This is a genomic window from Komagataeibacter europaeus, from assembly GCF_002173515.1.
In the GTDB taxonomy this organism is placed as follows: domain Bacteria; phylum Pseudomonadota; class Alphaproteobacteria; order Acetobacterales; family Acetobacteraceae; genus Komagataeibacter; species Komagataeibacter europaeus.
Map to the genome: position 1 here is coordinate 2,720,726 of NZ_CP021467.1, position 55,431 is coordinate 2,776,156.

At 63.9% G+C, this 55,431-nt stretch carries 55 protein-coding genes, 2 tRNA genes, 1 other RNA gene and 1 pseudogene (2 of these 59 only partly in view); 37 read left to right on the forward strand and 22 right to left on the reverse strand.

Annotated elements, in window-relative coordinates; translation table 11 throughout:
* Together S101446_RS12565 and S101446_RS12570 are read left to right on the forward strand one after the other, a co-directional pair.
* A protein-coding gene (locus S101446_RS12565; RefSeq protein ID WP_019090804.1) for a fumarate hydratase crosses the window boundary here: on the forward strand, positions 1–1,502 show its 3' portion. The gene continues 151 nt to the left of window position 1, outside the view; the window shows 1,502 of its 1,653 coding nt (coding positions 152–1,653); the start codon falls outside the window, past its left edge; it ends in the stop codon at positions 1,500–1,502.
* A 67-nt stretch (positions 1,503–1,569) separates the two neighbouring features.
* A complete protein-coding gene (locus S101446_RS12570; protein WP_010508268.1) occupies positions 1,570–1,962 on the forward strand; it encodes a VOC family protein in 393 nt (130 codons plus the stop codon).
* A 76-nt stretch (positions 1,963–2,038) separates the two neighbouring features.
* On the opposite strand, the gene S101446_RS12575 is transcribed toward S101446_RS12570, so the two are convergent.
* Complete coding sequence (locus S101446_RS12575) at positions 2,039–2,533, reverse strand: kinase inhibitor (RefSeq protein WP_010508269.1); 495 nt, start codon at positions 2,531–2,533, stop codon at positions 2,039–2,041.
* Positions 2,534–2,601: 68 nt separating this feature from the next.
* Positions 2,602–2,829, reverse strand: a complete 228-nt coding sequence (locus S101446_RS12580) for a hypothetical protein (RefSeq protein ID WP_010508270.1) — start codon at positions 2,827–2,829, stop codon at positions 2,602–2,604.
* A gap of 201 nt (positions 2,830–3,030) precedes the next feature.
* On the opposite strand from S101446_RS12580, the gene queA reads away from it, so the two are divergent.
* From queA to S101446_RS12605, 5 genes are read left to right on the forward strand one after another with little or no spacing between them, the layout of a single operon-like run.
* Positions 3,031–4,089 carry a tRNA preQ1(34) S-adenosylmethionine ribosyltransferase-isomerase QueA gene (gene queA, locus S101446_RS12585; protein ID WP_010508271.1) on the forward strand — a complete coding sequence of 353 codons (1,059 nt, stop codon included), beginning with the start codon at positions 3,031–3,033 and terminating at the stop codon, positions 4,087–4,089.
* Entirely contained in the window at positions 4,086–5,246 is a 1,161-nt protein-coding gene (tgt, locus tag S101446_RS12590) for a tRNA guanosine(34) transglycosylase Tgt (RefSeq protein WP_087608488.1), read from the forward strand. The genes queA and tgt overlap by 4 nt, the downstream gene beginning before the upstream one ends.
* Complete coding sequence (queG, locus tag S101446_RS12595) at positions 5,246–6,322, forward strand: tRNA epoxyqueuosine(34) reductase QueG (protein ID WP_087608489.1); 1,077 nt, start codon at positions 5,246–5,248, stop codon at positions 6,320–6,322. The genes tgt and queG overlap by 1 nt, the downstream gene beginning before the upstream one ends.
* Positions 6,323–6,342: 20 nt before the next feature.
* Positions 6,343–6,624 carry a ribbon-helix-helix domain-containing protein gene (locus S101446_RS12600; RefSeq protein ID WP_010508275.1) on the forward strand — a complete coding sequence of 94 codons (282 nt, stop codon included), beginning with the start codon at positions 6,343–6,345 and terminating at the stop codon, positions 6,622–6,624.
* Between the two features lie 26 nt (positions 6,625–6,650).
* Complete coding sequence (locus S101446_RS12605) at positions 6,651–7,466, forward strand: TerB family tellurite resistance protein (protein ID WP_010508276.1); 816 nt, start codon at positions 6,651–6,653, stop codon at positions 7,464–7,466.
* A 239-nt stretch (positions 7,467–7,705) separates the two neighbouring features.
* On the opposite strand, the gene S101446_RS12610 is transcribed toward S101446_RS12605, so the two are convergent.
* Positions 7,706–8,983 carry an Mrp/NBP35 family ATP-binding protein gene (locus S101446_RS12610; RefSeq protein WP_087608491.1) on the reverse strand — a complete coding sequence of 426 codons (1,278 nt, stop codon included), beginning with the start codon at positions 8,981–8,983 and terminating at the stop codon, positions 7,706–7,708.
* 106 nt (positions 8,984–9,089) lie between these two features.
* On the opposite strand from S101446_RS12610, the gene S101446_RS12615 reads away from it, so the two are divergent.
* From S101446_RS12615 to S101446_RS17760, 5 genes are all read left to right on the forward strand, one after another.
* Positions 9,090–10,253 (forward strand): OpgC family protein, encoded by a 1,164-nt coding sequence (locus S101446_RS12615; protein WP_010508278.1) that lies wholly within the window; start codon positions 9,090–9,092, stop codon positions 10,251–10,253.
* Positions 10,254–10,331: 78 nt separating this feature from the next.
* Positions 10,332–11,912 (forward strand): DegQ family serine endoprotease, encoded by a 1,581-nt coding sequence (locus S101446_RS12620; protein WP_087608492.1) that lies wholly within the window; start codon positions 10,332–10,334, stop codon positions 11,910–11,912.
* Positions 11,913–11,917: 5 nt separating this feature from the next.
* Positions 11,918–13,045: an FUSC family protein gene (locus S101446_RS12625; RefSeq protein WP_010508281.1), complete on the forward strand. Its 1,128-nt coding sequence runs from the start codon at positions 11,918–11,920 to the stop codon at positions 13,043–13,045.
* Positions 13,046–13,074: 29 nt separating this feature from the next.
* Positions 13,075–14,538 carry a mannitol dehydrogenase family protein gene (locus tag S101446_RS12630; protein ID WP_087608493.1) on the forward strand — a complete coding sequence of 488 codons (1,464 nt, stop codon included), beginning with the start codon at positions 13,075–13,077 and terminating at the stop codon, positions 14,536–14,538.
* 166 nt (positions 14,539–14,704) lie between these two features.
* A tRNA-OTHER gene (locus tag S101446_RS17760) sits at positions 14,705–14,788 on the forward strand.
* A gap of 43 nt (positions 14,789–14,831) precedes the next feature.
* Here the strand turns inward: S101446_RS17760 and S101446_RS18780 are convergent.
* A pseudogene (locus S101446_RS18780) lies at positions 14,832–15,167 on the reverse strand (GNAT family N-acetyltransferase); the annotation flags it as partial.
* Here S101446_RS18780 and S101446_RS18640 point away from each other — a divergent pair.
* The 4 genes from S101446_RS18640 to mdoH all read left to right on the forward strand — a co-directional run bounded on the left by S101446_RS18640 (position 15,121) and on the right by mdoH (position 19,442).
* On the forward strand, positions 15,121–15,243 hold the full coding sequence (locus S101446_RS18640; RefSeq protein ID WP_268762521.1) for a hypothetical protein: 123 nt from the start codon (positions 15,121–15,123) through the stop codon (positions 15,241–15,243). The pseudogene S101446_RS18780 and the gene S101446_RS18640 overlap by 47 nt on opposite strands.
* A 55-nt stretch (positions 15,244–15,298) precedes the next feature.
* Positions 15,299–15,643 carry a winged helix-turn-helix domain-containing protein gene (locus S101446_RS12640; RefSeq protein ID WP_010508284.1) on the forward strand — a complete coding sequence of 115 codons (345 nt, stop codon included), beginning with the start codon at positions 15,299–15,301 and terminating at the stop codon, positions 15,641–15,643.
* 128 nt (positions 15,644–15,771) lie between these two features.
* Positions 15,772–17,277 carry a glucan biosynthesis protein gene (locus S101446_RS12645; RefSeq protein ID WP_039794145.1) on the forward strand — a complete coding sequence of 502 codons (1,506 nt, stop codon included), beginning with the start codon at positions 15,772–15,774 and terminating at the stop codon, positions 17,275–17,277.
* On the forward strand, positions 17,265–19,442 hold the full coding sequence (mdoH, locus tag S101446_RS12650) for a glucans biosynthesis glucosyltransferase MdoH (protein WP_087608495.1): 2,178 nt from the start codon (positions 17,265–17,267) through the stop codon (positions 19,440–19,442). The genes S101446_RS12645 and mdoH overlap by 13 nt, the downstream gene beginning before the upstream one ends.
* A 24-nt stretch (positions 19,443–19,466) precedes the next feature.
* Here the strand turns inward: mdoH and S101446_RS12655 are convergent, their stop codons facing one another.
* On the reverse strand, positions 19,467–19,919 hold the full coding sequence (locus tag S101446_RS12655) for a hypothetical protein (RefSeq protein ID WP_010508287.1): 453 nt from the start codon (positions 19,917–19,919) through the stop codon (positions 19,467–19,469).
* Between the two features lie 756 nt (positions 19,920–20,675).
* On the opposite strand from S101446_RS12655, the gene S101446_RS12660 reads away from it, so the two are divergent.
* Entirely contained in the window at positions 20,676–21,992 is a 1,317-nt protein-coding gene (locus S101446_RS12660) for an MFS transporter (RefSeq protein ID WP_010508290.1), read from the forward strand.
* Positions 21,993–22,306: 314 nt separating this feature from the next.
* On the opposite strand, the gene S101446_RS12665 is transcribed toward S101446_RS12660, so the two are convergent.
* The 4 genes from S101446_RS12665 to S101446_RS12680 form a co-directional block, all read right to left on the reverse strand.
* Positions 22,307–22,588: a hypothetical protein gene (locus S101446_RS12665; protein WP_010508291.1), complete on the reverse strand. Its 282-nt coding sequence runs from the start codon at positions 22,586–22,588 to the stop codon at positions 22,307–22,309.
* A 135-nt stretch (positions 22,589–22,723) separates the two neighbouring features.
* Positions 22,724–23,794: a histidinol-phosphate transaminase gene (gene hisC, locus S101446_RS12670; RefSeq protein ID WP_087608496.1), complete on the reverse strand. Its 1,071-nt coding sequence runs from the start codon at positions 23,792–23,794 to the stop codon at positions 22,724–22,726.
* Between the two features lie 97 nt (positions 23,795–23,891).
* Entirely contained in the window at positions 23,892–24,440 is a 549-nt protein-coding gene (locus S101446_RS12675) for an ankyrin repeat domain-containing protein (RefSeq protein ID WP_087608497.1), read from the reverse strand.
* Between the two features lie 102 nt (positions 24,441–24,542).
* Positions 24,543–25,568, reverse strand: a complete 1,026-nt coding sequence (locus tag S101446_RS12680; RefSeq protein ID WP_087608498.1) for an MBL fold metallo-hydrolase — start codon at positions 25,566–25,568, stop codon at positions 24,543–24,545.
* A 381-nt stretch (positions 25,569–25,949) separates the two neighbouring features.
* On the opposite strand from S101446_RS12680, the gene tkt reads away from it, so the two are divergent.
* The 11 genes from tkt (at position 25,950) to S101446_RS12735 (ending at position 38,920) form a co-directional block, all read left to right on the forward strand.
* Entirely contained in the window at positions 25,950–28,067 is a 2,118-nt protein-coding gene (gene tkt, locus S101446_RS12685) for a transketolase (RefSeq protein WP_048851470.1), read from the forward strand.
* Between the two features lie 106 nt (positions 28,068–28,173).
* Positions 28,174–31,032 carry a bifunctional transaldolase/phosoglucose isomerase gene (locus S101446_RS12690; RefSeq protein ID WP_087608499.1) on the forward strand — a complete coding sequence of 953 codons (2,859 nt, stop codon included), beginning with the start codon at positions 28,174–28,176 and terminating at the stop codon, positions 31,030–31,032.
* A gap of 118 nt (positions 31,033–31,150) precedes the next feature.
* Positions 31,151–32,149 carry a phosphogluconate dehydrogenase (NAD(+)-dependent, decarboxylating) gene (gnd, locus tag S101446_RS12695; RefSeq protein ID WP_087608500.1) on the forward strand — a complete coding sequence of 333 codons (999 nt, stop codon included), beginning with the start codon at positions 31,151–31,153 and terminating at the stop codon, positions 32,147–32,149.
* Positions 32,150–32,298: 149 nt separating this feature from the next.
* Positions 32,299–33,828: a glucose-6-phosphate dehydrogenase gene (gene zwf / locus S101446_RS12700; RefSeq protein ID WP_087608501.1), complete on the forward strand. Its 1,530-nt coding sequence runs from the start codon at positions 32,299–32,301 to the stop codon at positions 33,826–33,828.
* Positions 33,825–34,661, forward strand: a complete 837-nt coding sequence (locus S101446_RS12705) for a Cof-type HAD-IIB family hydrolase (protein ID WP_087608502.1) — start codon at positions 33,825–33,827, stop codon at positions 34,659–34,661. Before zwf ends, S101446_RS12705 begins: the two co-directional genes overlap by 4 nt.
* Before the next feature lie 27 nt (positions 34,662–34,688).
* Complete coding sequence (locus S101446_RS12710; protein WP_087608503.1) at positions 34,689–35,519, forward strand: Cof-type HAD-IIB family hydrolase; 831 nt, start codon at positions 34,689–34,691, stop codon at positions 35,517–35,519.
* The gene (gene pgl, locus S101446_RS12715; protein ID WP_087608504.1) at positions 35,512–36,261 is read left to right on the forward strand and encodes a 6-phosphogluconolactonase; all 750 of its coding nucleotides are present in this window, start codon (positions 35,512–35,514) and stop codon (positions 36,259–36,261) included. The genes S101446_RS12710 and pgl overlap by 8 nt, the downstream gene beginning before the upstream one ends.
* A gap of 96 nt (positions 36,262–36,357) precedes the next feature.
* Positions 36,358–37,062: a ribose-5-phosphate isomerase RpiA gene (gene rpiA / locus S101446_RS12720; protein WP_010510134.1), complete on the forward strand. Its 705-nt coding sequence runs from the start codon at positions 36,358–36,360 to the stop codon at positions 37,060–37,062.
* Entirely contained in the window at positions 37,059–37,625 is a 567-nt protein-coding gene (locus S101446_RS12725; RefSeq protein ID WP_010510136.1) for a gluconokinase, read from the forward strand. Before rpiA ends, S101446_RS12725 begins: the two co-directional genes overlap by 4 nt.
* Positions 37,626–38,102 carry a low molecular weight protein-tyrosine-phosphatase gene (locus tag S101446_RS12730; RefSeq protein ID WP_087608505.1) on the forward strand — a complete coding sequence of 159 codons (477 nt, stop codon included), beginning with the start codon at positions 37,626–37,628 and terminating at the stop codon, positions 38,100–38,102.
* Complete coding sequence (locus S101446_RS12735) at positions 38,099–38,920, forward strand: fructosamine kinase family protein (RefSeq protein WP_087608506.1); 822 nt, start codon at positions 38,099–38,101, stop codon at positions 38,918–38,920. Before S101446_RS12730 ends, S101446_RS12735 begins: the two co-directional genes overlap by 4 nt.
* A 97-nt stretch (positions 38,921–39,017) precedes the next feature.
* On the opposite strand, the gene S101446_RS12740 is transcribed toward S101446_RS12735, so the two are convergent.
* From S101446_RS12740 to S101446_RS12755, 4 genes are all read right to left on the reverse strand, one after another.
* The gene (locus S101446_RS12740) at positions 39,018–40,115 is read right to left on the reverse strand and encodes an NADH:flavin oxidoreductase/NADH oxidase (protein ID WP_048852438.1); all 1,098 of its coding nucleotides are present in this window, start codon (positions 40,113–40,115) and stop codon (positions 39,018–39,020) included.
* A gap of 150 nt (positions 40,116–40,265) precedes the next feature.
* Positions 40,266–40,342, reverse strand: a tRNA-Asp gene (locus tag S101446_RS12745).
* A gap of 137 nt (positions 40,343–40,479) precedes the next feature.
* Positions 40,480–41,007, reverse strand: coding sequence for a carboxymuconolactone decarboxylase family protein (locus tag S101446_RS12750; RefSeq protein ID WP_087608507.1), 528 nt, complete (start codon positions 41,005–41,007; stop codon positions 40,480–40,482).
* Positions 41,008–41,139: 132 nt separating this feature from the next.
* Entirely contained in the window at positions 41,140–41,682 is a 543-nt protein-coding gene (locus tag S101446_RS12755; protein ID WP_019086581.1) for a peroxiredoxin, read from the reverse strand.
* Between the two features lie 126 nt (positions 41,683–41,808).
* Here S101446_RS12755 and S101446_RS12760 point away from each other — a divergent pair, with 126 nt between their 5' ends.
* The 3 genes from S101446_RS12760 (at position 41,809) to S101446_RS12770 (ending at position 43,677) form a co-directional block, all read left to right on the forward strand.
* Positions 41,809–42,744, forward strand: coding sequence for a hydrogen peroxide-inducible genes activator (locus tag S101446_RS12760; protein ID WP_087608508.1), 936 nt, complete (start codon positions 41,809–41,811; stop codon positions 42,742–42,744).
* Between the two features lie 98 nt (positions 42,745–42,842).
* Entirely contained in the window at positions 42,843–42,968 is a 126-nt protein-coding gene (ykgO, locus tag S101446_RS12765) for a type B 50S ribosomal protein L36 (RefSeq protein WP_003617324.1), read from the forward strand.
* 100 nt (positions 42,969–43,068) lie between these two features.
* Positions 43,069–43,677 (forward strand): tetratricopeptide repeat protein, encoded by a 609-nt coding sequence (locus S101446_RS12770; protein WP_019086584.1) that lies wholly within the window; start codon positions 43,069–43,071, stop codon positions 43,675–43,677.
* A gap of 215 nt (positions 43,678–43,892) precedes the next feature.
* Here S101446_RS12770 and S101446_RS12775 read toward each other — a convergent pair whose 3' ends face one another.
* From S101446_RS12775 to S101446_RS12800, 6 genes are all read right to left on the reverse strand, one after another.
* On the reverse strand, positions 43,893–44,855 hold the full coding sequence (locus tag S101446_RS12775; protein WP_087608509.1) for a peptidoglycan -binding protein: 963 nt from the start codon (positions 44,853–44,855) through the stop codon (positions 43,893–43,895).
* A gap of 27 nt (positions 44,856–44,882) precedes the next feature.
* On the reverse strand, positions 44,883–45,929 hold the full coding sequence (locus tag S101446_RS12780; RefSeq protein WP_010510152.1) for a hypothetical protein: 1,047 nt from the start codon (positions 45,927–45,929) through the stop codon (positions 44,883–44,885).
* Between the two features lie 12 nt (positions 45,930–45,941).
* Positions 45,942–46,763: an OmpA family protein gene (locus S101446_RS12785; protein WP_087608510.1), complete on the reverse strand. Its 822-nt coding sequence runs from the start codon at positions 46,761–46,763 to the stop codon at positions 45,942–45,944.
* 71 nt (positions 46,764–46,834) lie between these two features.
* The gene (locus S101446_RS12790; protein WP_025439632.1) at positions 46,835–47,656 is read right to left on the reverse strand and encodes an inositol monophosphatase family protein; all 822 of its coding nucleotides are present in this window, start codon (positions 47,654–47,656) and stop codon (positions 46,835–46,837) included.
* A gap of 108 nt (positions 47,657–47,764) precedes the next feature.
* A complete protein-coding gene (gene efp / locus S101446_RS12795; protein ID WP_010510155.1) occupies positions 47,765–48,331 on the reverse strand; it encodes an elongation factor P in 567 nt (188 codons plus the stop codon).
* A gap of 96 nt (positions 48,332–48,427) precedes the next feature.
* Positions 48,428–49,513 (reverse strand): lysine-2,3-aminomutase-like protein, encoded by a 1,086-nt coding sequence (locus S101446_RS12800; RefSeq protein ID WP_196795919.1) that lies wholly within the window; start codon positions 49,511–49,513, stop codon positions 48,428–48,430.
* Positions 49,514–49,981: 468 nt separating this feature from the next.
* On the opposite strand from S101446_RS12800, the gene epmA reads away from it, so the two are divergent.
* Positions 49,982–51,001, forward strand: a complete 1,020-nt coding sequence (gene epmA / locus S101446_RS12805; protein ID WP_087608888.1) for an EF-P lysine aminoacylase EpmA — start codon at positions 49,982–49,984, stop codon at positions 50,999–51,001.
* Positions 51,002–51,094: 93 nt separating this feature from the next.
* On the opposite strand, the gene thiE is transcribed toward epmA, so the two are convergent.
* Positions 51,095–51,730 carry a thiamine phosphate synthase gene (gene thiE / locus S101446_RS12810; RefSeq protein WP_019091852.1) on the reverse strand — a complete coding sequence of 212 codons (636 nt, stop codon included), beginning with the start codon at positions 51,728–51,730 and terminating at the stop codon, positions 51,095–51,097.
* A 110-nt stretch (positions 51,731–51,840) separates the two neighbouring features.
* A complete protein-coding gene (locus S101446_RS12815; protein WP_087608511.1) occupies positions 51,841–52,236 on the reverse strand; it encodes a hypothetical protein in 396 nt (131 codons plus the stop codon).
* Between the two features lie 80 nt (positions 52,237–52,316).
* Here S101446_RS12815 and S101446_RS12820 point away from each other — a divergent pair, with 80 nt between their 5' ends.
* From S101446_RS12820 to S101446_RS12840, 5 genes are all read left to right on the forward strand, one after another.
* On the forward strand, positions 52,317–52,580 hold the full coding sequence (locus S101446_RS12820; protein ID WP_010510167.1) for a hypothetical protein: 264 nt from the start codon (positions 52,317–52,319) through the stop codon (positions 52,578–52,580).
* A gap of 4 nt (positions 52,581–52,584) precedes the next feature.
* Positions 52,585–52,926: a cell division protein ZapA gene (locus S101446_RS12825; protein ID WP_010510169.1), complete on the forward strand. Its 342-nt coding sequence runs from the start codon at positions 52,585–52,587 to the stop codon at positions 52,924–52,926.
* A 9-nt stretch (positions 52,927–52,935) separates the two neighbouring features.
* Positions 52,936–53,094: non-coding RNA, 6S RNA (gene ssrS / locus S101446_RS12830), on the forward strand.
* A gap of 9 nt (positions 53,095–53,103) precedes the next feature.
* Positions 53,104–53,715 (forward strand): 5-formyltetrahydrofolate cyclo-ligase, encoded by a 612-nt coding sequence (locus S101446_RS12835; RefSeq protein WP_010510171.1) that lies wholly within the window; start codon positions 53,104–53,106, stop codon positions 53,713–53,715.
* A gap of 14 nt (positions 53,716–53,729) precedes the next feature.
* Positions 53,730–54,545: a TIGR00282 family metallophosphoesterase gene (locus S101446_RS12840; protein WP_010510173.1), complete on the forward strand. Its 816-nt coding sequence runs from the start codon at positions 53,730–53,732 to the stop codon at positions 54,543–54,545.
* 405 nt (positions 54,546–54,950) lie between these two features.
* On the opposite strand, the gene S101446_RS12845 is transcribed toward S101446_RS12840, so the two are convergent.
* A protein-coding gene (locus tag S101446_RS12845; protein WP_010510175.1) for an AMP nucleosidase crosses the window boundary here: on the reverse strand, positions 54,951–55,431 show its end. 974 nt of this gene lie beyond the right edge of the window; only the last 481 of its 1,455 coding nucleotides appear in the window; its start codon lies off the right edge, out of view; the stop codon is at positions 54,951–54,953.

The window sequence follows — 55,431 nt, forward strand, 5'->3', positions numbered from 1 at the left end:
CCCTGACGGCGCTGGCCGCCCGTGCCTTCAACGACGTGGCGCACCTGCTGCGCCCCGGCCATCTGGCGCAGCTTGCCAAGATCCTGAAGGACCCGGAGGCGTCGGAAAACGACCGTTTCGTGGCGCTGGACCTGCTCAAGAACGCCTGCATCGCGGCCGGTGGCGTGCTGCCCATGTGCCAGGATACCGGCACCGCCATCGTATATGGCAAGAAGGGCCAGCGCGTGTGGGTGGATGGTAATGAGGAGGAAGCCTTCTCGCGCGGGGTGTATGACACCTATACCGGCACTTCGCTGCGTTATTCGCAGATGGCGCCGGTGTCGATGTTCGAGGAAGTGAACACCGGCACCAACCTGCCGGTGCAGTTCCATATCTCGGCTACACCCGGTGACTACCATGCCGAACAGATGGACCTCATGTTCATTGCCAAGGGCGGCGGGTCGGCCAACAAGACCTTCCTGTTCCAGGAAACCCGCGCCCTGCTGTCCAGCAAGGAACACCTGCTGAAATGGCTGGATGGCAAGATCCGCACGCTGGGCACCTCGGCCTGCCCGCCGTACCATCTTGCCGTGGTGATTGGCGGCATGTCGGCCGAACAGAACCTTGAGACCGTCAAGCTTGCCTCCACCCGCTGGCTCGACAGCCTGCCGACCGAAGGCAGCGCGCACGGCCATGCCTTCCGTGATCTTGAGATGGAAGCGGAAATCCACAAGCTGACCCAGCGCCTGGGCATTGGCGCACAGTTCGGCGGCAAGTATTTCTGCCACGACGTGCGCGTGGTGCGCCTGCCGCGCCATGGCGCGTCGCTGCCGGTGGGGATCGGGGTATCATGCTCGGCCGACCGTCAGGTCAAGGCGCGGATCACCGCCGATGGCGTCTTTCTGGAACAGCTTGAGACGGACCCGGCCCGCTTCCTGCCCGAAACCACGGATGACGATCTGGATGGGGAGGCGGTGCAGATCGACCTGAACCAGCCCATGGATGAAATCCGCCGCAAGCTGTCGCAGTATCCGGTGCGCACCCGTCTGTCCCTGACCGGCACGATGGTGGTGGCGCGTGACATCGCGCACGCCAAATTCCGCGAACGGCTGGAAAAGGGTGAGGGCCTGCCCCAGTACCTCAAGGATCATCCCGTCTATTATGCCGGTCCCGCCAAGACGCCCGAAGGCATGCCCACCGGTTCCTTCGGCCCCACCACGGCTGGCCGCATGGACAGCTACGTGGCCATGCTGCAGAAGGCGGGCGGGTCGTATGTCATGCTGGCCAAGGGCAACCGTTCCAAGGCCGTGCGCGATGCGTGCAAGGAATATGGCGGCTTCTACCTTGGGTCCGTTGGCGGGCCGGCCGCCCGTCTTGCGCAGGACTGCATCCGCAAGGTCGAGGTGCTGGAATACCCCGAACTGGGCATGGAAGCGGTGTGGAAGATCGAGGTCGAGAATTTTCCGGCCTTTATCGTGATCGACGACAAGGGTAATGACTTTTATGATGGCCTGACCGGCTGAACGTGACCGCATGGCGGTCCGTCCGGCCTGCCAGTCGGGCCGGACAACCGGAGGGTTAGGGAGCGCCATGCGTTTTACCGTCGATCGTCTTGACCACCTTGTGGTGAGTGTCCGTGACCTTGAGGTCTCGGCCTCATGGTTTCAGCGCGTGCTGGGCATGGAGCGTGAGGAATACGGGCGCAACAACCGCACGGCGCTGAAATTCGGCGGCCAGAAAATCAACCTCCGCCCCTATGGGGCCGAAGGCTGGACCACGGCGGAAGATGCGCTGCCCGGCACCAACGACCTGTGTTTCACCACTGCGCTGAACAGTGTCGATGTCATTGAACACCTTGAAAAATGCGGTGTCCGGGTAACGGAGGGACCGGTAGCCCGCCTGGGGGCGCTGGGGCCGGTGACATCGGTCTATTGTCATGACCCCGATGGCAACCTGATCGAAATCGCGTCCTATCAGGGATAACGCGGCATTCGGGAAATTTTATTATTTATCAGCTATTTATTGCTGCCGCGCACGCATGCGCGGCAGCAGGACGGTGTTATTTCGGCTGCTTGCCAAATACGGCGGTCAGCTTGGCGGAACCAAGGCTGTGCTGGTTGATGACAAAGCCCACCATGGCGCCCGATGCATCGTTGGGCAGTTCGATCCGTTCGATGTCCAGCGCATGGATGGTGAAAATGTAATGGTGGTCCGGTCCCGGCGGGGGTGCTGCGCCGCCATAGACATTCCCGCCGAAATCGGTGCGCGTCATCTCGGCGTGTTCAGGCAGGTCGTTGTCGCCCGATCCCGCGCCCGCGGGCAGGGATGACACCGTGGCGGGGATGTTGATGACAACCCAGTGCCACCAGCCCGAACCCGTCGGGGCGTCGGGATCATACATGGTGATGGCGAAGCTCTTGGTGCCAGCGGGCGGATCCTGCCATGCCAGCGGCGGCGAGATGTTGCCGCCTGAATAGCCCATCCCGTCAAACACCTGCGCCGCGGGCAGGCGGTCGCCATCGTGGAAGGAGCGGCTTGTCAGTGTAAACGTCATGTCGGTTTCCTGCTTTCCGCGCGACAGGCCGCGCGGATAGGGGTCAACGTTGGCCGGTTGGGGGAAGGTTACCAGTTCTGGCTGATCAGCCAGAATTCTTCCGATGTCAGGGTGATGACCTGATCCCCGTTCTTGCTTTCGGCGGCGGCGCGGGCCAGGGCCTCGATACGCTGGATCATCAGCGTCTTGCGCTGGTAGGTTTCGTTACGGTCCTTTTCCTCGACCGATTCCAGCACCTGCAGGGCGGTGTAACAGGCGCGGGTAATGCGGGCGGCGTCAAGCTGGGCATAGGACATGGGGCTGTGTCTCCTGTGTCTGTTCACTGGCCCGGCCGGGGCCGGGTCCGGGAATTCCCGTGCGGGAATCGTGTCTTATTGTGGCTTCCCCGGCCGCGTCTGTCCAACATCGCCATGCATCGGGCCTGTGGCTGGCCGCTTTGTCGCGATGGTGACAGTTCGGGCTGGCAAGTATGGTGCGGATTCCGTAAAGGGAGCCGCATGACGGATCTGGTTTCTGATTTCGACTTCACCCTCCCGCCACAGAATATCGCCGATCATCCGGCCCGCCCGCGTGACAGCGCGCGCCTGCTGGATGTGCCGGTGGATGGGCCGTTCAGGGACCGCCATGTGCGTGACCTGCCGGGGTGCCTGCGCGCGGGCGACATCCTGGTGGCCAATGATACGGCGGTGATCCCCGCACAGCTGTCGGCCATGCGGGGGGACGCGAAGATCGGCATAACGCTGGACCGTATCCTGCCCGATGGCACATGGCACGTGCTGGCCCGCAACGCCCGCCGCCTGCATCCGGGTGATACGCTGACATTCGGCGCGTCCCATGTCACGGCGCGGGTGATCGCGCGCGGCGAGGGGGGCGACGTGACCCTGCGCTTCAGCGCGGACGGGGCGGCATTCGACCAGTTCCTGCATGATGTGGGCCATCTGGCGCTGCCGCCCTATATCGCCCGGCCCGACGGTCCCACCGATGCGGACCGCAGGGATTACAGCACCATCTTCGCCCAGCACCGTGGCGCGGTGGCCGCCCCCACAGCCGGGCTGCATTTCACGCCCGGCCTGCTGGCGGGGCTGGATGCGGCGGGCGTGATCCGCCAGACGCTGACGCTGCATGTTGGCGCGGGCACGTTCCTGCCCATGCGCAGCGACCAGATTTCCGCCCATCGCATGCATGCCGAACGCGGCACGATTTCTCCCCATGCGGCAGCGCGCATCAACGCCGCCCGTGCCGCGGGCGGGCGGATCGTGGCGGTGGGCACCACGTCGCTACGGCTTTTGGAAAGTGCGACGGATGAAAACGGCATCGTCCATCCCTTCCATGGCGAGACGTCGATCTTCATCCGCCCCGGCTACCGCTTCCGCGCGGTGGACATGCTGCTGACCAATTTCCACCTGCCGCGCTCGACGCTGTTCATGCTGGTCTGCGCCTTTGGTGGCTATCACCGCATGAAGGCGGCCTATGCCCATGCCATCGCCAGCGGCTACCGCTTCTATTCCTATGGCGATGCCTGCCTGCTGCACCGCACTGAAGGAGACCTGCCATGACCACATTCCGCTGGCGGCCCGAAGCCCGCGCGGGCCATGCCCGTGCCGGCTGGCTGGATACCGCCCATGGCAGTGTACCGACACCGACCTTCATGCCCGTTGGCACCGTTGGCACCGTCAAGGCCATGACGATGGACAGCGTGCGGTCCACGGGCGCGGGCATCGTGCTGGGCAATACCTATCACCTGATGCTGCGGCCCGGGGCGGAACGGGTGCGCGCGCTGGGCGGCCTGCACCGGTTCATGGACTGGCCGGGGCCGATCCTGACCGATTCGGGCGGGTTCCAGGTCATGTCGCTGGGTCCGCTGCGCAAGCTGGATCAGGACGGGGTGACCTTCCGGTCGCATATTGACGGGTCGAAGCACCGGCTGACGCCCGAACGCTCGACCGATATCCAGTACGCGCTCGATGCCACCATCAGCATGTGCTTTGATGAATGCCCCGCGCTACCGGCGGCCCCCGACGTGATCGCGAAATCCATGCGCATGTCCATGCGCTGGGCCGAACGCTGCCGCACGGCATTTGTCCAGCGTCCCGGTTACGCGCAGTACGGCATCATCCAGGGCGGGACCGAGCCGGAACTGCGGGCCGAAAGCGTGAAGGCACTGACCGGAATCGGGTTCGAAGGCTACGCCATTGGCGGTCTTGCAGTGGGGGAAGGGCAGGAACTGATGTTCTCGACCCTGGAATCCACCGTGCCGCTGATCCCCGATGCCAGCCCGCGCTACCTTATGGGTGTCGGCACGCCCGATGACCTGCTTGGCGCCGTGGAACGCGGCGTGGACATGTTCGACTGCGTCATGCCCACGCGGGCAGGGCGCACGGCGCGCGCCTATACCGAACGGGGCACGCTGAACCTGCGCAATGCCCGGCATGCCACCGATTCGCGGCCTATTTCGCCGCATTGTGACTGCCTTGCCTGCTCGCGCCACAGCCGCGCCTACCTGCATCATCTGTTCCGGGCGAATGAAATCCTCGGTCCGATGCTGCTGACATGGCATAACCTTGCCTATTACCAGCGGCTCATGCGCGGGATGCGGGCGGCGATTGTCGATGGCGCGTTCACCGCCCACGCCGATCACCTGCGCGCCCAATGGACGATGGATGACTGGAGTGGTGATGAAATGCCCTTTCCCGACATTCCCCCGGTGGCCTGATGGCGGCTGCACCGCCCGGTCCTGACCCCGCGCGCATGGCGGCACGGATTGCCGGGCATGCGCGCGATCTGGGGTTTGATGCGGTGGGATTCGCACCCGCCCGGCTGGATGATGCGACGCGCACCCGCCTGGCCATGTTCGTGGAAAACGGATTCGCGGGCAGCATGGGCTGGATGGCGCAGCGCATGGAACAGCGGGGCGATCCACGCATGTTGTGGCCCGAGGTGCGCAGCGTCATCGCCCTTGGCCTGAATTACGCGCCCGAAGGCGATGCGCTGGCCACGACCCGGGTGCCGGATGCGGGCAATATTTCCGTCTATGCCCGGAACCGCGATTACCACGACGTGGTCAAGGGAATGCTCAAGCACCTTGCCCAGTTCGTGGTGAACGAAGGGCGGCGGCAGGGCATGGATGATGCGCAGGTGAAGGTCTTTGTTGATACGGCCCCGGTCATGGAAAAGCCGCTGGCGCGGAACGCGGGCCTTGGCTGGCAGGGCAAGCATACCAGCCTTGTCTCGCGCCGTCATGGTAGCTGGCTGTTCCTGGGTGAGGTCTATACCACGCTGGACCTGCCGCAATCGGCCCCGTCGGGCGGGGGGTGCGGCAGTTGCACCCGCTGCCTTGTGGCATGTCCGACCGATGCGTTTCCCGCCCCCGGCGTGATGGATGCGCGACGGTGCATTTCGTACCTGACCATAGAAAACCGCGACCCGATTCCCGAGGCGCTGCGCCCCGCCATGGGCAACCGCATTTACGGATGCGATGACTGTCTGGCCGTCTGTCCATGGAACCGCTTCGCCGCAGCCACGAACCATATGAAGCTGGCCGCGCGTGACGACCTGCGCGCGCCCGCGCTGCGGGACCTTGCCGCACTGGATGATGCGGGCTTCCGCGCGCGGTTTTCCGGCTCCCCCGTCAAGCGCATCGGGCGCGGGCGTTTCGTGCGCAACGTGGCGGTCGCCATTGGCAATAGCGCGCAGCCCGCCCTGCGCCCCAGCGTCGCGGCATTGTGCGGTGATGCCGACCCCGTGGTGGCGGATGCCGCGCGCTGGGCCACGCTGCGACTGCCCCGGTGACGGGGGTGGTGCATACGGGCATGCCGCTGCCCGCGCAGCGCGGTGCGCGGCTGCTGCGCAAACGCAGCCTCAACCTGTCGGGCCACCGCACCAGCGTCGCGCTGGAGCCGGAGTTCTGGCGCGCCCTGCACCTGATCGCGCAAAAGCGTGGGCTGACCCTTGCGGGACTGGTGGGACGCATTGATGCCGCGCGGCCGCCGGACCGCCCGCTGGCATCCGCGCTGCGGGTGGAGGCATTGCGGGAATGGATGCCAGCATTGCCGGAAATCGCTGGTACGGACAGGGAAGATCAGTTGGGTTGACCGGACATCCGTGCTAGCGTCGGGGCATGGCAATCTGGGGCAAACTTTTTGGTGGCGTTGCAGGGTTCGCGGTTGGCGGCCCCATGGGCGCTGTCGTGGGCACGGCACTCGGGCACGCGGCGGATAACGGTTCCCTGCTGGAAACGCCGGTGGGGGGATGGACCGACCGCTGGGGACCCCGTCTGAACGCGGACCCGAATGGCGCGGCAACCTTCATGGCGGCCAAGATGGCCGCCGCGATGGGCAAGCGCGACCAGATGTACGGGCTGGTCATCATCATCCTGTCCGCCAAGATGGCGAAGTGCGACGGGCCGGTGAACCGCGCCGAAATCGATGCCTTCAAGCGCCGTTTCCACCTGCCGCCCGAGAATATGCGTGAAGTTGGCCGTCTGTTCGACAGCGCGCGCCAGCGTACGGATGACTATCGCGCCTTCGCCACCGAACTGGGCCGTGCCTTCGCCAGCAAGACCGGCATGCTGGAAGACGCGCTGGCGTCCCTGTTCGTGATCGCGCGCGCGGATGGGGAGGTCAATGCGCGTGAGGAAGCCTTCCTGCGCGGGGTGCACAAGGCCTTCAACCTCAGTCCCGGCGCATGGGATCGCGCGCGTGACGGCGGTGCGCGACCGGGCGTGAGCGAGGTTGACGCCTATGCCGTGCTGGGTATCTCGCGCGATGCCAGCGATGAGGAGGTGCGCGTGGTCTGGCGCAGGCTTGTGCGTGAACATCATCCCGATATCATGACCGCACGCGGGGCCACCCCCGCGCAGCTGGCGCAGGGTGCGGCCCGCATTGCCCAGATCAATGCGGCATGGGACCGGATCAAGCGCGACCGCAGGCTATAAAGAAACCTGCCTGTAAAGCATTGCGGAAAATCAGAAGTTTTTGGTGAAGCTTTTTTCAGACAGCTTCGGGGAACGCCGCCTTTTTGAAAAAAGGCGGCATCCGGGGACTTTTATTATTTTAGCGGTCGTCTCACATCCTTCCCGACATCGCTGAAAGCCCGGTCATGGATCCGGCCAGCGGCAGCGGAACGACTGAAAAAAGCCACCGCTGCCCCATGTTGTCACACGGGTCGTGCCGATCAGCGCGCAGCCTTCTTTTTCTGTTCCAGCAGGCGACGCAGCGCGCCACCAACCGTGTGGGCCAGCGCGCGATAGGCCTGTCCCGCCGGGCTGTCGGGGGCGGCGACCACGACCGGCGCGCCATTGTCGGCGCTGGCGCGGATATCGGCCAGCAGCGGGATTTCACCCAGGAACGGCACGCCCATCCTGTCCGCCTCCGCCCTTGCCCCGCCATGGCCGAACAGTTCGGTGCGGTGGTTGCAGTTGGGGCAGCAGAAATAGGACATGTTTTCCACGACGCCCAGCACCGGCACGTTCATCTTCTCGAACATGGCCACGCCGCGCCGGGCGTCCAGCAGGGCGATATCCTGTGGGGTGGAAACGATCACGGCGCCAGCCAGCGCGGTTTTCTGCGCCAGCGTCAGCTGCGCATCCCCCGTGCCCGGCGGCATGTCCACCACCAGAACGTCCAGCGCGCCCCATTCCACATCGCCCAGCAGCTGTCCGATCGCCCCCATGACCATCGGCCCGCGCCAGATCATGGCCTTGCTTTCATCCACCAGCATGCCGATCGACATGGCGCTGATGCCCCATTTGTGCGGCGGGATCAGGCGGCCATCACGCACTTCGGGCTGATCGCCAACACCCATCATGCGCGGCAGGGACGGACCATGCACGTCCGCGTCCAGCAGCCCGACCTTCAGCCCCTCCAGCCCCAGGCCCACCGCAAGGTTGACGGCGGTGGTGGACTTGCCCACGCCGCCCTTGCCCGACGCCACGGCAATGACCACGCCCACGTTCGGCGGCAGCGGGCCGGTGGCGGCCTTTGGCGTCTTGCCCCCAAGGTTGAGGGGGCGGTGCCCTCCGCCAGCGGGCGCAGGGGCCGCCTGTGGCGCGGGTGCCGCCGGTGCGGGGCGGTGCGCGGTCAGGATGACACTGGCCGCCGTGCAGCCGGGAACCGCGGCGACAAGGGCACGTTCCAGTTCGGGCAGCAGTGGCTGCAGCGATCCCGCCCGCGTGCGGTCGGTCGCGATGGCGACATGCAGGACGCCGTCACGCACCATGAAGGCATCCAGGCTGCCCATATCCGCAACACTGGCGGCATGATCCGCGGTGCGCACGCGTTGCAGCACGGTTTCGATGGTTGCCCTGTCGGGACTGGTCATGGTTGTGCGCTCCCTGCTGTCTGCTATCTGGCCCGTGCGGGTATAGAAGGGGCGGCCCGTGGTGGTCGAGTCATGAAACGGTGGGCATCCGCCCGCATACCGGTCACATGTCATGCCTGACATGCGGGGCATCCCTGCCATTGGGGGAATGGCTGGCTGCGCGGTTTGCTGCTTTACGCTCGCTGCGTCACAATGGTTGCAGCCATTTTGTGCATCGTTCAGGCGGACAGGGGACACGATGGGCATTTCCACTTCGCACGCGGCAGTACCACACCGGCGCGATCACCGGATTGATGCGCTGCGCGGGGTGGCGCTGCTCATGATGTGCATCGACCATATCCCGCAGGATGTGCTGAACCGCTTCACCATGCGCAATATAGGCTTTGCCGATGCGGCGGAGGTGTTCGTGCTTCTGGCGGGCTATGCCTCGTGGCTGGCCTATGGCCGCGCGTTTGGCAAGAAGCAGCCGGTCGCGTCGGTGCTGGCGCGGATCGGACGGCGGTGCTGGCAGCTTTATGTCTTCCAGATGGCGATGGTGGTGGTGTGCATTTCCACCATCCGCATATGGCGGCATTTCTGGCCGGTGCCGGTCGATTTCCTTGAACCCGAACTGGCGCACGGGCTGGATTCCGCATGGCGGGTGCTGTCATTGCAGGCATTGCCGGGCAACCTGAACATCCTGCCGCTTTATATCGTGCTGCTGCTGGGGTTCGCGCCGTTATACGCGTTGCTGCGCGGGGTGGGGACGCCCGTGGTGCTGGGGCTGAGCGGGACGGTCTGGCTGCTGGTCAATTTTGACCCGCGCCTGAACTTTCCCAACTGGCTTGACCCGGATGGATGGTATTTCGACCCGCTGGCGTGGCAGTTCCTGTTCGTGCTGGGTGTGTGCGGGGCGCGGGTGGCCGGACGGCATGATGGCAGCCTGCCGCGTTCGCGCGTGCTGGCGGCGGTGTGCGGGCTGTATCTGGTCTTTTCCTTCGTGCAGTCCTTTCCATGGACGGACTGGGGATTTGCCGACCTGCGGCCCGTGGGCATGGCGGTGCCGGACAAGATGATCCTTGCCCCATGGCGGCTGCTGGACGTGCTGGCGCTGTTCTACCTCGTGCAGTCCTCGCCACGCGCCACCGTGCTGGCGGGGACGCGGGGGGGACAGCTTATGGCGCTGTTCGGGCGGCATTCGCTGGAAATCTTCACGGCGGGCACGCTGGTGGATCTGTATGCCCGGCTGGTGCTGACCAGTTTCGGCACGGGCTGGGTGATGCAGGTGGTGGTGAACGTGGTGGGGTTCGTAGTGCTGCTGTGGGTGGCGCGCAACCGCGAACGCGCCCGTGTCGCGGCCCGCAGGCCCACGCCGCCGGCACCGGGCGGCCTGCCCGCGCACGTGCCCCTGTGCCGGAACTGAGGCCGTGGTTTCCGCGTGCGTGAAGGGCATGATATAGGGTACTGCGTCAGACCCCGTTCAGCAGGATATATGAGCCCCATGTCCTTTCGTGCCGCTGCCTTTTCCCGATCCTGCCTTGCCTTGGGGCTGGTTACGGCCCTTGGGGGGCATGCCGCGCGCGCGGCGGACCCCGCCCCGGCCGCGGCGGCACCCGCCGCCACGACCCCTGTGGCCACGCCCCCCCTGCGCCTTCCGGGCGAGGGGCGGAACATGCCCGACAGCTTTGCCGACCTTGCGGCCAAACTGCTGCCCGCCGTCGTCAACGTGTCCACCACCGAGATGGTCCGCCCCGGTGAGGACGATGATGATGGCGATGATGGCGACAGCACGCCACAGGTGCCCAATTTCCCGGAAGGGTCACCGTTCGAGAAATTCTTCCACGATTTCATGAACCGGCAGGACAGCCCCAACGCACCACCGCGCAAGATGCAGGCGCTGGGTTCGGGCTTCATCATCGACCCTTCGGGCGTGATCGTGACCAACAACCACGTCGTGCGCCATGCCGACCAGATCACCATTACGCTTCAGGACAATACCGTGCTCAAGGCGCGTCTGCTGGGCCATGACGACCGCACCGACCTTGCGGTGCTGAAGGTGGACAGCCCCAAACCGTTGCCCGCCGTGCCCTTTGGTGACAGCGACCACGCGCGCGTGGGCGACTGGGTGCTGGCGATCGGCAACCCGTTCGGCCTGTCGGGTACGGTGACGGCGGGCATCGTCTCCTCACGCGGGCGCAATATCGAACAGGGGCCGTATGATGATTTCATCCAGACCGACGCGCCCATCAACAAGGGCAATTCGGGCGGCCCGCTGTTCAACCTGCATGGGGAGGTGATTGGCATCAACACCGCCATCTTCTCACCTTCGGGCGGGTCGATCGGCATTGGCTTTTCCATTCCCTCCGCCGAGGCGCAGGGCATCATCGAGCAGCTTCGCCGCCATGGCCGTGTCACGCGCGGGTGGATTGGCGTGCGCATTCAGGACGTGACGCAGGAAATCGCCGATGGGCTGGGCCTGAAAAGCGCGCATGGCGCGCTGATCGCGGGGGTGGAGCCAAAGGGACCGGCGGCGATCGCACACCTGCAGACCGGTGACGTGATCCAGAGCCTGAATGGCAAGGAAATCGATGGCCGCGCCCTGCCGCGCCTTGTGGCCGAGCTTGCGGGCGGCAGCGTGGCCCACCTGGGTATCTGGCGCAAGGGCCAGCAGATGAATGTCGCCATCACCATCGGCGCCCTGCCAGAGGAAAAGACCGACAAGGCCGATGGCGCCAGCCAGCCCGCGAAAAAACCGGCACAGGGCAGCATGGCCATTACGGGCATGGGCTTCACGGTAGGGGATCTGGATGATATCGCGCGCCAGAAATACAACATGGCGGAAGGGCAGAAGGGCGTGCTGGTCACCGGGGTGACAGATGACAGCCCGGCCGCCGAACGCGGCCTGCGCCCCGGTGACGTGGTGACCGAAGTGCAGCAGTCGGCCGTGAACACGCCAGCCGACCTGCGCCGCCAGCTTGACACCGCCCGTAGCCAGCACCGCAAGACCGTGCTGTTTCTGGTGCAGAATTCCGATGGCCTGCGCTGGGTGCCCTTTCCCCTGCCGGATGGCGCCGGACACTGAACCGTATGCATGAACGCCTGAAGAACCTGCTGCTTTCCATCATGCGGCGGGGAACGTGGCGGCAGGTCGTACGGATGAACGTCTCGCTCATCCTGTCGGGTATCGTCGCCACCATCATCCATCTGGATGAACCGGTCTGGGCGCTGATCACGTCGGTCATCGTCATTACCCAGACGCGCCTGACCCAGACGCTGTCCACCGGACGCGAACAGATCGTGGGCACCCTGATCGGGGCGGCGGCCGGCATGTCGGCCATTGCGCTGGAACAGTGGTGCGCGCTGTCGGTCGGCATGGTGTTCTGGGTCATGCTCATGCCGCTGGCGGTGCTGGTGGCGCTGCGGCCCAAGATGCGGGTGGCCATTGTCACCCTGATGGTCGTGCTGCTGTTTCCCGCCACGGGGGAACCGTTTTCAAGGCCGCTGCAGCGTATCGCCTCGATCATGACGGGTGTTGTCGTGTCGTTCGCGGTGTCCTTCTTCGTGCTGCGCAACGAGGCGCGGCGTGAAGTGCTGGGCAACGCCGCAAGCCTGCTGCGCCGCCTGTCCGACCTGCTGTCCACGGCGTTGCACCAGCATCCCGACCATGATGCGCTGGGCACGGTGGACGTGATGTGCCGTTCCCTGCTGCAGGACATCAATGACGGCGTGCAGGAGGCAGAGGTCGAACACCCCGGTTCACTGGCGCGGCATGATCCGCTGGTGATGCGCCTGCCGGGGCTGCTGCGCCGGATCCGGTCGGACGCCATCTTCATTTCACGCGCGGCTGTGGAAGGGGAGACAGCCCGGACGGGCGACATCCTGCAGCACGAGCGTGACATGCTGGCGCGCATCCTGGGCCAGATGGCCGATCGCTGTAATGCGCAGGCGGCGTCCCGTCGCGGGCGCACATTGCCCGATGACGGGATGCGCGATATTCTTGATGAACTGGAACAGCAGGGGGAACACTGGACCCCTGTCATGCGTTTCGCCATCGGGCTGCTGCATGCGGACATGCGGCTGGCCGTGCGCAATATCTGGTCGAACGGGCAGACGGATGACGGGCCGTTTCCGCTTTCGGGTCATCCGTTCCTGGCCGAGGCTTCGTTCGAGCCTGCCTCCACCGATACGGTCGTGAAGCGACAGGGCGGGGGCTGACACCGCAACCAAGGAGTGCAAAAGACACCATGCTGAACGAAAAAACCCTGAATCACCTTCCCGCCAGCGTTCAGCCGCTGCGTTACAGGCGGGAGGAAGTGGGGCGAGGGATCGTTCATTTTGGTGTCGGTAACTTCTTTCGGGCGCATGAGGCATGGTACGTCAACAAATGTCTCGCCCTTCCGGGACAGGCGCAGTGGGGCATCGTCGGCGTGGGGCTGGGTGGTGGTGCGCGCGGGGAAGCCAAGGCCCGTGCCTTCACGCAGCAGGACTGCCTGTATTCACTGACGGAAGTCGCGGCGGACGGCGCGCGCACGGTCTCCATCATCGGGGCGCTGCGTGAATACCTGCTGGCTCCCGCCGATCCTGAAGCCGTGCTGGCCCGCCTTGCGGACCCGCAGACGCGCATCGTCAGCATGACGATCACGGAAGGCGGCTATAACATCAACGAGGAAACCGGGCAGTTCCGCCTCGATACCCCCGCCGTGCAGGCGGACCTGAAGGATCCGGGCCGCCCCACGACCGTGTTCGGCTACGTGGTCGAAGGCTTGCGCCGCAGGCGGGCGGCGGGTGCCGGGCCGTTTACGGTGCTGTCCTGCGACAACCTGCGCAGTAACGGCCATGTCGCGCATGAGGCATTCGTGGGCTATGCCCGTGCGCTGGATGCGGATCTGGCGGAATGGATCGACGCCAACGTGACCTTTCCCTGTTCCATGGTGGACCGCATCACGCCAGGCGTGGATACCGCGACGCGCAATGCCCTGAACGCGGCCAGCGGGCTGGATGACGACCTGCCGGTACTGGCCGAGGATTTCAGCCAGTGGGTGCTGGAAGACAGGTTCTGCAACGGCCGCCCCGCGCTGGACCGCGTAGGGGTCGAGTTCGTGGATGATGTGGCGGGGTATGAGCAGGTAAAGGTGCGCATGCTGAATGCGGCGCATGTGCTGCTTGGCTCGACGGGTCTGCTGCTGGGGCACCGCTACGCGCATGAAACGGTTGAGGACGCCGATCTGGTCCGCCTGGCCAACGCCTACTGGACAAAGGATGCGATGCCGCAGATCGATGCCCCGGCGGGCGTGGACCTGGATGCTTACCGCAGGCGTCTGCTCAGCCGGTTTTCCAATCGTGCCGTGGCCGATACGCTGCTGCGGATCTGTAGCGATGGCGCCTCCAAGGTGCGCGTGTTCTGGACCGACACCGTGCGGCGGTCACTGGATAGCGGGCATGATCTGGACCGGATCGCCTTCGGTATCGCCGCCTATCTGGAAATGCTGCGTGGGCAGGATGAAAAGGGCCAGGCCTATGCCCCGATCGAACCCACGCTGGATGCCGACCAGATGGCGCTGGTCAATGATGATGACCTTGCGGCAGGGCTGAGCCTGCCCGCATTCGATGGCTGGCGGGACATGGACACCACCACGCTGGATGCGGCGGTTGTCGCCGCACGCCGGGCCATTCGTGATCATGGCGTGCGGGCCAGCCTGCCTGCATAAGGACGCGTTCCGGAACAAACCGGCAATAATAAATAATAGAAGTTTTTGGGTGCCGCCTTTTCCTAAAAAGGCGGCGTTCCCTTCGAAGTTTTTTAAAAAAAAGCTTCACCAGGGTTTCTTTGATTTCCAGACGCTCTTCATGCCTGCACCGTTGTGGAAATGGCGCGGCGCATGGGGCAGGCATCGGCCCCGTAGGTGGCGGTAATGTCCGCCGGGATGTCGGGCATGGGTTCGAATCCCATATGCGTCCAGACCGGGCGTGCCCCCTCCGCCGCCATCAGTGTCATCCAGCGCAGGGTGTTCTGGCGGGCATGTCGCGTCAGGATGCGCAGGGCCGCATGCATCGCGCCCCGCCCGCGCAGGGTGGGGGAGATGGCAATGTCATGCAGGTACCAGCAATCCGCCCGTACGGGCAGGTGGTGCAGGTAGGTATCCAGCGCGGGCGGTCGGGCCATGCGCCATGGATGGCTTAATACATAACCGCCCGGTTTTCCCTGCGCATCGGGCAGGATCAGGCAGCCCGCCGGGCACAGCCTGCGGCGTTCATCCAGCACATCGGGCCGTTCGGGGCAGCCGGGGTGCATGGCGGTGGCCAGCGCCATGACGGCAGGCAGATCCTGCGCCCCCATGCGCCGCCATGTGCCCGACGGTGGCCCCGATGGGGAAATGGGCTGGGTCATGGTGGGAAAATTCCGTTTCAGGTGAAGCCGTTTCCGGTAGAAGGGGCGATGGTATAGCTGTGGCCAGGAGTTTTGAAACCATGACAGAAATGCGCCTGACATTACGGGTGGACGCGAATGGCTCGCCCTTGCTGGGGCATGGGAAGATCAAGCTTCTGGAACAGATTGGCCAGACCGGTTCCATTTCCGCCGCGGCGCGGGCCATGGGCATGTCCTATCGCCGCGCGTGGCTGCTGGTCGAGGCCATGAACACGACCTTCGTGCGGCCACTGGTCTCCGCCCGGCCCGGGGGCGGCGGGGGCGCTGGCCTGTCACCGGAGGGGGAAGCCGTGCTGCGGCTGTACCGTGAAATCGAACACTCGGCGCGTGACGCCGTGCGGGGACAGATGGAAACCCTGGCGGCCATGTGTTCGCCCCCGCCGTGAAAAAGCCATAGGCAGTCACGATCACGGACGTTCAGGCATTATTTTTTGCCAATTGGTAAAAATGATGTGCCAATACGGTGAAACAAGAAAAATGACTGGAGTTAAACTCAGTGTTACGACGTGATTTCATGAAAGCGGGAACGGCCCTGTCCGCCATTACCGTGGCGGGGATTGGCGTGGCGCGTCCCGCCCGCGCGACGCAAAGTGGCAATTTCGATCCCACCACCGTGCGCACGCTGGCGCACCAGCTGTCGCAGCAGGCATACCAGGCCCCGTCACAGTCCCTGCCTTCCGCGCTGCGTAACCTGAATTTCGACCAGTACAATTCCATGGCGTTCCGTTCGGAACAGGCCCTGTGGCATGGTGAGAACCTGGGCTTTGATGTCGAATTCTTTCCGCGTGGCTATCTGTACGCCCCGCGCATCGACATGCATGAAGTCATTGACGGGCAGTCCCGGCCCATTGCCTTCAACCCCGACATGTTCACCTATAACGATCCCGCCCTGCGGGTGAATGATGATATCGGTTTTGCCGGCCTGCGGCTGCGCGCGCCGATCAATACGCCGGGGGTTATGGAGGAATTCTGCGTCTTCCTTGGCGCATCCTATTTCCGTGCGGTGGCGAAGGGGCAGAACTACGGCCTGTCCGCACGCGGCTTCGCCAACGGGACCGGTGACCCGAAGGGGGAGGAATTCGCCCTGTTCCGTGCTTTCTGGCTGGAAAAGCCCAAGGCGGGCGTGGACAGCATCGTCATCCATGCCCTGCTGGACAGTCCGTCGCTGGTGGGTGCGTTCCGCTTTACCATCCGCCCCGGTGAGACGACGGTCTTTGATGTCCAGTCCTATCTCTATCCCCGCAAGGCCATCGCGGAATCCGGCATCGCGCCGCTGACGGGCATGTTCTATTTCGATGCGAATGACCGCACGCGCGTTGATGACTGGCGTCCCGCCGCCCATGACAGCGAAGGCCTGTCCATGTGGACGGGCAGCGGACAGCAGTTGTGGCGGCCGCTGCGCAATCCGCGCGACCTGCAGTTCTCCGCCTTCAGTGACGTGCGCCCGCATGGCTTTGGCCTGATGCAGCGCAAGCGTGCCTTTACCGATTTCGAAGATGTGTCGCTGAATTATGAAAAGCGCCCCTCGCTGTGGATCGAACCGATCGGGGACTGGGGGGCGGGGTCCGTGGACCTTGTGGAAATCCCCACCCCGAACGAGGTGAATGACAACATCGTCTCCTTCTGGCGGCCGCAGGATGCGCTGGCGGCGGGGCGTGAATATGTCTTCACCTATCGCATGTACTGGGGGTGGGATACGCCATGGCCCACTAAACTGGCCCGTATTTCCGCCACCCGCGTGGGGGAGGCGACGGATGATTCCCATACCCGTTTCTTTGACATCGATTTTGTGGGCACGCCGTTCGACAACCTGCCTGAAAAGCCGCATTTCCACCTGCAGTGCCGGACATCCGCAGGCGAAATCCGCAATGTGGTGGTTGAACCGGTTCCCCCCATCCATGGCTGGCGCAGCACGTTCGAATTCGCGCCCGGCGATGCCAAGGTGGCGGAACTGAACTGCGTGCTGGCCGATGACAACGGGCCTGTGTCGGAAGAGTGGGTCTACCGATGGACCCCCTAGCCACGCGCGCGCCATCCGGTCCGGCGGCGGGCCAGCCTGCGCCGCTGCTGCCGCAGGGATGGTGCGCCCTTCCGCCCGCGGCGCCGCTGGACATGCCTGTTCATCCGCTGGAGGCGGCACCTGACCTGCATGGACGTGGTCCCGTGCCAACGACCGAGTGGCGGCTGATTCACCTGCGCCGCCTGCTGGTGATCGGCGGGGCCGTGGTCATGACGGGCCTTGCCGGTTACGAAATGGACCTGGTGTTTAATGCCGTGCAGCGTTCGGTGGCCGGCATGGTGATGCTGGTGCTGTTCGTCATGCTGTTCCTGTGGATCGCGCTGGCCTTTACCTCCGCGCTGGCGGGGTTTGCCTCGATGCTGGCGCATGGCGGCCTTGGGCTGGGGATCGCGCGCAGTGGCCCGCTGCCACGCCTGACCACGCGCACCGCACTGCTCATGCCGACCTATAACGAGGATCCCGGCCGCGTGATGGCCGGCCTGCGCGCCACCATCGACAGCCTTGCGGCCACCCGGCAGGAACGCGCCTTTGACGTTTTCATCCTGTCGGACACCACCGATCCCGACGTGTGGGTGGCGGAAGAAGCCGCCTACATGGCCCTGTGCCGCGCCACCGGCTGGGGCGGGCGGCTGTTTTACCGCAGGCGCGCGGTCAATACGGACCGCAAGGCGGGCAATATCGGTGAATGGGTGCGGACCTATGGCGCGGCCTATCAGCAGATGATCACGCTGGATGCCGACAGCGTCATGTCGGGCGACGTGGTCGTGCGGCTGACGGCGGCCATGGAACGCAATCCCGGTGTCGCGCTGATCCAGTCCCTGCCGGTCATTGTAAACGGGCAGACGCTGTTTGCCCGCATGCAGCAGTTCGCGGGGCGTGTCTATGGTCCGCTGATCGCCCATGGCATTGCATGGTGGCACGGGTCGGAAGGGAATTACTGGGGCCATAACGCGGTGATCCGCACCCGTGCCTTTGCCGAGCAGGCCGGCCTGCCGCACCTGCCGGGGCGCCAGCCCTTTGGCGGCGCGATCATGAGCCATGACTTCGTGGAGGCGGCGCTGATGCGCCGGGGGGGATGGGCCATTCACATGGTGCCCGCCCTGGCCGGATCGTATGAGGAAAGCCCGCCATCCCTGACCGATATCGCCATCCGCGACCGCCGGTGGTGCCAGGGCAACCTGCAGCATGCAAAGGTGGTGTCCGCGCGGGGGCTGCACTGGATCAGCCGCATGCACATGCTCATGGGAATCGGGTCGTATGTCACGGCCCCGCTGTGGCTGGTCTTCCTGCTGGTGGGGATCGTGGTCTCGCTGCAGAACCGGTTCTACAAACCGGAATATTTTGGCGACACCAAGCTGCTTTATCCCCACTGGCCGCATGTTGACCCGGTTCAGGCGGAATACATGTTCATCGGCACCATGGGCGTGCTGCTGGCCCCCAAGATACTGGCCTACCTGCTGCTGCTGATCGACGGGCCGCTGCGCCGTGGCTGTGGCGGGGCGATCGCGGCGGCGGCGTCCATTATGGTGGAAACGGTGATCGGCGGGTTGCTGGCCCCCATCGCCATGATCATCCAGACGGCAGGGGTCATTTCCATCCTGCTTGGTCGCGACTCGGGGTGGAATGCGCAGCGGCGTGATGCCGGCGGCCTGCAGATCATGCAGAACGTGCGGCTGTACATGGTCCATACCATACTGGGTATCGCGCTGGCGGCGGCGGCATGGAGTGTTTCGCTGCCGCTGTTCCTGTGGATGCTGCCGGTAACGCTGGGGCTGGTCTGCGCCATACCGCTGGCGGTACTGACAGGCAGCGCAGCGGTGGGGCAGGCGTTCCGGCGCGCCCACCTGCTGCTGATCCCCGAGGAAACAGCCCCCCCACCCGTACTGCACGCGGCCGTGTCCTACATGATGCAGATGGCGGGCCAGCCCGTGCAGGATGCGGTGACGGCGCTGCGTGCACGGGCGGGGTTGCTGAAGGTACATGAAATCATGCTGCCCCCGCCCCGCAGGCCGGGCGACCCGATCAATCCGGCGCTGCTGGTGGGCCTGCTGAAACTGCGGGAGGCACCAGACCTTGCCACCGCCATGCGTGAACTGAACCGGGCGGAAAAATCAGCCGTTCTGGGCAATGCGGAAGGGCTGCAGCTTCTGGTGCGCCTGTCCTGAGCCAGGGCCGGACAGGGCGCGTCCTCAGTCGGAGGATGTGCCCTCGGGCGGGGTTACGACTTCATCCCCTTCATCCGATCCGTCAACCGACATGATCGCGTCAAGCGAGTCACACAGCTTCTTCTGGTTGGCGCTGGCCAGCTTTCCCGGTGCAGCGCACAGCTTGGCGGCATCGGGCACGCAGGATTCGGTTGCGTCCTCGTAATCGGATTCCATGATGTCGTGTGCCAGCGACAGGTTGGGGTTGTGTGCGCTTTCCCCCGCTTCCTCGATGACCTTTTCCATCTTGTGCAGGTCTTCGAGCTTGTCGAGGCAGGCCTTGCTGGCCAGATCCGGCTTCAGGCGCAGGACATCCATCGCACGCTGCACCTTCTGCGTGGCCAGGCTCTGGCCGTGGGCAGGGGCGCAGACCAGCGCGGGAGAAAGCAGCAGCAAAGCAACCGGCAATGCGGCAAGGCGTATGGAATTGATGTTCACCGTACCCGTTCCGTCTGTCCATGCCCCGGCATGGGAGGATGCAGCAGGCAATGCCTGTCCCGCACCGGGGTGCGGCCCCGTCCATGTGCGGGCGGGCAATGGTGACTATGGCAGGAACCCACCCATGGCGAAAGATGGTGCCGGATGGTGATGCATATACCGTATGCATAAAAATATGATCTGAAATCTGTTGATATAATAAGGGAAAAATCCGAATCGCATCGAAAATTTGAGATTTCCCTTACATTCTCGAGAGTTTTTTAGTATAGATTGACCCCACTGAATATATTTTTTGTATCCGAATGGAGGTTGGAGACTATCGGATCACTGTGAAATCGTTCGTAACTGCAACGATTTTGTATATCCAGCCAATTCCTGGTCTTTCCAGTGATGGGAGATCACGTGGTTTTGCCTTTTTTTCAGGTGTAACCGGGTGTTTTTCATCGATATTGTTATGCAACGCGTACCAATTGGTATGTTTTCTGCTGGATCGACGACTTTTGGCCGGTGGCACTTATGGGGAAGCAGGTTTGCCAGGCATGATGCGCTGGCGTTTTGGCGCTGGCGCCGTTCTTCTGTTCCCGCATTGCTGTAGCCGGTCCGGGTGATTGCACACCCGAACTTGTGAAACTGAGGTTCCGCACTGGTGTTTGCCGGAAATCCGGACTGTGCGGACGCAGCCTGCATCGACGCTCCACAATGAGGTGGAGCCCCTCATCTTCGTGTCGGCTGCCTGTGAAAGAGGAGAATCTCCCCTTGAAACAGACAGACAATCTGTCCGAATCAACGTCCATAGCTGATAAGCTTGGCATCCCGGCGCCCCTGTTCTGGGGATTTGTCGGCCTGCTGTTCTTCATGATCGGTGATGGTGTCGAGGCCGGCTACCTGGCCCCCTATCTGGAGGGACAGGGCATTTCATCGCGTAATACCGCGCTGCTGTTTACCATTTATGGCGTGACCGTCTCGCTGTCCTCATGGGCATCGGGGCCGTTGTCCGATCTGTGGGGGCCCAAGCGGGTCATGTGGATCGGCCTTGCCATCTGGGGCGTGTTCGAGGTCGTGTTCCTGACCTTCGGCGTGGCCGTCAACAGCTATCCCATCATGCTGGCCGCCTACACCATGCGTGGCTTTGGCTATCCGCTGTTCACCTATGGCTTCCTTGTGTGGATTGCCGCCGCAACCCCGCCGCGTCAGCTGGGTTCGGCCGCGGGCTGGTTCTGGTTCGCCTTCTCCGGTGGGCTGCCCACGCTGGGTTCGCTGTTCGCCAGCTTCTCCATTCCGCTGATCGGCGAAATGGCGACGTTCTGGTCCTCGCTGGCGCTGGTCATGTTCGGTGGCCTGCTTGCCCTGCTGATGACGCGTGAACCGATCGGTTCCAGGCGCCTTGCAGCCCCCGGCACACCGCCAGCCAAGATCTTCTTTAGTTCGATCAGCATCCTGTGGCGTGAACCCAAGACGTTCGTCGCCATGATCGTGCGGACCATCAACACGTCGTCCGAATATGCGTTCCTGGTCATCATGCCGGCGTTCTTCACCAAGGTGATCGGCTTCTCGCTGTCGCAGTGGCTGCAGCTTCTGTCGATCATCTTCCTGTCGAACATCCTGGTGAACCTTGTGTCCGGCATCACGGCTGACCGTCTGGGCCATCGTACCGTTGTCGCCCTGTTCGGTTGCGTGGGCGCCGCGATCACCGTGCCGCTGTTCTACTATGTGCCGCAGATGTTCCCCGGCAACTTCCCCATCGCTGCCGCCATGGGTGCGCTGTATGGCGCGACGATTGCCGCCTTCGTGCCGCTGTCCGGCCTGGTGCCGCAGATCTGCCCGAAGGAAAAGGCCGCTGCCCTGTCCGCCCTTGGCCTGGGTGCTGGCGCCAGCACATGGGTCGGTCCGGCTATCGTGACGTGGTTTGAGAACTGGCACGGGATCGAGGGGATCATCTGGATCTTCTCCGGCCTGTATGTCGCCTCGGCCCTGATGACGCTGGTGCTGACCGTTTCGCCGGAAGCCCGTCGTTACATTGATGCTGCCGCTGCACGCGGTGATGTGGCGGAAGAAGTGACGCTTGGTCACTGATCCGTCCCGGATCCTGACCCGATCGGTTGTACCGATATGGGTGGAAAACGGGCCTGCTGCAAAGCAGGCCCGTTTTTTATTGGCCTGAAGGTGCAGATGAAGGGATAGGTGGCGCCGGGAAATATTGCCACTTTGGGAACAGCAGTCTGAAGCGCGCTGGTTCAGGGTGGTTTTCCGTCCGGCTGGCACAGCCTGTCAGATGGGCAGGAACCGGAAGGACATATGGTCTGGAAATATCCGGACCTGTTTCCCCGGCAGGAATTACCAAATGAAAAAGGCCGGCCCCCAGTGGGGTCGGCCTTTCTTTTGTCTGTTCAGATACTGCGTTCAGGACGGCGACGGGGGCTGCGGGGTCGGTCCGTGCCGGTGGTGGAACGTGGCGTATTGCGCTGCTCCCCGGCCTTCAGGGCGGGGGCGGCGCTGACTTCGCTTTCCAGCTGGCGGATGCGCTTCTGTACGCTTTCGCGCAGGGCGGGGGATGTATGCGATTTCATGGTGGCCAGTGTTTCACGCAGGTCACGCAGCTGCTTCTGTTTTTCAGCAAGCGTGCGACGGATCGGCTGGTTATCGGACATCTGTCCGTGGAATGCGCGCATGATAAGTGTCCTGTGGACCGCGGGTCCAGGAAATGAGTTGTCAACCGTATGGTGGAAAGACGAACAGCACGTACTGACCGCCTCCTGCCATTCATGGCAGGCCGGGCAGGCGCAGGCACGTGATGAACCGGGGACCTAGCCCCCGTTTTGCGCCAGCACGTCAGTCAGTCCCGTTATCAGGGCCTGGCATTCGGCGTCAGTACCAATGGTGATGCGTAGCCACTGTGCAATGCGCGGGGTCCGGAAATGACGCACGATGATTGCCCGTTCCCGCAGGGCGGAGGCAAGATATGCGGCGTCACGGTCCGGATGCCGGGCGAATATGAAATTCGCCTGTGATGGCAGGACATCGAACCCCATCTTTCCCAGGCTGTCGGTCAGCCTGTCCCGTGAGCTTATGATTTTCTCACGGGTGTTTGCAAGCCATTCCCGATCCTCGATCGCGGCAATGGCCCCCACCTGCGCCAGACGGTCCAGCGGATAGGAATTGAAGCTGTCCTTCACACGGGTCAGGGCCGCGATCAGGTCGGGCTGCCCGATGGCATAGCCCACCCGCAATCCCGCCAGCGCGCTGGATTTGGACAGCGTGCGCACGACCAGCAGGTTGGGATGCCGGCCCACCAGCGCAATGGCCGTCTCCGCGCCGAAATCGACATAGGCTTCGTCAACCACCACCACCGCGTCGGGGTGATCGGTCAGCACGGTGCGGATGGCGTCCAGCCCTAGCGCGATTCCCGTGGGGGCATTGGGATTGGGGATGATGATGCCCCCGCATGACCGGCGATACGCGGCAATGTCGATGCGCATGTCGTCATCCAGCGGCACCGTTTCATGCCGTATGCCATACAGCCCGCAGTAAACGGGGTAGAAACTGTAGGTTATGTCGGGAAACAGCAGCGGTTCGGGATGGTTGAGCAGCCCCTGGAATGTATGGGCCAGCACTTCGTCCGATCCATTGCCCACGAAAACGTGGTCGGCCGGGACATCATGCGCACGCGCGATCGCGGCACACAGCGCCTGCGCCGTGGGGTCGGGATACAGGCGCAGCGTGTCGTTGGTCGCCGCCCGTATGGCGTCCAGCACCTTGGGCGACGGACCATATGGGCATTCATTGGTATTCAGCTTGATCAGGTTGGCCAGTCTGGGCTGCTCCCCCGGCACATAGGGGGTCAGGGTATGGACGACAGGGCTCCAGAAACGGCTCATCAGGGTGAATTCCAGATTGTCAGGGTCATGAAACAGGCGCGCGCCCGTCCTGCATGCAGGCTACGGGCGCGCGGGAGGGATATATGGGAAAGGGCGTTCAGCCCTGGGGCGTGGCCGGACGATCCATGGCGGAGACAAGGGCGGCATTGCCCTGCCGGGTGGCCAGGATGCGCGCACTGATCCCTTCGCCATCACGCAGGTCGGGATTGGCGCCATGTTCCAGCAGGAAGGTCACCATGGGGTCGCGGTTGAACATGACCGCAAAGGTCAGCGGCGTGCGCCCGACAAAATTCGGCACGTCAATCGCGGCGCCATGTTCCACCAGCACGCGCGCGCACGGCAGGTCGCCCTTGAATGCGACACCCGCCAGCGCGGTCGCCCCCTTTGCATCCTGCAGGTTGGGATTGGCCCCACCCGCCAGCAGGGCGCGCACGGTTTCGGCGTGGCCGTTATAGGCCGCCAGAATCAGCGCGGTGTAGCCTTTGTCATTGCGGGTGTCGGGGTTGATGCCCGCGTTCAGGAATTCGCTTACCAGGTCTGTCTGCCCGTCACGGGCGGCGGACAGGAACAGGGTCTCGATTTCCGCGTTGCTGAAGGATTCGGGTGCGGCGGCGGCGGGGTCGCCGCTGGCGATTGTCTTGCTCATGTGCCTGCCTCGCTGGTCGGGTTGCGGAAAACGGGGGCGGGGGCCGGTCCCGTCAGGTGGGGCGGATCATAGGACGGTTCGGCTGAAAAGAACATCGGGCAATCATGCATCATCGGGTTGCCGCCACGCGATGTCGCGGCATTCCCCATGGTCCATGATCCCCATCACATCAGGGGGCAGGCCGGTATCCTGCACCGCCCGGGCCAGCCGGCGCACGGGTTCGTCCATGGGTTCGTCCGTCAGGCGGAACGTGCCGAAATGCATGCCGATGCCATGGTGCGCCCCAAGCTGGCGCAGGCCCTCCAGCGCCTCCTCGGGGGTGGTATGCACGCCCGCCATCAGTTCGCGCGGATCATACGCCCCGATGGGCAGGAGTGCGATATCCGGCGCGCCCAGACGGTCACGGATCAGGCCCCAGTGCCGCCCATGCGCGGTGTCGCCGGCAAAGAACAGCCGGTGCCCCGCCGCGTCGCGCAGCATGAACCCGCCCCACAGGCTTTTGTTGTGGTCGAAGGGGGTGCGGGCCGCACCATGGCGGGCGGGTGTGCACGTGACCTGCAGATCCGGCATGGCCACGGACTGCCACCAGTCCAGTTCCATGATCCGACGCAGCCCGGTCGCGCGCATGAAGCGTGCATTGCACAGCGGCGTGACCACCAGCGGGTCATCCCCGCGCCGGGCAAGGGCGCGCAACGTGGGCAGGTCCATGTGGTCGTAATGCGCGTGGGACACCAGCACCACGTCAATCCGGGGCAGGTCCGCCAGCGCGCGTCCCGGCGCGCGCACCCGCCTGGGCCCCATGAAGGAAAAGGGTGAGCAGCGCAGGGAAAAAATGGGATCGGTCAGGATGCTCAGCGCCGTGCCATCGGGGCGGGGCAGGCGGATCAGGAACGTGCTGTGTCCGATAAACGTCACCTGCACCGTGTCCGGTGCGGGAAGGGCATGCGGGTCGCCGGTGGGGACAGGGTTTTCAATCCATGCGGGCCAGTCCGATTTTGGCCTGTTCCACTGCCATTTCAGGATGGACAGCCGCCGCATCCGTCCTGGTGGCGTGGTGTCGGGGCGAATGGAGGGGGGATTGAAAAAACGGGTGCCATCCGTGTGGTCGCTGGCGGGTAGCAGGGGCATGCGTGGTCTCCATCGGCGGACGGTGCGTGGCCCCGATCTGGTGGGGGAGGGCGGGGGCTGTGTCAAATTCCATGCCTGTACGTGACCGGGTTCGGGGCAACCGGGTGGGCGGTCACGCGCTGTCATATGCAATGGCGGGGCATGGCGCGCATGTTCGGCGGGATGAGGGTAACAGCCTGACGAGATGGCTTGTTCCGTCCCGAAGGTCGTGAGAAGGTGCGTGCCGTGAAAAGCCTTTTTTCCTTGTGCTCCGTGCTGTCCGCCGCCGGGCGGCCCGGGTGCGGGTGGTATGGAAAGAAAAACAAGAAAGGTTGTCATGTTCAGGCCGCATGTCCGGCCCGATCAGGACAGCAACCATGGCTGTAAGGAGGCCGGTCTCTCATGCGTTCCCTGACTACATCCCCCCTGATGGCACCTGAAGGAGGTGGCGCAATGCCCACCAATATCGACACGCTGTGCATCAATACAATCCGTACGCTGTCCATGGACGCGGTGCAGAAGGCGAATTCCGGTCATCCCGGCACCGCCATGGCACTTGCCCCCGTGGCCTATACGCTGTGGCGCGATGTGCTGAACTATGACCCGGCCAATCCGCTATGGCCCAACCGTGACCGTTTCGTACTGTCGATCGGGCACGCGTCCATGCTGCTGTATTCGCTGATCTATCTGGCGGGTATCCGCGACGTGCGTCCCGGCGGGGTCAGCAATGACCGTCCCGCCCTGACGCTGGAGGATATCGAGCAGTTCCGCCAGCTGGACTCGCTCACCCCCGGCCACCCGGAATACCACCACACCGCGGGTGTCGAGACCACGACCGGGCCGCTGGGCCAGGGCTGCGGCAATTCGGTGGGCATGGCGATTGCGGAAAAATGGCTGGCCGAACGCTATAACCGCCCCGGGTTCACGCTGTTCGATCACCACGTCTATACGCTGTGCGGTGATGGCGACAACATGGAAGGCGTATCCAGCGAGGCCGCGTCCATTGCAGGCCACCTGAAGCTTGGGAACCTGACGTGGATCTATGACAGCAACCATATTTCCATCGAAGGATCGACCCGCATCGCCTTTACCGAAAGCGTGCACAAACGCTTCGAGGCCTATGGCTGGCATGTCCTTGAACTCAAGGACGCCAACGACACGGGCGACATGCGCCGCCTGCTGGCGGAAGCGAAGGCCGAGACCTCGCGGCCGACGCTGATCATCGTCCATTCCATCATTGGCTGGGGCGCGCCGCATCTTGCCGGGACGGCCGAAGCGCACGGTTCCCCGCTGGGTGTCGAGGAAGTCCGCGAGACCAAGAAATTCTATGGCTGGCCGGAAGACAGGAATTTCTACGTGCCTGAAGGCGTGCCGGAACATTTCCAGGCAGGAATCGCCACGCGTGGCGCCGCCGCGTCCAGGGCATGGGACGAACTGTTCAGGGCCTATCGTGCGAAATATCCCGATGAGGCCGCGCAGCTTGACCACATCTTCGCCGGCACCCTGCCCGAAGGGTGGGACAGCGATATCCCGGTATTCGACGCGGACGCCAAGGGTGTCGCCTCCCGCGCAAGTTCGGGCAAGGTCCTGAACGAGATCGCGAAGAATTATCCGTGGATGATCGGTGGCTCGGCCGACCTGTCGCCCTCCACCAAGACGCATCTGACCTTTGACGGCGCGGGTGATTTCCAGCCGCCGCAGTGGGGCGGGACCTATGGCGGGCGCAACCTGCATTTCGGCGTGCGCGAACATGCGATGGGATCGATCAGCAACGGGCTGGCGCTGTATGGCATCCGGGCCTACTGCTCGGGCTTCCTGATCTTCTCCGATTACATGAAGCCGCCCATCCGCCTGTCTTCGCTCATGAAGCTGCCGGTGACCTATATCTTCACCCATGATTCGATCGGGGTGGGCGAAGACGGCCCGACCCACCAGCCCATCGAACAGCTGGCCCAGCTGCGCGCCACCCCCGGCGTGACCGTGCTGCGCCCCGCCGATGCGAACGAGGTGGCCGAAGCCTGGCGCACGCTGGTCCAGATCAGGGACCGCCCCAGCGTGCTGGCACTGAGCCGCCAGAACCTGCCCACCATCTGCCGCAAGACCTATGCGCCAGCAACAGGTCTGGCAAAAGGGGCCTATGTCCTTGCGGATGCGCAGGGGCGTCCCGATGTCATTCTCATGGCAACGGGTAGTGAGGTCGGCCTGATCGTGAAGGCCGCGGAAAAGCTGAAGGCGGATGGCATCAAGGTGCGTCTTGTCTCCATGCCGTCATGGGATCTGTTCGAGGCCCAGCCCAAGGCCTACCGCGACAGTGTCCTGCCGCCCGATGTCACCGCGCGCGTCGCGGTGGAACAGGCGGCCCAGCTTGGCTGGGACCGTTACACGGGACTGGCGGGGGAGACGATCGTCATGCACGGCTTTGGCGCTTCCGCCCCGGCGGGACAGCTGGAGGTCAAATTCGGTTTCACGGTTGACGCCGTGGTGGCCGCCGCCCGCAGGCAGGCGGGCAAACCGGCATAATGGACAGGCAGGCGGGACAGCGCGTTCCGCCTGCCTTGTTTTTTGAAGATGGCAGTATTGGTGACGCGGGACCTGCCCGCGCTGCCGCAGGCAAAGGATGCACGGCATGAGTGCGCAAGACTCTGGTAGCGAAAATCCGTTAAAGGAACTGGCCCGCTATGGTCAGTCCCCATGGCTGGACTTCATCCAGCGTTCCTATACCGAAAATGGCAGCCTGAAGAAGCTGGTGGATGAAGACGGGCTGAAGGGCGTGACCTCCAACCCCGCCATCTTCCAGAAGGCCATGGGGCAGGGCACGGATTACGATGCCCAGATCCGTTCGGTGCTGGCGCACCAGGTGATTGACGCGGGCGCGCTGTACGAACTGCTGGCCGTGGACGATATCCGGGCCGCGGCCCGGGTGCTGTATCCGGTCTATGAACAGACGAAGGGCGTGGACGGTTATGTCAGCCTTGAGGTCTCGCCCTATCTGGCGCGTGACACCAAGGGCACGCTGCATGAGGCGCTGCGCCTGTGGAAGGCGGTTGGCGCCCGCAACCTCATGATCAAGATTCCCGGCACTGAAGAAGGCGTGCCCGCCGTGCGCGCCGCCATTGCCGAAGGGCTGAGCATCAACGTCACCCTGCTGTTCTCGATCGATGCCTACAAGAAGGTGCTGGAAGCCTACATTACCGGGCTTGAGGACCGCCTTGGCCGTGGCGAAAGCGTCAAGGACATCGCCAGTGTCGCGTCCTTCTTCGTCAGCCGCATCGACGTGAAGATCGACAAGGAAATCGATGACCGCGTGGCGAAGGGCGACAGGGACAGTGCGGCGCTCAAGGCGCTGCGTGGCAAGGTCGCGATCGCCAACGCCAAGATGGCGTACGAACACTGGAAGGACGTGACGGCCAGCGCACGGTGGAAAAAGCTGGCCGACGCCGGCGCCAAGCCGCAGCGCCTGCTGTGGGCCAGCACGGGCACGAAGGACAAGTCCTTCAGCGACGTGCTGTACGTGGATGGCCTGATCGGTCCCGAAACCGTCAACACCATTCCCCCCGCGACATTCGACGCCTTCCGTGACCACGGCAAGGTGGCCCCCACCCTGACGCAGGATATCGAGGGCGCGAAGAAGGTGATGGCCGAAGCCCAGCGCCTTGGCCTTGACCTTGACGGTGTCACGAAGGTGCTGGTGGATGAAGGCGTTGCCTCCTTCGCTGATGCGTTTGATGACCTGCTGGGGTCGGTTGCGGCCAAGCAGGCGGCGTTCCTTGGCAAGAAGGTGACCTCCACCGCGCTCAGGCTGCCTGCCGACCTGCAGAAGGCGGTCGATGCGGAACTGGAGACATGGCGCAAGGACGGCAATGTCCGCCGCATATGGGACAAGGACGCAACCCTGTGGACCGGCAAGGACGAGGCAAGCTGGCTGAAATGGCTGGACATCACCGATGACCAGGTGGCCGCCCTGTCGAAATTCGAGAATTTCCAGGCGGAGGTGAAGGCTCGCGGCTTCCGTGACGCGCTGCTGCTGGGCATGGGTGGTTCCAGCCTTGGTCCCGAAGTACTGGCGCAGACATTCGGCAAGCATGAAGGCTTCCCGCACCTGTACGTGCTCGACAGCACGGACCCGCAGCAGGTGCGTGATTTCGAGAAGAAGATCGATATCAGCAAGACGCTGTTCATCGTCTCGTCCAAGTCCGGCGGCACGCTGGAGCCGAACATCCTCAAGGCCTATTTCTTCGATCAGGCGAAAAAGGTGCTGGGCGACAAGGTCGGCTCGCACTTCATTACCGTGACCGATCCGGGCTCGCACATGGAAGACGTGGCGAAGAAGGACGGTTTCTGGAAGATTTTCTACGGTGAAAAGCAGATCGGCGGTCGGTATTCCGTGCTGTCCGATTTCGGCATGGTGCCTGCCGCCGTCGCGGGCCTGCCGCTGAAGCTGCTGCTGGAATCCGCACAGCGTGGCGAGAAGTCCTGCGCCGCATCCGTTCCGCCCGTGCAGAATCCCGGCGTGGTGCTGGGGGCCGTGCTGGGGGTTGCCGCGCGTGATTTCGGGCGTGACAAGGTGACCATCATCGCGTCCCCCGGCATTTACGACATGGGCGCATGGCTGGAACAGCTGATTGCGGAATCGACCGGCAAGGATGGCCGCGGCCTGATCCCCATCGATGATGAAACCATCGGCAAGCCGGGCGTGTATGGCAGGGACCGGGTGTTTACATACCTGCGTCTGGCCGAGGATCCGTGCCCGAAGCAGGACGCGGCCTTTGCCGCGCTGGTTGAGGCGGGTGAGCCGGTCGTCACCATCGAACTGCATGAACGCCGCCAGGTGCTGGAAGAATTCTTCCGCTGGGAATTCGCGACCGCCGTCGCCGGCGCGGTGATCGGGATCAACCCGTTCAACCAGCCCGATGTCGAGGAATCGAAGATCGAGACCAAGAAGATCACCACCGCCTATAACGAAACCGGCAGGCTGCCGCCGTACGAACCGTTCGCCAAGGACGGCCCGTTCGCTTTCTATGCCGATCCGAAGAACGCGTCGGCGCTGGGTGGCGGCAAGACGGCGGAAGCGATCCTCAAGGCCCATTTCGCCCGTGGCAAGGCAGGCGACTATGTTGCCCTGCTGGCCTATATCGACCGTGATACATGGACGCGTGAATGGATCCAGAAGGTACGCCTTGACCTGCGTGACGCGCTGAAGCTGGCCACGGCCGCCGAATTCGGCCCCCGTTTCCAGCATTCCACCGGACAGGCCTACAAGGGTGGGCCCGACACGGGCGTGTTCCTGCAGATCACGTGTGATGATGAGGTCAACCTGCCGGTGCCGGGTGAGAAATACACCTTCAGCATTGTCAAGGAAGCACAGGCGCGTGGCGACATGGAAGTGCTGGCCGAACGCGGCCGTCGCGTGCTGCGTGTCCACATCCATGGTGAGCTGAAGGCTGGCCTTGAAAAACTCGGGCAGGATATCGCCCGCGCGGTCTGACCGCATGCTGGCCCGTCCCTTCTGGCGAAGGGGCGGGTTTTTTGATTGGGGTCATTGGGTAATGACCGCCAGGACGGTAGGACTATGGCCCCATCCCTCTTCCAGGAGTTTTTTGATTATGCAGATTGGTATTGTTGGCCTTGGCAAGATGGGCGGCAACATTTCCATCCGCCTGACCCGTCATGGTCATGACGTGGTGGCCTTTGACCGTGATCCCACGGTCACGGCAAAGGTGTGTGGTCAGGCCGAAGGCAAGCGCTGTACCCCCGCCACCGGGCTTGCGGACATGGTGGGCAAGCTGTCCGGCCGCAAGGTGGTCTGGCTGATGCTGCCCGCGGGCAAGGTGACCGAAGCGGCGGTGCAGGAACTGGGCGGCCTGCTGGGCAAGGACGACATCGTGATCGATGGCGGCAATTCCTTCTACAAGGACGACATCCGCCGCGCCGCCGAACTGATGAAAAAGGGCATCCACTACATTGATGTCGGCACATCGGGCGGCGTGTGGGGACTGGAACGCGGCTACTGCATGATGTACGGCGGCACCAAGGACGCCACCGACTACATCGATCCCATCCTGTCCGCCCTTGCACCGGGAATTGGCGATATCCCGCGCACGCCGAACCGTGACAAGCCGGGTTTCGACCCGCGCGCGGAACAGGGCTACCTGCATTGCGGTCCCGCCGGGTCCGGCCATTTCGTGAAGATGGTCCATAACGGCATCGAATACGGCATCATGCAGGCCTTCGCCGAAGGCTTTGACGTGATGAAGTCCAAGAATTCGACCGAACTGCCCGAAGACCAGCGTTTCGAGCTGAACATGGCGGACATTGCCGAAGTCTGGCGCCGTGGCAGCGTGGTGTCGTCGTGGCTGCTGGACCTGTCGGCCAGCGCGCTGGCGGGCAACCCCGACCTGTCGAACTACAAGGGCGACGTGGCCGATTCCGGCGAAGGCCGCTGGACGATCGAGGCCGCGATCGAGGAAGCCGTGCCGGTGCCCGTCATCACCGCATCGCTGTTCACGCGCTTCCGTTCGCGCACGGGCAACAACTTTGCCGAAAAGATGCTGTCCGCCATGCGCTTCGGCTTTGGCGGTCACATCGAGGGTACGAATAACTGACCCGACCCACGGCTGGTAACTGATGGGATGCCGGGGTGCTACGCATTCCGGGTCCCGGCTGTTCCTGGAACAAACGACAGCGCTCAATGACTGCAACCGGAACAGCCGGGGAGGAATACAGGCGGAAACAGTCCAGGAACAGCAGTACAATGGAAAACATCATTGCCTTGGCGGTATCACAGGTTGGCGATACCGGGCATGAAGCCGCCCCCCGGCGCAGCCCGCCGGGATCGTTTGTCATCTTTGGCGGTGGGGGTGACCTGACGCGCCGCCTTCTGCTGCCCGCCATATACAATCTTGCCTGCGCCGGGCTGCTGGATGACGGTTTCAGCGTCGTGGCGGTTGACCGCGCCGAACTGACCGATGCGCAGCTACAGCGCAATGTCCGTGCGGCGCTGGAGGATTTCGCCGCCCGCCGGGGTGCGGAAGCCGTGACATTGCGTGAGGACATATGGGCATGGATGCAGCCGCGCATCCGCTACGTGCGCGGCGACTTCGAATCCATGCAGACCTATCAGGACATCGCCGCGGTCGTGGGCGACCAGAACTGCATTTTCTACCTTGCCGTGGCCGCCCGTTTCTTTGGCCCCATCGTGGACCGGCTGGGGGAAGCGGGACTGGTGCGCGAGGGGCGGCATACCTTCCGCCGCGTCATCGTGGAAAAGCCCTTCGGCAACGACCTGCCTTCCGCCGTGGCGCTGAACGAACGGCTGCTGCATACGCTGACGGAACAGCAGATCTACCGCATTGACCATTACCTGGGCAAGGAAACGGTCCAGAACATCCTTGCCCTGCGGTTTTCCAACGGGTTTTTCGAACCCCTGTGGAACCGCCAGAATATCGATCACGTCCAGATCACCGCTGCCGAGACGGTGGGCGTGGAACAGCGCGCGAAGTTTTACGAAGGCACCGGCGCCCTGCGCGACATGGTGCCCAATCACGTCATGCAGCTTCTGGCCATGACGGCGATGGAAGCGCCCATTTCATTCGATGCCGATGCCGTGCGCAATGAAAAGACCAAGGTGCTGGACGCCATCCACCCCCTCCTGCCGCAGGACGTGGTGCGCGGGCAGTACGCGCCGGGTGTGGTGGGGGGAAAGGAAGTGCCCGGCTACCGGCAGGAACCCGGTGTTGACCCCCATTCCCTGACCGAGACCTACATGGCGATGAAGTTCCAGATCGATAACTGGCGCTGGGCCGGGGTGCCGTTCTATGTCCGCACGGGCAAGCGCCTGGCCGCGCGCAAGACCGAAATCGCCATCCACTTCAAATCGGCCCCCTATGCGCTGTTTCGCGATACGCCGGTGGAAAAGCTGGCCCCCAACATCATGGTCATCCATATCCAGCCGACCGAGGGGGTCACCATGCAGTTTTCGGCCAAGATTCCCGGCCCGTCGGTGCGGCTGGGTGGTGTGCGGATGAAATTCGATTATGCCGAATGGTTCAGCGAAGGACCCAGCACCGGGTATGAAACCCTGATCTATGACTGCATGATCGGGGACGCCACCCTGTTCCAGCGCGCGGATAATATCGAGGCCGGATGGCGCGCCGTGCAGCCGGTGCTGGACTGGGGGCAGGATGCACGCAGCCTTGATTTCTATGCGGCTGGCAGCGAGGGGCCGGAAGCGGCCGACGCCCTGCTGGCCCGTGACCACCGCCACTGGCTGAAGATTGGATGATGCCCATGACCCCACCCGTTACCCCTGCAGGGGGCGTCCGCCTTGTCGTATCCGATATTGACGGGACCCTGATTACCCCGGAACGCAGGCTGACCCCCGCCGCGCGGCAGGCGGCGGATGATGTGCGCAAAGCCGGCATCAAACTGAGCCTGGTCAGTAGCCGCGCGCCACGGGGCATGATGCAGTTTGTCAGGGAACTGCGCATCGATACCCCCATTGCGGGTCTGAATGGCGGGCTGATCTGTGACCCTGACGGCACGATCCGCGAACGGCTGTCCCTTGATCCGGAAACGGCCCGGACGGCGGTTGAATTCCTGATTGCCCACGGGGTCGAGCCATGGCTGTTCATCGGCCATGACTGGCTTGTGCGCCGTGATGACACGCCGCAGGTCCATCATGAACGCGACGTGGTGCTGACCACCCCGATCCAGGTGGACGATTTTGCCGGACATTATGAAAATGTGGGCAAGATCATGGGGGTTTCGGCCGATCCCGCCACCCTGCCGGGGGTGGAACGCGCGCTTGCGGACCTGCTGGCTGGCAAGGCGAGCGTACACCGGTCTTCGCCCATTTACCTTGATATTACGCATCCGCAGGCGAACAAGGGCTATGCGGCAAAAGAACTGGCAAAACTGCTGGATATTGATATCCGGAATACAGCGTGTATCGGGGATATGAACAACGATATCCCCATGCTGAAGGAAGCCGGGGTCAGCATCGCCATGGGCAACGCGCCCGATAATGTGAAGGCCCATGCCCGTTTCGTGACGCGGTCCAATACGCAGGACGGGTGGGCTTTCGCCATGGAAAGTTTTGTACTGCCCCGTGCATAGGCGCGCGGCACAGAAGGGAGAGGCACCATGCCCCAGGACGCAGCCGGAACGCCAGCCAGCCAGATCAGACTGGTTCTGGCCGATGTGGATGGCACCCTGGTCACGAAGGACAAGATCCTGACACCCCGCGCGATCCGGGCTGTCGAACGCCTGCGTGAACGCGGTATCCTGTTCACCATCACCAGCGGCCGCCCGCCCAAGGGCATGAAGATGGTCATTGACCCGCTGAAGATTTCCGAACCGATCGCGGGTTTCAACGGCGGGATGATGGTCAGGCCCGATTTCACCGTGATCGAGGCCCGCACGCTGCCAGCCGATACGGCGCGCAGGGTGATCGGCATCATCCGCGACCACGGGGCCGATCCGTGGGTCTATAACGGCAATGACTGGATCGTCTCGAAACTCGACGCCCCGCATGTCGCGCGCGAACAGTGGACGGTCAGGTTCCCGCCCGTGGTGGGCAATGTGGAAGCAAAGCTGGACCAGGTGGTCAAGATCACCGGCGTCAGCGATGACCTGGCCCTGATGAAGCGCCTCGAGCACGACCTGCAGCAGGCACTGGGCGATACGGCGTCCGCCGCCCTGTCACAGCCGTACTATGTGGACGTGACCAACAGGGACGCCAACAAGGGCGGCGTGGTGATGGCGCTCGAACGCCTGCTGGGCATTCCCGCCAGCCAGATGGTGACACTGGGCGACCAGCCCAATGACGTGCTGATGTTCCGCAAGAGCGGCATGTCCATCGCCATGGGGCAGGCCAGCCCCGAGGTGCAGAAGCAGGCGACCCATGTCTCGACATCGTGCGAGGAGGAAGGGTTCGCCAACGGGATCGAGAAATTCGTGCTGGGAGATGCGTGACATGACAGGTGGACATGACGTGAAAACGGGCGCGATGGTGGTCCTGCCCGATGCCGAAGCCATTGCGCAGTACATGGCGAAATGGCTGACGGAACAGGCGCTGGCGAAAAAGGGCGGCCCGTTCGTGATCGCGCTTTCGGGCGGGTCGACGCCCAAGCGGCTGTACCAGATCCTGGCGTCGGATGAATACCGCGACCGTTTCCCGTGGGCGAACACGCAGTTCTTCTTTGGCGATGAACGCTTCGTGCCCGACAGCGACCCGGCCAGCAACTACAACATGGTCGAGAGCGAAATGCTGGCCCATGTGCCGGTGCCCCCCGCCAACGTGCACCCCATGCCGACGTCGGGCGACCCGGCGCAGGCGGCGGCGCAATACCAGGCGGAACTGGAAAAGGTATACGGCGGCACGGTGCTGGAACCCGGCCGCCCGCTGTTTGACGTGGTGATGCTGGGCCTGGGCGATAACGGGCATACCGCGTCGCTGTTCCCGCGCCAGCCGGTGCTTCGGGAGAAAAAGCTGTGGGTTTCGACCTGCGTGCCCGATGACGCGCCGCATACGCGCCTGACGCTGACCTATCCCGCCATTCATTCCAGCCGCCATGTGGTGTTCATGCTGGCCGGGCCAGCCAAGCGCGAGGCCTTTGGCAGGGTGCGCGCCGGCGACCCGGCGGAACCCGCCAGCCACATCACGACCGAGGGCGAACTCATCTGGCTTATGGACAAGGCGGCTGCGGGACAATAAGTGCCACAGTATCGTGTTTATGCGATACGGATCACGGTTCAATAAAAACGACGGGGCACCCGGCGGCGGGATGCCCCGCAGGAGAGGAAGCAGCGCATGTCCACCCAGAACGCGGACCCACGGGCAGAACTGAAGCGCAAGGCGGCGATCGAGGCCGCGGACATGGTCAGGGAAGGCATGGTGGTTGGCCTTGGTTCAGGCAGCACATCGGCCTTCATGATCGAGGAACTCGGTCGTCGCTGGGCGGAGGGGCTGCGCTTCTGCGCCATTCCCACGTCCGAACGCTCGGCCGAGCAGGCGCGCTCGCACGGGATCAGGCTGGTGACGTTTGCTACGCACCCGCAGATCGACATCGACATTGATGGCGCGGATGAGGTCGAACGCGGTTCGCTCAACCTGATCAAGGGGCTTGGGGGCGCGCTGTTTCGTGAAAAGATCGTGGCTGCCGCATCACGCAAATTCGTGGTTGTTGTGGATGACAGCAAGCTGGTGGACCGTCTGGGCGCACGCGTGCCCGTCCCGGTGGAGGTCGCGACCTTCGGCTGGACTTCCACAGCCCGGCAGCTTGAGGCGCTGGGCGCGCGTATCACCCAGCGTATGGACCGCAGCGGCAACGTGTTCGTAACCGACGGGGGCAACATGATCCTTGACTGTCATTTTGGCGAAATCGCCGATTCCGCGCAGTTGCAGGCGCAACTGGCGCAGGTGGTTGGCGTGATTGAGACCGGTCTGTTCATCGGCCGCACATCCGAAGTGATCGTGGCGACTGCCACGGGGCTGCAGAAGCTGGTTGCGGCATGACCGGGCGGGAGTTGCAGGACCAGGGCATCCGGCCGCTGGTCCTGGTTATCATGGGGGTATCGGGCTGCGGCAAGACGACACTGGCGGAAGGGCTGCACAACCTGCTGGGCTGGCCCTATCAGGAAGGTGACATGCTGCACCCGCGCGTCAATGTGGAAAAGATGGCGGCGGGCATTCCCCTGACCGATGCGGACCGCCTGCCATGGCTGCAGGCCTGTCATAAGTGGCTGCTGGGCCGTGTGGCGTCGGGGCAGGGGGGGATCCTGACCTGTTCCGCGCTCAAGCGGTCGTACCGTGACCTGCTGCGCGCGGACGGGGCGGCGGATATCGTGTTCGTCTATCTGGAAATCCCCGAGGATGTGCTGGCCGAACGCCTGCAGCGTCGGCGCGGGCACTACATGCCGCCCAGCCTGCTGCCCAGCCAGCTTGCCACGCTGGAACCGCCAACGGCTGATGAACACCCGCTTGTCGTGCATCTGGAAGAAACCCCTGCCGACCTGATTGCCGAGACCATCGGCCTGCTGCGGCAGCGTTTTCCCGAACGCACCCCCGAAAGGGGATAGATGGCTGATATGCCTGCGGTCCTGTTTGTCTGCATGGGCAATATCTGTCGCTCCCCCCTGGCGGAGGCCGCATTCCGCGCGGCTGCCGACCGGGCGGGGCTGTCGGTTGCGGTCGATTCGGCAGGCACGGGCGACTGGCATGCGGGTGCGCCGCCCGACCGGCGGGCCTGCGCTGTTGCCCGCCGGCATGGCATCGACATTACCCGTTACCGCGCGCGCGTGGTGACGGCGGTGGATTTCGACCGTTTTACCCACGTCATCGCACTGGACCATGCCAACCTTGCGCATCTGATGGCCATGAAGCCGGCGGGAAGCCGGGCGCAGGTTTCCCTGTTGCTGGACCATGTGCCGGGGCGTGGGGGCCATGCCGTGGCCGACCCGTACTACGGGGACGCCAGCGGGTTCGACACCACATGGCGCGATGTCACGGCGGGTGCTGCGGCGCTGGTGGAAAAACTGCAGCGCGATGCCTCATGACGCGCCTTGCCCGGCATGGCGCCGCCCTGCTGGGGGCGGGTTTATGGAACTGGCACCCGTTACCTGGTGGCGACGTGGCGGAGGTGCTGCTGGTCTATCTCAATGATGGGCGCAGGGTCGTGGTCAAGCATGGCCCGGACCCGGTGGCCGAAGCCGTCATGCTGCGCACCCTTGGTCAGACGGGCGCGCCCGTGCCCGATGTGCTGGCGGTGGATGAAGATGCGCTGGTGCTGCAATACCTGCCCGCCGATGGCCGCCTGTCCCGATGCTGGGATGATCTGGCGCGCGTGCTGTCCCTTGCGCATACGGGGCGGCCCGATGGGGACGGTGTCCGTTATGGCTGGTCCGGAGACCATGCCTTTGGCGCCGTAAAGGTGTGCAATGACTGGACGGAGACATGGCCTGATTTCTGGGCGCGGCGCCGTATCGGCGTGCATCTGGCGCATGTGCCCGTCGACCTGGCCCGCCAGCTTGAAACCCTGATGCGCCGCCTGCCTGACCTGCTGCCTGCGACCCCTGCGCCCAGCCTGCTGCATGGTGATCTGTGGGGTGGGAACGTGCTGGTGTCGGACCGGCATGTAACGGGCCTGATTGATCCGTGCTGCTATTATGGCCATGCCGAGGTGGACCTTGCCACGCCGGGTGTGTTCAGCCAGCCGCCTGCGGGATTTTATGCCCGCCATGGCGGGCTGGTGCGCGGCCATGAAGTCCGTTTCGCCATTTACCGCCTGTGGACCGCACTGGTTCACCTGCGTCTGTTTGGCGCGACCTACCGGCCCATGGTGGCGCAGTACCTGAATGATGCCGGGGTGTATTGAATAGTAAAAGCTTTTGGGCGCCGCCTTTTTTAAAAAAGGCGGCGTTCTTTGAAGCTTTTTGCAAAAAGCTTAACCAAAAACGTTTCCTGTTCATCAATCAGGCGGAACGGTAGCGTGCCAGCCAGTGGGCATAGGGCGCAGGCAGAATCCATGCTGCGTCCTCACGCCCCAGTGCCCGCGCCGCCGCATATGGCCAGTGGGGGTTTTCAAGGAAGGGGCGACCAATCATCGCAAGGTCGATCTTTTCCTCACGCACCAGTCCGTCAATGGCTGGGGCGGCGCCCAGGTACCAGCTTGTGGCGACCGGCAGGCCGGTTTCGCGCCGTACACGCTGCGCGACCGGGGCCATGAAGGCCGGACCCCAGGGAATCTTCGCCGTGGGCGTTGAAAAGCCGATGCTGACATCAAGGAAGTCCAGACCCGATTCGCGAAAGACCTTCGCGACCGCAATGGCGTCGTGCAGCGTCTGTTCGTCCTGACCGTCGAATTCGATCATGCCCAGACGGGCGCTCAGGGGGCGGTCCTCAGGCCAGACGGTCCGTACGTCGCGCAGGGTTTCCACCAGAAAGCGGGCACGGTTTTCAAGGCTGCCGCCATAATTGTCATCACGCTGGTTGGAATGGGGGGAAAGGAAACTCTGCCCCAGATAGCCATGGGCGAAATGTAGCATGAGCCAGCCAAACCCCACGTCACGCGCACGTACCGCCGCCGCCACGAAATCCTGCCGCACGCGGGTGATGTCCGCCATGGTCATGGCGCGCGGCACCTTGGGCAGGCTGGCGCCAAAGGCAATGGCGGACGGGGCGATGGTCTCCCATCCGCGTGGGTCATCGGCGGCGATGTGGTCGTCGCCTTCCCACGGGCGGTTGGCGCTGGCCTTGCGGCCCGCATGGGCGATCTGGATGCCGGGCACGGCGCCCGCGTCGCGTATTGCATGCACCAGCGGGCGGAAGGCTTCGGCCTGCGCGTCATTCCACAGCCCAAGGCAGCCCGGCGTGATGCGCCCTTCGGGCGAGACGGCGGTGGCTTCCACCACAACCAGGCCGCTGCCGCCACGGGCCAGGGTGGGGTAATGCACGGTGTGCCAGTCATTCACCATGCCATCGCGTGCCATGTACTGGCACATGGGGGACACGGCGATACGGTTGCGCAGGGTCTCGCCCTTGAGCGCATAGGGGGAAAAGAGGTCGGTCATGGCCGTTGGGCTCCGTCATGCGGGAATCTGGCCACAGACTGGGCATGTTGACGGCATGAGGCAACACGTGCGGGCATGCTGAAACGGCAGGACAGGTTTCAGCCAGAGCCGGTTGTGCAACAGGTTTTCAGGGGAGAATGCACCGTAAAGTGGCGCGAGTGACGGGGCTCGAACCCGCGACCTCCGGCGTGACAGGCCGGCGCTCTAACCAACTGAGCTACACCCGCATCCGTTACTGCCCCGTGGGGCTGCAACCGTTCGGTGAAAGGGCAAATAACAGGCTGGCCCCGTCATGGCAACAGGGCAGGCAAAAAAAAACGCCATGAACATGAATGTCATGGCGTTTTGTGGGAATGGGGACGGATCAGGCGGGGATTTCCACGCCATCCAGCGTCACGGCCACGCCATGCACGGTCGCGGCGACGCGCACGGCGGCCTGGATCTGCTCGGTCGTGACGCCGGCTTCACGCAGCTGTCGTTCGTGGCTTTCCATGCACAGGCCACAGCCGTTGATGGCGGACACCGCCATGGCCCACAGTTCGAAATCCGCCTTGTCCACGCCGGGGTTGGCAATGATGTTCATGCGCAGGCGGGCGGGCATCTTTCCATAATCGCCACCGACCAGATGCACGAAACGGTAATAGACATTGTTCATGCCCATGATGGCGGCAGCCGAACGCGCGGCCTGCAGGGCCTCGGGCGTCATCTTCGGGCCATATTCCGCCACCAGGGCGTGCGTTACCGCCGGATTGCGCGACGCGATGGCGGACGCGATGAACGTGCCGCCCAGCTGCTGCGGCGTCAGCACGAAGTCGTTGGCAAGGGCGCCGAGGTTCAGCTTCAGGTCCTTGGCGTAATCGGGAAGGGCGGCCTTGAGGGAGTCGATGGACATGGGCGGGTTCCGTATGGTGCCTGTGGGGTAATGGTGGTGCGCCACCTGTCCCGATCCCTGCGGGAGGGGCAGGGATCGGGACAGGCGGCGTGGCCGCCCCGCGCGATGCGGGGGCGGCCGGTCGTGCGGCGATCAGGCCTTGATGAAGGCGTCGCCCTTTTTCCAGTTGCACGGGCACAGCTCATCGCTCTGCAGGCCGTCAAGGATGCGCAGGACTTCCTGCGGGTTGCGGCCAACCGACAGGTCATTGACGCTGACATGGCGGATGATGCCCTGCGGGTCCACGATGAAGGTTGCGCGCAGCGCGGCGCCCGCCTGCTCGGCCATCACGCCACAGCTTTCGATCAGCTCGCGCTTGATGTCGGACAGCATGGGGATTTCAAGGTTCTTCAGTTCGGCATGGTTCAGGCGCCAGTTCAGGTGCACGAACGCGCTGTCGATCGACACGCCGTAAACCACCGCGTCACGGTCCTTGAACTCACCGGCCAGCTTGCCGAACGCCACGATTTCGGTCGGGCAGACAAAGGTGAAGTCCAGCGGCCAGAAGAAGACGACCTTCCACTTGCCTTTGTCGGATTCGTCCGTGATCTGGACGAAATCGCCCTTGAGGCCTTCGGGGCCACCGGGAACGGCGCTCAGGTTGAAGGTGGGAAACTTGTCACCGACTGTCAGCATCAGGGTGATCTCCTGTTGGGGTTATATATGGCCGGGACGGGCGCGCCGCCCCGCAGGCTGTATCTATGCCGGGAGTGATGCTATCATGCCATTGAATAATTTACATATGCATGATCGGAATTATCGATGCTTCCGATGCCCTCCGCACAGCAGCTGCGTTATCTCGTCACCCTTGCCGAACTGCGTCATTTCGGCCGGGCGGCAAAGGCCTGCGCGGTGACACAGTCCACGCTGTCCGCCGGAATACTGGCCCTGGAACGCCAGATGGATGTCAGGCTGCTTGATCGTGACGTGGGCAAGAAGGTCGTGTTCACGCCGCTGGGGGACAAGGTGGTCGTGCGCGCCCGCGCCGCGCTGGAGGCATTGCAGGGCGTGCTGGACGTGGCCCTGGCCTCACGCGAACCGATGAGCGGCCCGCTGCGCCTGGGCGTCATTCCCACCATTGGCCCGTTTGTCATGCCCACGCTGGTGCGCAGGCTGCCTGCCGCCTATCCGCAGTTGCGCCTGTCACTGAATGAGGACGTGACCCATAACGTGATGGAAAAGCTGGCGGCAGGCAGGCTGGATCTCGTGCTGCTGGCCATGCCGTGCGACTGCGCCGATAGCGAGACGCTGCCCCTGTGGCGCGATCCCTTCATGGTGGTCATGCCGCGCAACCATCCGCTGGCGCATCTGCCCGATGTGCCGGTGCGCAGCATCGTGCGCGAACGGATGATCCTGCTGGAGGACGGGCACTGCCTGCGTGACCAGACACTGGCCATGTGCCGGCAGGTCCGGGGCTGGACCCAGCCGGAGGACGAGGCGGAATGCGCCGTCAGTTCGCTGTACACCATGGTGGAAATGGTCGCGGCGGGCATGGGTCTTGCGCTGCTGCCCCGGCTTGCGGTCGAATCCCCGCTGATGGCGGGACAGGACGTGGTGGTGCGCCCGGTGACCGGCGCGCAGGCCTGGCGTACCATCGGGCTGGCGTGGCGGCCCCGTTCACCCCGCACCGCCGATTTCCAGACCATCGCCCCGTTTTTCGTGCCGGATTCGATCACAGATACGATTTTACCCCTGTAAATGACGCCAGAATCCGGTCCACCAGTTGACTCTTGGCGCAGGCAGGGGTATTCGGGCGCCTCTTTGGCGGTATTCCGCCGTTAGTCGAGGGTCGGATCATGAAAATCAGAAACAGCCTGAAGTCGGCCAAGGTTCGGGACAAGGACTGCCGTGTGGTCCGTCGCCGTGGCAAGGTCTACGTCATCAACAAGAAGAACCCCCGCATGAAGGCCCGTCAGGGCTGATTGCCGGACGGCCTTGACCGTCAGGTTCATCTTTGAACAGCCGCGAAGCTGCGCAGGCAGGTTTTTGAAAACCTGCTTTCGTGGCTTTTCGTGCGTACCCATGGTTGTGGTGGCAGGCCTGCTGGGCAATGGCCCGCAGGCCCATGCCGCCCTGCCGCCGCACGGGGTGGACCAGCATGCCGGACCGGCCGCCGTGGGCAATCATGCCCACGCCGGAAAGGCGGAGGCCGAGCCATCGCTGGATGATCTGGAAACCGAACTGGCCCATGCGTCAAACGCCCGTGGGGCGCGTGACCTGCTGACCCGGATCGAGCAGATACGCCAGAAGGACCTTGCCCCCACCACCAACCTGCTGCTCAAGCGCGCGCAGGATGACCTTGATGCCCAGCGCCCGCTGGATGCGGTGCAGGACATGGACGACGCCCTGCTTTTGCAACCGGATGTCGAAGTGCTGTGGCGTAGCCGCGCGCAGGCCCGTCTGGCGGCGGGCAATCCCGATGGCGCGGTGGCGGACCTTGGGGTAGCGCTGCATCATGACGGGCGCGACGTGACCGCGTGGAAGATCCTTGAGGATACCGAGGAGCAGCGTGGCGACTGGCAGGCGGCATGGAAGGCATGGCAGCATGTGATGCAGCTTGATCCCACCATTCCCGACGCGACCCATGAAACAGAACGCCTGCGCCTGAAAGCCTTCGGGCAACCGACCTGACCATATAAGGTTTTTTTGGCGAAGCTTTTTTCAGGAGGCTTCGGGGAATGCCGCCTTTTCTGAAAGAAGGCAGCACCCGGGAACCTTGATTATTTTCTGTCAGGCGGCGCCAGGGCATCAGGCAATGGCCGCGTTTTCCTGTCCCACTTCCTGATACGATAACGCAGCGACAGGCCGCGTGGGGCTGCCTGTCGCCACATGTCGTCCGTGGTGGATCAGCGATCCGTCAGGCGGAATTCGATGCGCCGGTTGTGGGCTAAGGCTTCGGCTGTCGTGCCGTGGTCCAGTGGCTGGTAATCGGAAAAGCCGGTCGCGGCCAGATGGTGCGGGTCGATCCCTTCGGCAATCAGCAGCTTGACCACCGTGATGGCGCGCGCGGATGACAGTTCCCAGTTGCTGGGGAAGGCGGTGTGGATCGGCTGGCGGTCGGCGTGGCCATCCACGCGCAGGATCCATGGGACATCCGGCGGGATCTGGGCTGCGACCTGACGCAGGGTTTTGGCCAGTACCTTGATTTCCGCCTCCCCTTCCGGTGAAAGCTCGGCGCTGCCAACGGGGAACAGTACCTCGCTCTGGAATACGAAACGGTCGCCGACGATCTGTATGCCCTTGTGGTCCTGCATCACGCTGCGCAGGCGACCGAAGAATTCGGAACGGTACTGCTGCAACTGCTCGACCTTTTTCGCCAGTGCCACATTCAGCTGCATGCCCAGGTTGCTGATTTTCTGGTCGCGGTCACGCACCTCGTTCTCGGTCACTTCCAGTGCGGCACTGATGGCGGCAAGCTGGGCGCGAAGCTGCGCCACCTGGTCATCGAGCGCCGTGGCGTGGGCCTGCGCGCTGTCGCGTTCACTGGTCTGCTGGTTCAGCTGTGCGGTCAGCGACGTCGCGGTGGCCACGTCGGCATCATGCGCCTTGTGCAGGCTGGCGACCTCGCCCTGCAGGGCGGTCGTATGGCTTTTTTCGAGGGAGAGCATCTGCCCCAGCTTCGCCACCTCGCGTTCAAGCTGGTCAAGGGCCTGCTGGCGCTTGTTCAGCGTGACGGACAGGAAGGCCTGTCCCAGCACGAAAACAAGCAGCACGAAGATGATGACCATCAGCAGCGTCGACAGCGCGTCAACATAGCCGGGCCATGCATTCAGTTCGGAACGGATCGAGCGACGGGAACGGCGCGCCATGGGATGAACCTCAGCCTTGGGATACGGTCAGGAAGCGGAGTGGTTCGTTCCCGGGGCGCTTGCGGCGATGGTGCGTGCAAGCAGGCGCAGGTCGTTGCGGATATCGGTTGCGATCTGCTCCCGTCCCGCCGCGGATTCCTGCACCAGGCGGGCCAGCAGGGATTCGATGCCCTGCAGGTGTTCCTCGCCCCGGCTGTCCGCCAGTTGCGCCAGGCGGTCGTTCAGCGCGGTCAGCAGACGCTGTTCCTGTGCGCGGGTTTCCTCGCTGCGGGCCAGAAGGATCTGGAGTTTTTCCATGTTTTCGGCCGTGTGCTCCAAAAGCGCCTGCACATAGGCCGGAATGCTGGCGTCATTGCCGCCAACCTGCAGCCCGCCTGCCGAAAGACGGGTGATGGTGGCCAGCCATTCCTCCAGTTCGTTGAAGAAGCGCGTCTGCGCCTGTCCCGCCGTAAGGTCCAGGAAGCCAAGCACCAGCGCGCCCGCCAGCCCGAACATGGACCCCGAAAACGCGGTGCCCATGCCATGCAGCGGGCCGGCCAGCCCGGATTTGAGCTGGTCGAACATGACGGTGGTGTCCCCGCTGCCGACCGACATGTTGCCGATCACGTCGGCAATGGAGCCAACCGTCAGCAGCAGGCCATAGAACGTGCCCAGCAGGCCAAGGAAGATCAGCAGGCCCGTCAGGTAGCGTGACAGTTCACGCCCTTCGTCCAGACGCGCCGACAGGCTGTCCAGCAGGGACTGCATGACCGGCGCGGACAGGGTCAGCCTGCGTCCCTTGTCATGGGTGGCCAGCATGGAGGCCATGGGCGCCAGCAGGCGCGGCGGCGGCGGCGTGGTCAGGCCTTCGCGCGGGTGGCGCAGGATATTGACCCAGCGTACTTCGGGGATCAGCCGCAGGATCATGGAGATGTTCCACCCGATGCCCAGCAGCAGGATGCCGATGATCAGGCCATCAAGGTAGGGATTGTTGCAGAAGGCCTGATACAGGGTGGAGGAAAGCAGGGCTGCGACAACCCCGACAGCCAGAAGAAACAGCAGAACCCGGACAAGATAGGTCGTCGGTCGTGTCACGCAGTGGTTTCCTTAACGCGAAGGTGAGCCTGTAGTATTCGAGGCCACCACACCCGAACGGGTGACGTCAATACAATCCGTTCCGGCGCCGTGTGCATTTTCATCCGGCAGGCCCACCGCGCGGACATAGATGCGCGTGGGCGCAATGCCGGCGTGCAGCAGCACCGAACGCGCCGCAAGCCCGCGCGACAGCGCAATACGGCGGGGTGTGGATGGATCATCGGCGCGGCCTTCGCCATAGGCTGCGATGCTGATGTGCTGGTCAGGCAGTTTCTGCATGACTGTGGCAAATGTTTGCAGCGCCGCGATCATGCGGGAATTCATCTCCGCCGACTGCGGGGCGAAGTGCAGGCGCGTGCCGCCGGCAATCCGTTCCGCCCGGCCCCTTGCCTGCGGGTCGGCCTTGACTTCGGGGGGCATGGGGAAGGGATGCAGCGGCACATGCAGTTCCGGCGGGCGCAGCACGGGGTTGTCGGGCGGTCTGGCTGCGACCGGCGGCAGGGACGCGATGGCGGCGGGCGACGCAATGGCCGTGGCGGGGGCGTGGCTGCCGGGAATGTCCCCGGCGGCACGGTCGCCGGTGCCCCCGACGGCCGGGTTGCCGTTGCCCGCCGTGCTGCTGGTCGTGGTGCCGGTGGGGGAGGCGGACATGCTGCCGCCATCGGGCAGCATGGCGGGGCGTCGTGGCGCGCCCAGCGCGTCAAGCGCGTTCCTGCTGGTCGTAACCTGCGCATGGGCGCCCGCAATGGGGGCGGACAGCCCGACGGCCGCGGCACCCAGCACGATCAGCCCACGCAGGGACCGGCGGCGGAAAGGGGGGGATATGTATCGCATCGTGCCCGGCAGGCTACCGGGCGACGGGCGGGGGCGCAATCGGCAAACGGGCCACACCACGCCCGCAGGCATCAGGCGATGCTGCTGGCCACCAGTTCGCGCAGTGGCCCATGCAGTTGCGGATTGCCCGCCACCGCGTCGATGGATGCGCCAAGGTCATTGAGGTCAACGCCTTCGGGATCGGTGGCATAGCCACCCGCTTCCCGCACCAGCAGGATGCCGGCCGCACAGTCCCACGGCTTGATGCCCATTTCCCAGTAGCCGTCATAACGTCCCGCCGCGACCCATGCGAGGTCGAGCGCCGCCGCACCGAATCGGCGGATACCGGCAACCTGCGGCATGAGCGCGCCCAGCGTGCGCGCAAACGACAGGCGATTGCGGGCCGAAACCTTGGCAAACGGGATACCGGTCGCGAACAGGGCCTCGTTCATCGACCGGCGCGCGGAGACGCGCAGGCGGCGGTCATTGAGGAATGCGCCCACGCCCTTTTCCGCCCAGAACATCTCGTTGGCGGCGGGGTTGTACACCAGGCCCGCCACGATCTCGATCGTGCCATCGGGCAGGCGGCGCTGCAGGCCGATGGAAATGGCCCAGTGCGGGATGCCGTGCAGGAAGTTGGTCGTGCCATCCAGCGGATCGACAATCCAGCGCCACGTCCACCCTTCGTTCCCCGAGGCGCCGCTTTCCTCCATCAGGAAGGCATAGCCGGGGCGGGCGCGCGCCAGTTCCTCGCGGATGGCGGTTTCGGCCCGCAGGTCGGCCTGCGACACGAAATCGCCCGGGCCCTTGATGCTGACCTGAAGCTGCTCGACTTCGTTGAAGTCACGCAGAAGACGGCGTGCGGCCTTCTGGGCAGCGTTCTGCATCACCGTCATATGGGGAGAGAGTCGCATTGCCACGGTGATCGGTCCTGTCTGGTTCGTGCGGTGGAACGGATGGTCGGGGGTCTGGAAGACCGGCCCGCGCGGGATGGAGACATCCCGGCGCGGGCCGGTGGATGGTCAGGACTTGGCGCGCTCGACGTAGGTGCTGTCCTCGGTGCGGACCACGATACGCTCACCCGCTTCGATGAAGGGGGGCACCATGGTCTTGACACCATTGGACAGGCGCGCGGGCTTGTAGGAGGAGCTGGCGGTCTGGCCCTTGACCACGGGATCGGCCTCGACCACTTCCAGCGTGACCTGCGCGGGCAGGACGACGCCAACCGGGTCGCCTTCCACAAGGTTCAGCACCAGCGTCATGTTGTCCTGCAGGAACGGCGCCTGGTCACCCAGAAGGTCCAGCGGCAGGATCAGCTGTTCGAACGTCTCGGGGTCCATCAGCACGATGTTGTCGCCGTCCATGTAGGAGTAGGTGTATTCCTTCTCCTCGGTCATCAGGCGTTCAACGGTGTCGGCGGTGCGCCAGCGTTCGTTGGTCTTGTTGCCGGTCTTGAGGTCGCGCATCTCCACCTGGATGAATGCACCGCCCTTGCCCGGCGTGATGATCTGCTGCTTCAGGACCGTCCAGCGACGGCCGTCGTGCTCAATAACCTGTCCGGCGCGGATCAGGTTTGCCTGCTGCTTCATGGTGGTCCCTGTATGGTTGTGGGAAGTATGGCGGTTCGGCTTCTAGCGCCCCACGCGCGGAAGGGCAAGGTTGCGGGCTGTCTTTTCGCCCGCGTTTTACCCGCGTTCGCGCGCCAGGCGGTGGATTGTGCCATCGGGTGCTTCCACGCGCAGGTATCCGTCCGGCCCTTCGTGCAGGTACCCGGGCGCGATCGGCACCTTGCCATGGCCACCGGGAATATCCAGCACGTAGGTCGGCCAGGCAATGCCCGTCACCCGCCCGCGCAGGCTGGCCAGCAGGCGCTGTCCCTCGCGTATGGGCACATGGAAACGCGCGGTGCCGGGGGCGGGGTCAAGCTGGTGCAGGTAATAGGGACGGATGCGGGCGGCCACCTGCGCGCGCAGCAGGGCCTCGAGCGCTTCGGGCGTATCGTTGACGCCGCGCAGCAGCACGGACTGCCCCAGCACCGGAATCGCGCGCGCCTGCACGCGGCGGATGGCGGCGCGGGCGGCGGGGGTCAGTTCGCGGGCGTGGTTGACATGCGCCACCAGCCACATGGAACGCGTGGTCTCCAGCGCATCCGCCATCTCGTCGTTCAGGCGTTCGGGGTCGGCCACCGGCACGCGGGAATGGATGCGGATGGTGTGGATGTGCGCCATCCCCTCCAGCGCCGTCATGATCGCACGCATGCGGCGCGGGGACAGCATCAGCGGGTCGCCCCCGGTCATCACGACTTCATGAATGTCCGTATGCGTGCGCAGCCAGTCCAGTGCGCGGCCTAGCGCCGCATCATCCAGCACGCCGCCACCGGGGCCGACATGCTCGCGGCGGAAACAGAAGCGGCAGTAAAGCGGGCAGACCAGCAACGGCTTGAGCAGCGCGCGGTCGGCATAGCGGTGCACGATGCCCGGCACGGGGGAAAGCGCGTCATCCCCGATCGGGTCCGGGTCTTCCGTGGGGTCCACCGCGCATTCCGCCGCATCGGGAATGACCTGCCGGCCGATCGGGTCATCAGGACTTTCGATCAGGCTGGCAAAGGCGGGGGGAATGGCGGTGGCGTACTGCTGGGCCACCTGATCCAGCGCCGGGGCCTGTGCGGGGGTGACCAGCCCTGCTTCCAGCAGGTCCGTCACGGTGCGCAGCGTGCGCGTGACCGGTGACGCCGTGCGGGGATGCCGGGATTCCGGGTTTTTTGAATCAATGACATTCACGATGCGGTGTTGATTTCCTGCTGTGGGGACGAATAACGGCGGCCAGTGGGCATTTATACCATCTGTGGAACACCGCAATGCGATCAAGGGCCGAACGGTTCCTGGCGATCGGACACGTCGTGTCCGAAGCGGGGATCGGATCAATGGAAAACGTGGAAAACCCGGACCCGGATGGTCATCCCGTCAGGACATGCATATGGGGGTGGCATCGTGATTACCTAAATACTGGGAACAATGATACATTTGATGTATGTCGGGACAACAAACAAAGTGGATTTTCAGGCGGTCGGGAAAGCCATCGGCAATCTGGATGATCCCGATGCCAGGATTGTCGATCGGGCGGTGACAGTGTTTGCCTGAGGCATGAATGTCCCCGGCGTGTCTCATGCCGTATCGTACTATGGAACAGGAGTGGTCGTGACCGCGCGCATTCATCCGCACGAACCCCGGAGTGTGCTCATGCCCGAGTCCCCACCGCCACGTCCCGACCCTGCCCGCATTGCCGACCGCCTGCCGTTCCTGCTGCGTCGTAGCCTCGTGCTGCGCGGGGTCCGGGCGTTTTTTGACGCGCGGGGCTACATGGAAGTCGAGACCCCCTATGCCGTGCCGACCCCGGGTGAGGAGGTCCACCTGAAGGTCTTCGCCACCGAGCGCGCGGGCGTGGACGGCGCCCGCCAGAAGCTGTGGCTGCACACCAGCCCGGAATTCGCCATGAAGCGCATCGTGGCGGCGACCGGCCTGCCGGTTTGCCAACTGGCCCGTGTATGGCGCAATGCGGAAGGCAGCAGGCTGCACGCGCATGAATTCACCATGCTGGAATGGTACCGCCCCGGCGCCACGCTTGATGCGCTGATGGATGAGACGGAAGCCCTGCTGCGTGCCGTGCTGCCCCCCGTGGTGCGGGCGGGCGGAGACGACATCAGCATTGCCGCCCCCTTTGAACGCCTGCGTGTCGCGGATGCATTTCATCGCTATGTCGGCGTGGATATCCTGGCAAACGAAGGGGACGCAGCAGCCCTGGCGCGCGCGGCAGGCTGCGACCTGCGGCGGGGGGAGACATGGGAAGACCTGTTCTTTCGCCTGATGATGGCGCGGATCGAACCGCATATCGGGCGCACGCGGCCAACCTTTCTTACGCACTGGCCCGCAAGCCAGGCGGCCCTTGCGTGTCGTGACCCGGCGGATCCGCGCGTGGCGCTGCGTTTTGAACTGTATGCAGCCGGGATCGAACTGGCCAATGCGTTCGAGGAACTGACCGACAGCACCGAACAGCGCCAGCGATTCGAGGCCGACCGCACCCGGCGCCTGGCGCTTTATCCCGATGAATCCGGCCTGGACTGGCCGATGGATGAAGCCTTTCTGTCCGCCCTCGACACGTTGCCGCCATGCGCGGGCATAGCCCTTGGCTTTGACCGGCTGGTCATGCTGGCGGCTGGTACCGGCCGGATCAGCGATGTGCAGTGGATGGGGGAAGGCTGAAGGGAAAAAGTTTTTGGTGAAGCTTTTTCCAAAAATCACCAGGAAATGCCGCCTTTTTGGAAAAAAGCGGCACCCAGAAACTTCTGTTATCTTTCAATCGGTTTCCGCAGCCGCAATCGCCGCATTCATGGCCCGCACGCCTGCGCCGGGTCCGTCGGGGTGCGACCAGACCGCGCTGATGACCGACAGGAAATCCGCCCCCGCGCGTACCAGCGTGCCGCAGTTTTCTGGCGTGATGCCACCGATGGCCACGACCGGCAGTTCGATCATGCTGCTCCACCACGTCAGCAGGGCGGGATCGGCGCGGACTTCGGTTTCCTTGGACGGGGAGGGGAAAAACGCGCCAAACGCCACGTAATCGGCCCCGGCTTCCCCCGCGCGCAGGGCCATGTCGCGGCTGTCATAGCACGACACGCCCAGTTGCAGTTCCGCCCCCAGTATGCGGCGCGCCGTGACCACATCCGTATCGTCCATGCCCACATGCGCCCCGTCGCACCCGCAGGCGACGGCAAGGTCAGGCCGGTCGTTCATGATGAAGGCCACGTCCCGCGCATGGGTAATGGGCTGCAACACGTCCACCGCGCGGCGGATCGTGTCGTCATCCACGTTTTTCAGGCGCAGTTGCACGGCCGCGACCGGGCCTGCGTCCAGCGCTTCGGCCAGACGGGGTGCGAACGTCGCCGGATCAAGCGATTCGGGGGTGATGAGGTAAAGCTGGCAATCGGTCATGTCGGCCTGATCCTATGCCACCATCGGGGTGGCGAACAGCCCCCGCATGGCATGTGTCCGCCACAGGGGGATCATGTCGGCATAAGCGGGATGGTCGCCGCATGTATCCGTCATCCTGCGGGGAATGTCCGCAGGTACCGTTCCAGCACCGGCGCGGCGTCACGCGGGGGCAGGTCCAGTGATGCCGGGCGCTGTTCCATCACATGGCCACCCGTCATCTGCGCCAGGGACACAAGGGCACGATGCTGTGCCACGGATACATGCACAATGACACCAGATACGCCCATGCGCAGGGCACAGGCGGCATATCCCGCCGCCTGCCCGCAATCCAGCAGGGCGGGCAGCGGGCAGTCCGCCACCAGCGCCATCCACCACGGCGCCCCCATGACACATCCCGCGCCGGGGGGGGAAACCACGGTGCAGTTCACGCGTAACGATGCGGCCATGGTCATGACCAGCTTCAGGTCATGCATGCAGGCAACGGTGATGCAGGGGACGGCATGCATAGAATGGTCATGTTTGTCGATCATGCTTGACGTTGAAACCGCAGCGGGCGATCAGTTCAAGGGGAGGAACGAGGGAAAGAATGAACGTGTCTGATATTATCATGCCACCGGGGCAGGAAGCCGCCCTTTCCCCCTCGGATGCCGGACAGGACCCGGCGGATCGCCTTGAACTGGCTCTCAACCGTATTGCCTTCGCCCTTGACCGGCGCACGGAACTGGCGTCCATCGCCCGCCCGTCCGGGCCGGAGGTGGACGTGCAGGCGCTGGCGGCCAATATCGATGTCCTGATTGCCCGCGTGCGTGACGTGCTGGGCGAGGACGAAGCTGACGGCGGGAAGGAATAAAACGATGAGCCAGGTGACCGTGCGCATCAACGGCTTTTCCTATGCCGTGGGCTGCAAGGAAGGGCAGGAAAAGCACCTGCAGGCCATGGCGCAGGAAGTGGAGCGGCGCATCGACCGCATCCGCGAACTGGGTGGCCATAGCGGGGAGGGACGCCTGCTGGCCCTTGCTGCCCTGCTCATGGCCGATGAAATCCATGACCTGACGGCGGAAAAGATGTCTTCCGACACCGCCCACCAGCTGGCGCAGGGCCGTCAGGCGCGGATCGAGAACGAACGCCGGCGCGACCAGCTGGCGCATCTGGTTGAACGTGCGGAAAGCATTGCAGCCGCGATGGAAGAAGACTAGATTGCAGGAGCGGGGCTGCCGGGTGCGTCAGGCATGATTCAACCCCTGGGCCGATAAGCACTTCCTAGGGAGCTGGCACTGTCGTGACCGTGGTCACGTTACCTGGCGCCCACCTGCGTCAGCAGGTCCGGGAGGGCTGATCCGACCAACGGCCATGGTGGCTCCGTATATGTTTTCATGACCTCTCTCGATCCCGAATCGTGGCCCGTCACGCGGGCCAAGCAGGCCCTGCGCCACCAGATGACGCGCCACCGGCAGGCTTTTGTCGCCAGTCCCGTTCGTGCCGGTGCGGAAGAAGCCCTGTGCCACCGCATGGTGCGCGGCCTGCGTGGCATGACCGGGGCAGGGGACTGTATCGCCCTGGTCTGGCCCCTGCCGGGGGAAAGTGACCTGCACCCGGTCATGCAGGCCCTGCATGCGGACGGGATGTGCATTGTCCTGCCCGAAACCCCGCCGCGTGGTCACCCACTGGTCTTTCGCCGCTGGCGGCCCGAATGCCCCATGCTGCCGGGACGTTACGGCACCCTGCACCCCGATGGCCCCCCCATGCAGCCTGATGTGGTGTGCGTGCCGCTTCTGGCCTTTGACCGGCGGGGAATGCGGCTGGGATATGGCGGGGGATATTACGACCGCACGCTGGCGCGCCTGCCGCGCGCGCGAACGGTGGGGTTCGGCCTGTCCTTTCAGGAAGTGACATGCATTCCGACCGGCCTGTATGATGTGGCATTGCCCGCGATCGTGACCGAACGCGAATGGATCCGGTGTCGTGGCGACGGGCGTACACGGTAACAAAGGCTGTTTTCTTGAGAATTCTGTTTCTGGGTGACATTGTCGGGCGCGTGGGGCGCGAAGCCGTTATTTCCCGCCTGCCCACCCTGCGGCGCGACCTTGCACTCGATCTTGTGGTGGTGAACGGGGAAAACGCCAGCCACGGTTTTGGTCTGTCGCCCGCCATCGGGCGTGACCTGATCGAAGCGGGGGCCGATGTCATCACCCTGGGTAACCATAGCTGGGACCGTCGTGACCTGATCGGCCATATCGACAGCGAACCCCGCATCATTCGCCCCGCCAACTATCCCCCCGGCACGCCGGGACAGGGCAGCGTGGTGGTTGAACTGGTGGATGGCCGCAAGGCGCTGGTGGTCAGCGTCATGGGCCGCCAGTTCATGGATGCGATGGATGATCCGTTCCGTTCCGTTACCGAAATCCTGTCGCGCCACCGTCTGGGTGTGACCATGCATGCCGCCGTGGTGGATGTGCATGCCGAGGCCACGAGCGAGAAATGGGCCATGGGCCATTTCCTTGATGGCCGCGTCTCGCTGGTCATCGGCACCCATACCCACACGCCCACGGCAGACCACCGCATCCTGTCCGGTGGCACCGCCTTCCAGACCGATGCGGGCATGTGTGGCGATTATGATAGTGTAATCGGCATGGGCAAGGACGCGGCAATTGCCCGCTTCGTGCGCAAGATGCCCGGTGACCGCCTGCAACCCGCCGAGGGGGATGCCAGCATCGCAGGCATGGTGGTGGAGACCGATGATGCCACGGGCCTTGCCCGCCGCATGGCCCCGGTGCGTCAGGGTGGCCATCTGGCGCCGACCCTGCCTGATTTCTGATGTGAAATAAAATATTGATAAGAAATAATGAAAATTTTGAGGTGCCGTCTTTTCAAAAAAGGCGGCGTTCTTCTGAAGCTTTCTTAGAGACTGTTTGAAAAGTTAGCCCGGAAAACATTCAGCAATCATAAAGAAGTTTTTGGTGAAGCTTTTTTCAAAAAGCTTCAAAGAACGCCACCTTTTTGAAAAAAGGTGGCGCCCAAAAACTTTTATTATTTTTTATCAATCACTTGTTTTCAAACAGTCTCTTATGATTCCGGGACTTGTTTCAAAGGCAGATTTTTTGAAATTGTCCCGAAAAAACAAAGCGGCCTGGGAAAACCTGCTGCCCCGTATGGTGGTCGGGCCGTGTTCACAAGACCCGTTTTGCCCCCAGCAGGGCGTGGCAACTGCCCTGTCCCGTTGTTACCGGAAGGCCGGTTCGTCAAACCCGCGCAGCTTGCGTGAATGCAGGCGGTCCACGCCCTGCGCGCGCAACTGCTGCATGGTTTCGATTCCCACCACCAGATGCTGGCGCACCCGTTCACGATAGAAGGCATTGGCCATGCCGCGCAGCTTCAGTTCCCCATGCAGCGGCTTGTCCGATACGCATAGCAGCGTGCCGTAGGGCACGCGGAAACGGAACCCGTTGGCCGCGATGGTGGCCGATTCCATGTCCACCGCAATGGCGCGGGATGTGTTGATGCGGGTGAACAGCGCGCCAAGCCGTAGTTCCCAGTTGCGGTTGTCCGTCGTCATGACGGTGCCGGTGCGCAGGCGTGTCTTGACTTCGGCATCATGCAGGCCGGTCACGCGCGCGGTCACGTCCTGCAGCGCCATCTGCACTTCCGCAATGGGGGGCACGGGCACCCATGGGGGCAGGTCGTCATCCAGCACATGGTCGTCA

What these genes read in the sequence shown, in the direction of transcription:
- S101446_RS12570 (WP_010508268.1), top strand. Translation starts at nt 1,570, where the DNA reads ATGCGTTTTACCGTCGATCGTCTTGACCACCTTGTGGTGAGTGTCCGT.
- S101446_RS12575 (WP_010508269.1), bottom strand. Translation starts at nt 2,533, where the DNA reads ATGACGTTTACACTGACAAGCCGCTCCTTCCACGATGGCGACCGCCTG.
- S101446_RS12580 (WP_010508270.1), bottom strand. Translation starts at nt 2,829, where the DNA reads ATGTCCTATGCCCAGCTTGACGCCGCCCGCATTACCCGCGCCTGTTAC.
- queA (WP_010508271.1), top strand. Translation starts at nt 3,031, where the DNA reads ATGACGGATCTGGTTTCTGATTTCGACTTCACCCTCCCGCCACAGAAT.
- tgt (WP_087608488.1), top strand. Translation starts at nt 4,086, where the DNA reads ATGACCACATTCCGCTGGCGGCCCGAAGCCCGCGCGGGCCATGCCCGT.
- queG (WP_087608489.1), top strand. Translation starts at nt 5,246, where the DNA reads ATGGCGGCTGCACCGCCCGGTCCTGACCCCGCGCGCATGGCGGCACGG.
- S101446_RS12600 (WP_010508275.1), top strand. Translation starts at nt 6,343, where the DNA reads ATGCCGCTGCCCGCGCAGCGCGGTGCGCGGCTGCTGCGCAAACGCAGC.
- S101446_RS12605 (WP_010508276.1), top strand. Translation starts at nt 6,651, where the DNA reads ATGGCAATCTGGGGCAAACTTTTTGGTGGCGTTGCAGGGTTCGCGGTT.
- S101446_RS12610 (WP_087608491.1), bottom strand. Translation starts at nt 8,983, where the DNA reads ATGCCCCGCATGTCAGGCATGACATGTGACCGGTATGCGGGCGGATGC.
- S101446_RS12615 (WP_010508278.1), top strand. Translation starts at nt 9,090, where the DNA reads ATGGGCATTTCCACTTCGCACGCGGCAGTACCACACCGGCGCGATCAC.
- S101446_RS12620 (WP_087608492.1), top strand. Translation starts at nt 10,332, where the DNA reads ATGTCCTTTCGTGCCGCTGCCTTTTCCCGATCCTGCCTTGCCTTGGGG.
- S101446_RS12625 (WP_010508281.1), top strand. Translation starts at nt 11,918, where the DNA reads ATGCATGAACGCCTGAAGAACCTGCTGCTTTCCATCATGCGGCGGGGA.
- S101446_RS12630 (WP_087608493.1), top strand. Translation starts at nt 13,075, where the DNA reads ATGCTGAACGAAAAAACCCTGAATCACCTTCCCGCCAGCGTTCAGCCG.
- S101446_RS18640 (WP_268762521.1), top strand. Translation starts at nt 15,121, where the DNA reads ATGGCGGTGGCCAGCGCCATGACGGCAGGCAGATCCTGCGCCCCCATG.
- S101446_RS12640 (WP_010508284.1), top strand. Translation starts at nt 15,299, where the DNA reads ATGACAGAAATGCGCCTGACATTACGGGTGGACGCGAATGGCTCGCCC.
- S101446_RS12645 (WP_039794145.1), top strand. Translation starts at nt 15,772, where the DNA reads ATGAAAGCGGGAACGGCCCTGTCCGCCATTACCGTGGCGGGGATTGGC.
- mdoH (WP_087608495.1), top strand. Translation starts at nt 17,265, where the DNA reads ATGGACCCCCTAGCCACGCGCGCGCCATCCGGTCCGGCGGCGGGCCAG.
- S101446_RS12665 (WP_010508291.1), bottom strand. Translation starts at nt 22,588, where the DNA reads ATGCGCGCATTCCACGGACAGATGTCCGATAACCAGCCGATCCGTCGC.
- hisC (WP_087608496.1), bottom strand. Translation starts at nt 23,794, where the DNA reads ATGAGCCGTTTCTGGAGCCCTGTCGTCCATACCCTGACCCCCTATGTG.
- S101446_RS12675 (WP_087608497.1), bottom strand. Translation starts at nt 24,440, where the DNA reads ATGAGCAAGACAATCGCCAGCGGCGACCCCGCCGCCGCCGCACCCGAA.
- S101446_RS12680 (WP_087608498.1), bottom strand. Translation starts at nt 25,568, where the DNA reads ATGCCCCTGCTACCCGCCAGCGACCACACGGATGGCACCCGTTTTTTC.
- tkt (WP_048851470.1), top strand. Translation starts at nt 25,950, where the DNA reads ATGCGTTCCCTGACTACATCCCCCCTGATGGCACCTGAAGGAGGTGGC.
- S101446_RS12690 (WP_087608499.1), top strand. Translation starts at nt 28,174, where the DNA reads ATGAGTGCGCAAGACTCTGGTAGCGAAAATCCGTTAAAGGAACTGGCC.
- gnd (WP_087608500.1), top strand. Translation starts at nt 31,151, where the DNA reads ATGCAGATTGGTATTGTTGGCCTTGGCAAGATGGGCGGCAACATTTCC.
- zwf (WP_087608501.1), top strand. Translation starts at nt 32,299, where the DNA reads ATGGAAAACATCATTGCCTTGGCGGTATCACAGGTTGGCGATACCGGG.
- S101446_RS12705 (WP_087608502.1), top strand. Translation starts at nt 33,825, where the DNA reads ATGATGCCCATGACCCCACCCGTTACCCCTGCAGGGGGCGTCCGCCTT.
- S101446_RS12710 (WP_087608503.1), top strand. Translation starts at nt 34,689, where the DNA reads ATGCCCCAGGACGCAGCCGGAACGCCAGCCAGCCAGATCAGACTGGTT.
- pgl (WP_087608504.1), top strand. Translation starts at nt 35,512, where the DNA reads ATGCGTGACATGACAGGTGGACATGACGTGAAAACGGGCGCGATGGTG.
- rpiA (WP_010510134.1), top strand. Translation starts at nt 36,358, where the DNA reads ATGTCCACCCAGAACGCGGACCCACGGGCAGAACTGAAGCGCAAGGCG.
- S101446_RS12725 (WP_010510136.1), top strand. Translation starts at nt 37,059, where the DNA reads ATGACCGGGCGGGAGTTGCAGGACCAGGGCATCCGGCCGCTGGTCCTG.
- S101446_RS12730 (WP_087608505.1), top strand. Translation starts at nt 37,626, where the DNA reads ATGGCTGATATGCCTGCGGTCCTGTTTGTCTGCATGGGCAATATCTGT.
- S101446_RS12735 (WP_087608506.1), top strand. Translation starts at nt 38,099, where the DNA reads ATGACGCGCCTTGCCCGGCATGGCGCCGCCCTGCTGGGGGCGGGTTTA.
- S101446_RS12740 (WP_048852438.1), bottom strand. Translation starts at nt 40,115, where the DNA reads ATGACCGACCTCTTTTCCCCCTATGCGCTCAAGGGCGAGACCCTGCGC.
- S101446_RS12750 (WP_087608507.1), bottom strand. Translation starts at nt 41,007, where the DNA reads ATGTCCATCGACTCCCTCAAGGCCGCCCTTCCCGATTACGCCAAGGAC.
- S101446_RS12755 (WP_019086581.1), bottom strand. Translation starts at nt 41,682, where the DNA reads ATGCTGACAGTCGGTGACAAGTTTCCCACCTTCAACCTGAGCGCCGTT.
- S101446_RS12760 (WP_087608508.1), top strand. Translation starts at nt 41,809, where the DNA reads ATGCTTCCGATGCCCTCCGCACAGCAGCTGCGTTATCTCGTCACCCTT.
- ykgO (WP_003617324.1), top strand. Translation starts at nt 42,843, where the DNA reads ATGAAAATCAGAAACAGCCTGAAGTCGGCCAAGGTTCGGGACAAGGAC.
- S101446_RS12770 (WP_019086584.1), top strand. Translation starts at nt 43,069, where the DNA reads ATGGTTGTGGTGGCAGGCCTGCTGGGCAATGGCCCGCAGGCCCATGCC.
- S101446_RS12775 (WP_087608509.1), bottom strand. Translation starts at nt 44,855, where the DNA reads ATGGCGCGCCGTTCCCGTCGCTCGATCCGTTCCGAACTGAATGCATGG.
- S101446_RS12785 (WP_087608510.1), bottom strand. Translation starts at nt 46,763, where the DNA reads ATGCGATACATATCCCCCCCTTTCCGCCGCCGGTCCCTGCGTGGGCTG.
- S101446_RS12790 (WP_025439632.1), bottom strand. Translation starts at nt 47,656, where the DNA reads ATGCGACTCTCTCCCCATATGACGGTGATGCAGAACGCTGCCCAGAAG.
- efp (WP_010510155.1), bottom strand. Translation starts at nt 48,331, where the DNA reads ATGAAGCAGCAGGCAAACCTGATCCGCGCCGGACAGGTTATTGAGCAC.
- epmA (WP_087608888.1), top strand. Translation starts at nt 49,982, where the DNA reads ATGCCCGAGTCCCCACCGCCACGTCCCGACCCTGCCCGCATTGCCGAC.
- thiE (WP_019091852.1), bottom strand. Translation starts at nt 51,730, where the DNA reads ATGACCGATTGCCAGCTTTACCTCATCACCCCCGAATCGCTTGATCCG.
- S101446_RS12815 (WP_087608511.1), bottom strand. Translation starts at nt 52,236, where the DNA reads ATGCATGCCGTCCCCTGCATCACCGTTGCCTGCATGCATGACCTGAAG.
- S101446_RS12820 (WP_010510167.1), top strand. Translation starts at nt 52,317, where the DNA reads ATGAACGTGTCTGATATTATCATGCCACCGGGGCAGGAAGCCGCCCTT.
- S101446_RS12825 (WP_010510169.1), top strand. Translation starts at nt 52,585, where the DNA reads ATGAGCCAGGTGACCGTGCGCATCAACGGCTTTTCCTATGCCGTGGGC.
- S101446_RS12835 (WP_010510171.1), top strand. Translation starts at nt 53,104, where the DNA reads ATGACCTCTCTCGATCCCGAATCGTGGCCCGTCACGCGGGCCAAGCAG.